The 57671-nt window shown below is 29.0% G+C and carries 52 protein-coding genes (1 of these 52 cut by a window edge); 6 read left to right on the top strand and 46 right to left on the bottom strand.

Annotated elements, in window-relative coordinates; genetic code table 11:
- Positions 1-593 precede the first annotated feature (593 nt).
- The 7 genes from AXY43_RS17755 to AXY43_RS17725 form a co-directional block, all read right to left on the bottom strand.
- Positions 594-1973, bottom strand: coding sequence for an MATE family efflux transporter (locus AXY43_RS17755; protein ID WP_039770307.1), 1380 nt, complete (start codon positions 1971-1973; stop codon positions 594-596).
- A 253-nt stretch (positions 1974-2226) separates the two neighbouring features.
- Positions 2227-3300, bottom strand: coding sequence for a sensor histidine kinase (locus AXY43_RS17750; protein ID WP_105411893.1), 1074 nt, complete (start codon positions 3298-3300; stop codon positions 2227-2229).
- Positions 3297-3974 (bottom strand): response regulator transcription factor, encoded by a 678-nt coding sequence (locus AXY43_RS17745; protein WP_105412517.1) that lies wholly within the window; start codon positions 3972-3974, stop codon positions 3297-3299. The genes AXY43_RS17750 and AXY43_RS17745 overlap by 4 nt, the downstream gene beginning before the upstream one ends.
- A gap of 156 nt (positions 3975-4130) precedes the next feature.
- On the bottom strand, positions 4131-5486 hold the full coding sequence (gene rlmD / locus AXY43_RS17740; protein ID WP_105411892.1) for a 23S rRNA (uracil(1939)-C(5))-methyltransferase RlmD: 1356 nt from the start codon (positions 5484-5486) through the stop codon (positions 4131-4133).
- Between the two features lie 110 nt (positions 5487-5596).
- Entirely contained in the window at positions 5597-5995 is a 399-nt protein-coding gene (locus AXY43_RS17735; protein WP_105411891.1) for an RDD family protein, read from the bottom strand.
- 20 nt (positions 5996-6015) lie between these two features.
- The gene (locus AXY43_RS17730) at positions 6016-6708 is read right to left on the bottom strand and encodes a hypothetical protein (RefSeq protein ID WP_105411890.1); all 693 of its coding nucleotides are present in this window, start codon (positions 6706-6708) and stop codon (positions 6016-6018) included.
- A gap of 277 nt (positions 6709-6985) precedes the next feature.
- The gene (locus AXY43_RS17725) at positions 6986-7672 is read right to left on the bottom strand and encodes a helix-hairpin-helix domain-containing protein (RefSeq protein WP_105411889.1); all 687 of its coding nucleotides are present in this window, start codon (positions 7670-7672) and stop codon (positions 6986-6988) included.
- 165 nt (positions 7673-7837) lie between these two features.
- Here AXY43_RS17725 and AXY43_RS17720 point away from each other — a divergent pair, with 165 nt between their 5' ends.
- The gene (locus tag AXY43_RS17720; protein WP_105411888.1) at positions 7838-9073 is read left to right on the top strand and encodes a D-alanyl-D-alanine carboxypeptidase family protein; all 1236 of its coding nucleotides are present in this window, start codon (positions 7838-7840) and stop codon (positions 9071-9073) included.
- Between the two features lie 63 nt (positions 9074-9136).
- Here AXY43_RS17720 and asd read toward each other — a convergent pair whose 3' ends face one another.
- Positions 9137-10222, bottom strand: coding sequence for an aspartate-semialdehyde dehydrogenase (gene asd / locus AXY43_RS17715; protein ID WP_105411887.1), 1086 nt, complete (start codon positions 10220-10222; stop codon positions 9137-9139).
- 121 nt (positions 10223-10343) lie between these two features.
- On the opposite strand from asd, the gene AXY43_RS17710 reads away from it, so the two are divergent.
- Positions 10344-11240 carry a LysR family transcriptional regulator gene (locus tag AXY43_RS17710; RefSeq protein ID WP_077856096.1) on the top strand — a complete coding sequence of 299 codons (897 nt, stop codon included), beginning with the start codon at positions 10344-10346 and terminating at the stop codon, positions 11238-11240.
- Between the two features lie 74 nt (positions 11241-11314).
- Here the strand turns inward: AXY43_RS17710 and AXY43_RS17705 are convergent, their stop codons facing one another.
- From AXY43_RS17705 to AXY43_RS17555, 32 genes are all read right to left on the bottom strand, one after another.
- Positions 11315-12214, bottom strand: coding sequence for an RluA family pseudouridine synthase (locus tag AXY43_RS17705; protein WP_077856097.1), 900 nt, complete (start codon positions 12212-12214; stop codon positions 11315-11317).
- A gap of 201 nt (positions 12215-12415) precedes the next feature.
- Positions 12416-13708 (bottom strand): LCP family protein, encoded by a 1293-nt coding sequence (locus AXY43_RS17700; protein ID WP_077856098.1) that lies wholly within the window; start codon positions 13706-13708, stop codon positions 12416-12418.
- A 99-nt stretch (positions 13709-13807) separates the two neighbouring features.
- On the bottom strand, positions 13808-14386 hold the full coding sequence (yqeK, locus tag AXY43_RS17695; protein ID WP_077856099.1) for a bis(5'-nucleosyl)-tetraphosphatase (symmetrical) YqeK: 579 nt from the start codon (positions 14384-14386) through the stop codon (positions 13808-13810).
- A gap of 64 nt (positions 14387-14450) precedes the next feature.
- Positions 14451-15065 (bottom strand): nicotinate-nucleotide adenylyltransferase, encoded by a 615-nt coding sequence (nadD, locus tag AXY43_RS17690; RefSeq protein ID WP_011967862.1) that lies wholly within the window; start codon positions 15063-15065, stop codon positions 14451-14453.
- 162 nt (positions 15066-15227) lie between these two features.
- Positions 15228-15530 carry a ribosome assembly RNA-binding protein YhbY gene (yhbY, locus tag AXY43_RS17685; protein ID WP_011967861.1) on the bottom strand — a complete coding sequence of 101 codons (303 nt, stop codon included), beginning with the start codon at positions 15528-15530 and terminating at the stop codon, positions 15228-15230.
- A gap of 147 nt (positions 15531-15677) precedes the next feature.
- Positions 15678-16970, bottom strand: a complete 1293-nt coding sequence (gene obgE / locus AXY43_RS17680) for a GTPase ObgE (protein WP_011967860.1) — start codon at positions 16968-16970, stop codon at positions 15678-15680.
- A gap of 301 nt (positions 16971-17271) precedes the next feature.
- Positions 17272-17571: a 50S ribosomal protein L27 gene (gene rpmA, locus AXY43_RS17675; protein WP_011967859.1), complete on the bottom strand. Its 300-nt coding sequence runs from the start codon at positions 17569-17571 to the stop codon at positions 17272-17274.
- 4 nt (positions 17572-17575) lie between these two features.
- Positions 17576-17962 carry a ribosomal-processing cysteine protease Prp gene (locus AXY43_RS17670; RefSeq protein ID WP_011967858.1) on the bottom strand — a complete coding sequence of 129 codons (387 nt, stop codon included), beginning with the start codon at positions 17960-17962 and terminating at the stop codon, positions 17576-17578.
- A gap of 7 nt (positions 17963-17969) precedes the next feature.
- Positions 17970-18281: a 50S ribosomal protein L21 gene (gene rplU / locus AXY43_RS17665; protein WP_011967857.1), complete on the bottom strand. Its 312-nt coding sequence runs from the start codon at positions 18279-18281 to the stop codon at positions 17970-17972.
- Between the two features lie 175 nt (positions 18282-18456).
- Positions 18457-19905, bottom strand: coding sequence for an Rne/Rng family ribonuclease (locus AXY43_RS17660; RefSeq protein ID WP_011967856.1), 1449 nt, complete (start codon positions 19903-19905; stop codon positions 18457-18459).
- A 190-nt stretch (positions 19906-20095) separates the two neighbouring features.
- Positions 20096-20797 (bottom strand): TIGR03936 family radical SAM-associated protein, encoded by a 702-nt coding sequence (locus tag AXY43_RS17655; RefSeq protein WP_077856100.1) that lies wholly within the window; start codon positions 20795-20797, stop codon positions 20096-20098.
- Positions 20781-22637, bottom strand: a complete 1857-nt coding sequence (locus tag AXY43_RS17650) for a TIGR03960 family B12-binding radical SAM protein (RefSeq protein ID WP_077856101.1) — start codon at positions 22635-22637, stop codon at positions 20781-20783. The genes AXY43_RS17655 and AXY43_RS17650 overlap by 17 nt, the downstream gene beginning before the upstream one ends.
- 260 nt (positions 22638-22897) lie before the next feature.
- Positions 22898-27133: a DUF445 family protein gene (locus tag AXY43_RS17645; protein ID WP_105411886.1), complete on the bottom strand. Its 4236-nt coding sequence runs from the start codon at positions 27131-27133 to the stop codon at positions 22898-22900.
- A gap of 167 nt (positions 27134-27300) precedes the next feature.
- Positions 27301-29391, bottom strand: coding sequence for an S-layer homology domain-containing protein (locus AXY43_RS17640; RefSeq protein ID WP_105411885.1), 2091 nt, complete (start codon positions 29389-29391; stop codon positions 27301-27303).
- A gap of 251 nt (positions 29392-29642) precedes the next feature.
- Positions 29643-30242 carry a zinc dependent phospholipase C family protein gene (locus AXY43_RS17635; RefSeq protein ID WP_077855504.1) on the bottom strand — a complete coding sequence of 200 codons (600 nt, stop codon included), beginning with the start codon at positions 30240-30242 and terminating at the stop codon, positions 29643-29645.
- A gap of 197 nt (positions 30243-30439) precedes the next feature.
- Entirely contained in the window at positions 30440-31297 is an 858-nt protein-coding gene (locus tag AXY43_RS17630) for a M50 family metallopeptidase (protein WP_011967850.1), read from the bottom strand.
- Positions 31298-31416: 119 nt separating this feature from the next.
- Entirely contained in the window at positions 31417-31893 is a 477-nt protein-coding gene (locus AXY43_RS17625; protein WP_105411884.1) for a hypothetical protein, read from the bottom strand.
- A gap of 417 nt (positions 31894-32310) precedes the next feature.
- Entirely contained in the window at positions 32311-33444 is a 1134-nt protein-coding gene (locus tag AXY43_RS17620) for an FtsW/RodA/SpoVE family cell cycle protein (RefSeq protein ID WP_406585012.1), read from the bottom strand.
- 266 nt (positions 33445-33710) lie between these two features.
- The gene (gene minE / locus AXY43_RS17615; RefSeq protein ID WP_011967847.1) at positions 33711-33980 is read right to left on the bottom strand and encodes a cell division topological specificity factor MinE; all 270 of its coding nucleotides are present in this window, start codon (positions 33978-33980) and stop codon (positions 33711-33713) included.
- Between the two features lie 14 nt (positions 33981-33994).
- Positions 33995-34795 (bottom strand): septum site-determining protein MinD, encoded by an 801-nt coding sequence (minD, locus tag AXY43_RS17610; protein WP_078115861.1) that lies wholly within the window; start codon positions 34793-34795, stop codon positions 33995-33997.
- Positions 34796-34815: 20 nt separating this feature from the next.
- Positions 34816-35475 (bottom strand): septum site-determining protein MinC, encoded by a 660-nt coding sequence (gene minC / locus AXY43_RS17605; RefSeq protein WP_105411882.1) that lies wholly within the window; start codon positions 35473-35475, stop codon positions 34816-34818.
- A gap of 199 nt (positions 35476-35674) precedes the next feature.
- Positions 35675-36355, bottom strand: a complete 681-nt coding sequence (gene sfsA, locus AXY43_RS17600; RefSeq protein WP_023973721.1) for a DNA/RNA nuclease SfsA — start codon at positions 36353-36355, stop codon at positions 35675-35677.
- 157 nt (positions 36356-36512) lie between these two features.
- Positions 36513-39410 (bottom strand): penicillin-binding transpeptidase domain-containing protein, encoded by a 2898-nt coding sequence (locus AXY43_RS17595; protein ID WP_105411881.1) that lies wholly within the window; start codon positions 39408-39410, stop codon positions 36513-36515.
- Positions 39407-39898: a rod shape-determining protein MreD gene (gene mreD, locus AXY43_RS17590; protein ID WP_105411880.1), complete on the bottom strand. Its 492-nt coding sequence runs from the start codon at positions 39896-39898 to the stop codon at positions 39407-39409. The genes AXY43_RS17595 and mreD overlap by 4 nt, the downstream gene beginning before the upstream one ends.
- 9 nt (positions 39899-39907) lie before the next feature.
- The gene (gene mreC, locus AXY43_RS17585) at positions 39908-40756 is read right to left on the bottom strand and encodes a rod shape-determining protein MreC (RefSeq protein ID WP_017209741.1); all 849 of its coding nucleotides are present in this window, start codon (positions 40754-40756) and stop codon (positions 39908-39910) included.
- Positions 40757-40758: 2 nt separating this feature from the next.
- Positions 40759-41775, bottom strand: a complete 1017-nt coding sequence (locus tag AXY43_RS17580; RefSeq protein ID WP_011967840.1) for a rod shape-determining protein — start codon at positions 41773-41775, stop codon at positions 40759-40761.
- Between the two features lie 20 nt (positions 41776-41795).
- Complete coding sequence (gene radC / locus AXY43_RS17575; RefSeq protein WP_011967839.1) at positions 41796-42485, bottom strand: RadC family protein; 690 nt, start codon at positions 42483-42485, stop codon at positions 41796-41798.
- 51 nt (positions 42486-42536) lie between these two features.
- Positions 42537-43103, bottom strand: coding sequence for a Maf-like protein (locus AXY43_RS17570; protein ID WP_023973723.1), 567 nt, complete (start codon positions 43101-43103; stop codon positions 42537-42539).
- A gap of 294 nt (positions 43104-43397) precedes the next feature.
- Positions 43398-44072, bottom strand: a complete 675-nt coding sequence (locus tag AXY43_RS17565; protein ID WP_023973724.1) for a hypothetical protein — start codon at positions 44070-44072, stop codon at positions 43398-43400.
- Between the two features lie 342 nt (positions 44073-44414).
- Positions 44415-44543 carry a C40 family peptidase gene (locus AXY43_RS28525; protein WP_279220042.1) on the bottom strand — a complete coding sequence of 43 codons (129 nt, stop codon included), beginning with the start codon at positions 44541-44543 and terminating at the stop codon, positions 44415-44417.
- Positions 44544-44565: 22 nt separating this feature from the next.
- The gene (locus AXY43_RS17560) at positions 44566-45009 is read right to left on the bottom strand and encodes a C40 family peptidase (protein ID WP_279220041.1); all 444 of its coding nucleotides are present in this window, start codon (positions 45007-45009) and stop codon (positions 44566-44568) included.
- A 365-nt stretch (positions 45010-45374) separates the two neighbouring features.
- Entirely contained in the window at positions 45375-46832 is a 1458-nt protein-coding gene (locus AXY43_RS17555) for an aminoacyl-histidine dipeptidase (protein WP_105411879.1), read from the bottom strand.
- 163 nt (positions 46833-46995) lie between these two features.
- Between AXY43_RS17555 and pyk the strand changes: the two genes are divergently transcribed.
- Positions 46996-48414 (top strand): pyruvate kinase, encoded by a 1419-nt coding sequence (gene pyk, locus AXY43_RS17550; RefSeq protein WP_011967834.1) that lies wholly within the window; start codon positions 46996-46998, stop codon positions 48412-48414.
- A gap of 72 nt (positions 48415-48486) precedes the next feature.
- Here pyk and rpsA read toward each other — a convergent pair whose 3' ends face one another.
- A complete protein-coding gene (gene rpsA, locus AXY43_RS17545; RefSeq protein ID WP_023973727.1) occupies positions 48487-49641 on the bottom strand; it encodes a 30S ribosomal protein S1 in 1155 nt (384 codons plus the stop codon).
- Positions 49642-50098: 457 nt separating this feature from the next.
- On the opposite strand from rpsA, the gene AXY43_RS17540 reads away from it, so the two are divergent.
- From AXY43_RS17540 to AXY43_RS17530, 3 genes are read left to right on the top strand one after another with little or no spacing between them, the layout of a single operon-like run.
- The gene (locus AXY43_RS17540) at positions 50099-50686 is read left to right on the top strand and encodes a hypothetical protein (RefSeq protein WP_242986162.1); all 588 of its coding nucleotides are present in this window, start codon (positions 50099-50101) and stop codon (positions 50684-50686) included.
- A 21-nt stretch (positions 50687-50707) separates the two neighbouring features.
- Positions 50708-51358, top strand: coding sequence for a PspA/IM30 family protein (locus AXY43_RS17535; protein WP_011967831.1), 651 nt, complete (start codon positions 50708-50710; stop codon positions 51356-51358).
- A 10-nt stretch (positions 51359-51368) separates the two neighbouring features.
- A complete protein-coding gene (locus tag AXY43_RS17530) occupies positions 51369-52028 on the top strand; it encodes a hypothetical protein (protein WP_023973729.1) in 660 nt (219 codons plus the stop codon).
- Positions 52029-52214: 186 nt separating this feature from the next.
- Here AXY43_RS17530 and AXY43_RS17525 read toward each other — a convergent pair whose 3' ends face one another.
- The 5 genes from AXY43_RS17525 to AXY43_RS17505 all read right to left on the bottom strand — a co-directional run.
- Positions 52215-52664 (bottom strand): CBS domain-containing protein, encoded by a 450-nt coding sequence (locus AXY43_RS17525; protein ID WP_011967829.1) that lies wholly within the window; start codon positions 52662-52664, stop codon positions 52215-52217.
- Between the two features lie 118 nt (positions 52665-52782).
- Entirely contained in the window at positions 52783-53694 is a 912-nt protein-coding gene (locus AXY43_RS17520) for a 3'-5' exonuclease (protein ID WP_011967828.1), read from the bottom strand.
- Positions 53695-53741: 47 nt separating this feature from the next.
- Positions 53742-55532: a MutS family DNA mismatch repair protein gene (locus tag AXY43_RS17515; protein WP_023973730.1), complete on the bottom strand. Its 1791-nt coding sequence runs from the start codon at positions 55530-55532 to the stop codon at positions 53742-53744.
- A gap of 504 nt (positions 55533-56036) precedes the next feature.
- A complete protein-coding gene (locus AXY43_RS17510; RefSeq protein WP_011967826.1) occupies positions 56037-56933 on the bottom strand; it encodes a metal ABC transporter solute-binding protein, Zn/Mn family in 897 nt (298 codons plus the stop codon).
- Between the two features lie 109 nt (positions 56934-57042).
- Positions 57043-57671: the final stretch of an AAA family ATPase gene (locus AXY43_RS17505; RefSeq protein WP_105411877.1), read on the bottom strand. It continues 2107 nt past the right edge of the window; 629 of the gene's 2736 nt are visible here — the last part of the coding sequence; the start codon falls outside the window, past its right edge — the gene reads right to left on this strand; the stop codon is at positions 57043-57045.

The raw sequence follows: 57671 nt of genomic DNA, 5'->3' as shown, positions 1-57671 counted from the left end.
TAAATATATCGTACTTTTAAATAAAAACTTTATTTTGCTTATCTAACGTTTATTGTTAATGTAGTATTGTTAAACTTCCATAGATTATTATCCTAATTAGCATTTATCTACTTTTTATACAATTATTATCGTTACATTTCACTAAGTTTTAAACTTTTCATAATAATTCTTTTTCTTAATATACTCAGCAATAAGCTATATTTTTCACTCCTTAATTGAAGTGCGAAGAATTATCTATTACTATTTAGAATTATTTGATGTTAGCCTTCATATAATTAAAAGAAACCTCTTGAATGTTATTTGTTTCTCATTTAGTTACTCTCCATTCATAATCTTTTTTTATTTTAACCTATTCACTAGCCCCTTCACTTTAGGGGCTATTTTATTTTAAGATAAAGTAATACTTATCTATATCAAAATATGTAAAAAACTAAATCCTCTAACTATATGAATCTACAGTCAGAGGATTTTTAATTAATTATATTCAGAAAAGTCCCTTTAGTACTTAATAAAGCATACTTTCATAACCACTATCTGAATTCTAAATCCACCATTCCACTCATCTTCGCTTAGGCTAAAAAGTTATGTTTAATTTAACTTATCTGTTTATTCATAGAAATTTCTAGTAAACTTTTTCGTCTAATTCCAAGCCATAAGGCAATTCCTATGAGACATGAGAGTCCTTCTGTAGCTGTCATAGCCCAAATAACACCATTAACAGCAAATAGCAAGTTTCCTACAATCAGAATAGGTACAAATAAAACACCCCTCACCGCGGCCATAATATTTGATTTCACACCATCACCTTGAGCTTGAAAAATTCCAGTAAAAAATTCACATAGGGCAGCAAAAACAGTTGAGGAAAGTTGAGCTATAAGGGTTATTTGACCAATGGCAATAACATTAGGATCAATACTGAAGATGCCAATAATCTGTAACCTGAGTGCAAATAGAACTGCTCCTAAAGTTAATGTTAAACCAAGCATATACAATATAGTTTTCTTAACAATTTCCATGAGACGCTTTTGGTTATTTGCAGAGTAAGCAAATGCAATTAGTGGTACAACTCCCATTGCAAAGCCCATACCAATACAATCTACAATTTGGACAACTCTTTGTGCGATTCCAAATCCCGCCACAACACTATCTCCATAAATCATAGAATAATTATTGAATAGCAGGCTTATGATAACAAAAAATCCACTCATTAATAAAGCTGAAACTCCAACCTTAAAAATCTCACCATAAATTTCTTTACTTGGTTTAAAGTCCTTAATTGACAAGCTCTGAACAGTACTCTTCTTTTGCAAATAATATATAAAATACAAAACGGAAACTATATTACCACAAACAGAGGCTAGTGCTGATCCCATAACATTCATATTTAGAACGAAAATGAAAAAGGGATTAAGTATTATATTAATAATAATACCTGCTATGGTACCAGTCATAGAAATAGTGGATGCACCCTCTGCACGTACAGCTGCGTCAAGCGCCATATTAACAATGATAATTGGAGCTCCAATAACAAGTACCATAACAAAATTTCTTGTATATTGTAACGTTTCGCCACTTGCTCCTAAAAGCGGCAAAATAGAGGATAAAAAAGGCAGACATATCATCATAAGAATAATACCCATAAGCATTGATGACCAAAAGTTAATAGAACTAACTTTTCGGGTATTGTCTGTATTGCCTTCACCTAAAAGTCTTGATATATATGTTCCAGAACCTACTCCAAACATTTGTCCAATTGCCATTAATACTAATGAAAATGGTAATGCCAGTATCACTGCCGCCATCATTGCAGTATTATTAAGTTTACCAACAAAAAAAGCATCGATGATATTATATACAACTGATGCGATACTACTTAGTATCATAGGAGTAGCCATGTGTATTATTGCTTTTGTAACAGGTGCCTTTTCAAGATAGTAGAGTGATTTTTCATCTATATTTTCTGTGTTTTCCATATAAAAAACTCCTTTCGCATTGTATTTAAGTAATAAAATTTGCCTTAACAATAATATTATTTCTAAAGCCCGTTTGGCTTCTACAAAACATAGTATATGTCTGCAATTTAAACTAAACTTAAATGGAACTTAAACTCAATGTAAACAAAAAATTACAGTCTGTTAATTCAGACTGTAATAATGAACATATTTAGCTTCTATTTGCGCATTATCAAAAAAATAACAAGTCAATCTGCCTGAATATTAGGACTTGTTATTTTCTTTCATATACCTTAGGCAGCCAAATAATAAATTCTGTACCTTTTCCAATTTCACTTGTAAGAGATATTTTCCCTCCATGTAAGTCAATAATCTTTTTTACTATTGAAAGTCCAAGTCCGTTTCCACCCAAAGAACGATTACGAGCTTTATCTGCTTTATAAAACCTCTCGAAAATCCGCGGTTGATCTTCCGATGAAATACCTATACCTGTATCGGAGACTTTACATTCGACCCCGTCTTCATTGTTATATAAGTTAACACCTATATTTCCGTTTTCTGGCGTAAATTTAATAGCATTATTAAGCAAATTTATAAATACCTGACTTAATAAATCTTCATCCCCATATATGATAGTTTCTTCAAGAGAAATATCAAGTATTATATTTTTTGCCGACCACTGTGGTTCTAACATAAGTAAAACACTTTCAATTTGCTTGTTTATTTCATATTTCTTTAAGTTTAAATTATTGTCTTCTGATTCCAAATTAGATAATCTTAATAGATTTTCGCTTAATTTAGATAATCGTTTACTTTCAGTTTCTATTATGCTGGCATAATGTGATATCTGATCCTTATCTAAACTTCCTTTTTTTAACAGAGTAGCAAACCCTGATATAGAAGTTAATGGTGACTGTATTTCATGTGACACATCTGATATAAAATCTTGGCGTAGTTTCTCCAAAGACCCTAGCTCTTTTGCCATTCTGTTGACATTGTCTGCTACCTCATTAAAAGGATCGAGTTCATTTGTTTTAACAAGTACATTGAAATCACCAGAAGCTATCTTATTCATGGCTTCAACAGCTCCGCTTAATATTGGAAAATGTGAAAGATCAAATTTTTTATGTTTATTAGCGAAGCGCCAGTGCATATATATAAGTGCTTTCCAACCTAGAAAATATATCACAACAGAAGTTAAGCTTTGAACAATAAATATTATATGTAGAGGAATGCTTTCTGACTTACCGAAAATAAATATACAAATATAATATCCACTAGTAAGACCAAGTAATGTTATAATAAAAATCAGTATTAGTGAAAAAAAATACCTGTTTCCTTCCCTCACTTCACTTCCTCCACTCTGTAACCAAGACCCCTAATAGTAGCAATTTTGAACCTGTAAATATCAGACTGAAACCTCTCTCTAAGACGATTTATATGAACGTCAAGTGTTCGTTCGTTTCCTTCAAAATCAAAACCCCAAACCTCTTCTATGAGCCTGTCACGGGAAAGGGTTTTACCCGGATAACTTCCAAGCATGAATAAGAGTTCAAATTCCTTCATAGGTATATCGAATTGTTCATTATTACTAATGACTGTATAACTACTTTTATCCATCACTAAATTACCAATATTAATAATCCGCGAAGCAGCTACTTTATAACGCCTCAAAAGAGCTTTTATTCTAACAAGCAACTCATCAATCTCGAATGGTTTTGTTAAATAATCATCTGCACCAAGTTCAAAGCCCTTTACTTTTTGGGAAAGCTCGCTTTTGGCGGTCAACATTAAAATTGGCATATCCTCATAATATCTGCGTGCTTGCTTACAAAATTCATAGCCATCCATTTGAGGCATCATAATATCAAGTACACAAAGATCAATTTTTTCCTCCCCTAGTTTTTCTAATGCATCTCTTCCATTTACAGCTTCGGCTACAGAAAATCCTTCATTTTTTAATACTGTACAAATAAGCTCTCTGATATAATCATCATCATCTATAACTAAAATTTTATTCAAATCCATCACCTTCCTCTTTTGAGTGTAGAATATCAATGCAAATACAATATAAATTGGACTATTTTTCGTTTATTATTTTGATATTAAATTACCACCCATCTAAAACAATGGGTGGTAATTAGCTTTTATATAATATTATGAAACATTGAAATTACTTTATTTTTTAATTAGCCTAACCACAGTTTCAGCGTGAGGTGTATTAGGGAACATATCCTTAACTTTAGTTTTTATAACTTTGTATCCATTTTCCGTAAGCACTCTAATATCATTAACCAATGTCTTTGGATTGCAGGAAACGTATATTATCTCTGGTGCATTAAATTTAATTACATAATCCAAAGCCTTAGGATGGACTCCAGTTCTTGGTGGATCCAATATTATTATATCTGGTTTAACTTTTACTGTTTTTATTATTTCTGCTACATCACCGGCTATAAATTCACAATTATTTAATCCATTTAATTTAGCATTTTCTCTTGCTGCTTCAACTGCTTCTTCAATAAGTTCTATTCCTATTACTTTCTTTGCATTTGGAGCTACTATTTGCCCTATTGTTCCTGTACCACAATAGAGATCGAATACAATTTTTTCTTCACTATCTCCCATAAACTCTTTAACAATAGAATATAGGCTTTCTGCACCTTTTGTATTGGTTTGAAAGAATGAAAATGGAGAAATATTAAATTGTAATCCGAGTAATGTTTCTCTAATATAATCTTTTCCAAATAACACATTTACCTTTTCTGGTATTACTGCATCTGATTTCGAATTATTTTCAGTATGGATTATAGATACTAAATTTCCTTTATAACTTTGTTCTCTTAGCAATTTAACATATTCGCTTAAATCAAAGTCTATCTGAGTAGTAGTAACTAAATTAACTAAAATCTCGCCAGTATTTTGAGCTTTTCTTATCACTAAATGTCTTAAATAGCCTTCAGCTTTCATTATTCTATAATAAGGCAAATCTTTCTCTCTAAAGTAATCAGCAGTCAATCTAATAATTTTTCTATAATCCTCATCAACAAGTTTACATTCATCTACAGTTAATATTCCAAAAGATTTTCCTCTCATATGCATGCCTAATGAAAGTGGCTCTCCCTTGGCTTCATCACCAAATGTAAATTCCATCTTATTTCTATATTCCCATTGGTTAGGGCTTCCTTGAATTCCCAGATACTCTCCTGTGTCAACATTTGTTTCTCTAAATAACTCTTTAACTTCCTCACTTAAAAATTCTAATTGTTTTTCATATGGTATACTTTGTGATGAACATCCTCCACAAACTCCAAAATGAGAACATGGAGTTTCAATCTCATAATCAGCTCGTTCATCTACACTTATTAATTTTAACTCCGCATAATCTTCTTTCTTCCTTTTTACCCTACCTGTAACTGTTTGACCTGGAAAAGCATTCTTAACATATATAATCTTATCTTCTGCATAACCTATTCCCGTCGATGGAAATTGTAACTTTTCTATTTTAACGCTTAAATCGCTTCCTTTTTTCATCATCTACTCCTAAGTACTTATATTTTAAAATTTTATCTCTAATAAAAATTAAGAATATAAAAAGTAATTTTTATATTCTTTAAATTATAATAGTAAATTCAGTTTATAAATTAATTCATATTTAATATCTTTTTCCCAAAGGTATTTTCTAGTTTACTCTTTTCCATTATTGGGGCATAAATACAATTTATAATAAAATATATTATTCCTCCTGCTAAAATTATAGATCCATTATCCCTTACGAACATGTATCCACATAATTTTAAAATTATATCACACAATAGTACTAATAAAGCTGAACCAGCAATCATTAATAACTGATCAAGTGCGTTAGCTAATATAATTTTAGAAGAAGCTTGTTTATCTGATTCTTCATCGCTAGTTATTAAACTTTCAACCTCTTTATTAACATTGTTATCTGTTTCTTCTTCAGTATCCGAAATCTTTTTAATTTCGTTTTCTTCCACTTCATCGTTTATTTCATTTTCATTTAAGTTATCTTTTTCCAAAAAATTTTCCCCCTTGTAATCTACTTCATACTCATTTCACCATCAGCAAATTTGTACTTCTTTGTAGATAATTTATATATTATACACGTTTTGGTAGCTAAGATCTCTTCCTTTAAGCCATCAATTGTGTTATTAATCTGAACTTGGTTTTCACCACTTTTTAGTTTATCAATTATTTGTTTATTTATGTCTGAATAATCTCTACCTTCTTGGTCTGTAAATGCTTCTATGTACTTTTTAAAAGATGTCTTTCCTAAGTCAAAATTATTATTCTTTATTGCACTCTCACCATCAAAATTTAAGCTCAACTTTAGACTTATATCACCAGTCTCTAAGTTATCACCATATGTCTTCATTCCAAAATACATACTTTCAATTTTATTTACTTCTGGCTTTTGATTGTCAAAATATATGGAGTTATCATTTACAGATTCATCTTTTTCTTTTCTTGTTTTCTCATCTTTTGTATATTTTACCCCTAAATCCTTGGTTATATTCTCCATATTTGATAATTTATCTTTAAATAACTTTTGTGTCTGATCTAATGTATAATTTTTTGCCCATTTTCCCTCTAAACTGTCATCATTAGAGTTTGTGCTACTTTCCGTTGTTGTGTCCGTTTTCTTTGTTGAACTATCTGTAGCATTTTTACACCCAGCTAACGATGCTGCAACTATTATGCTCATAAGTATACTTATAACCTTTTTAGACACTAAATTTTCCCCCTTATTTAAATTAGATGTTATTTTTATGTCTAACTAATATACGGCAAATGAATAATACAATTTTACCATCAGTGTATTACAACTATGTGTCAATATTATACCTTTTTTCTTACCTAAATAATATTATATTCTCTTTTCTAGACTGCTTTTACATTCATTTAATATAATTAGTTTTGATATACCACTGTTTATTATATATTTTTTTACTCTTTCATGCAATTATTATAACGTTAACAAGTATTAATGTAATATATTTGTAAGTTGTTCAAACTTCAATTTGTTCCTTTATTCGCTCAAACATGTTATCTCCTATTCCAGATACATTTTTTATTTCCTCAATTGATTTAAATCCACCGCTTTTTTCTCTATATTCAATTATGCCTTTTGCTTTTGAATCACCTATGCCATTTAATGTCTTTAATTGATCTAATGTTGCACTATTTAAATTAATTTTTTTATCTGAAATATCTTTATTACTAGAATTTGAATTTACAGTTTGGATTTCCTTGTTTTCATCATTTTTATTTGAAATATAAATCAATTCATGATCTTGCAACTTTTTTGCTCTGTTTATATTACTTAAATCTGCATTTTCAGTAAGCCCACCTGATATGTCTATGAGATCCTTTACTATTGAATTTTCACTCATTGTATAAACATCTGGCTTTTTCACTTCTCCTTTTATTTCTACAACTATGTTCTTATTTTTTGCTGTAACTATTTGTTTCTTGCTATCATTATTATTTGATTTATTATTATTTTTAACATTAACTGATTCATCATTTGATGTATCAGCCTCAATACTATCATCTACAAAGATACTTTCAGTATCATTTTTCTTCAGCTCTTTAAACCCAGATTTCACATATAATCCTATAAGTACAATTACCACAATAAATAGCATACTCAATATACCAATTTTTTTCTTATCTTTTAAGAACTCTTGTACCACTTCTTTTTCTCCTTTATAATTTCTCCTTAGATATTATTTCCACTTTTTTATTATTTAGACTCTTATTGGAATCTATTTGAACTTTGTATAGCGTAAATTCTTTTTTTTTGATAAAATGTATTTTGAGTACCATTAAAAATATTCAATATAAGTATGGAGAATTTTATGAAAAGAATTTTTAAAACATTTAATATATTATTCTTGTTTTTATTTTGCTTTACCTATACTAGTGTACAAGCAGAAACACAGCCTCCACAAATTAACGCTGAGGGTTGTGCTTTAATTGATGCATCTACTGGACAAGTGTTATATGGGAAAAATGAAGAGAAAGTTTTGGAGCCTGCTTCAACTACTAAGGTTATGACTGCAATTATAACTTTAGAAAAGTGCAAACTAGATGATGAAGTGACAGTTCAAGAAGATTTCACTAAAATAGATGGAACTGCTGTTGGTTTATTAAAAGGTGATGTAGTAACTGTTCGCGATTTGCTTTTAGGGCTTCTTTTGGAATCAGGAAACGATTGTGCAAATGCTTTAGCTGATCACATATCAGGAAGTACAGAAGCATTTTCTAAACTTATGAATGAAAAAGCAAAAGAACTTGGAGCTTTACACACAAACTTCAAAAATCCAAGTGGATTGCCAGATCCTGAACATACAACTACTGCTCACGATTTAGCGTTATTTTTAAGAGAAGCTATCAATAATAAAGATTACGTTCAACTATCTACCACACCAAATTACACAATAACGCTTAAGAATAATCCTTCAAAGACTATTGTACTTAACAATAAAAATTATATGATAAATAAGAATTCTAGATATTATTATCCTTTTGCTCTTTGCGGTAAAAATGGCTATACAACAAAATCAAATCATACTTACGTAGCTGCTGCAGAAAAGAACGGACATGTTCTTGTAGCTTCATTTTTAAATGCGCTTGATAAAGATCAAAACTTTCATGATATGCAAGCAGTTTTAAATTACGGCTTTGATAATTATTCTTTAGTTCACCTTTACCAAAAAGGCGATGAAGTCTCACAGTACAAAATAACTAACAATCTTACAATACCTGTTATGGCCTCAAAAGATATTGATTGTGATGTTCCTAAGGGTCAGGAAGATTCAGTATCTTCTGAAATAAAAATACAGGATCAGGATTTAAGCAAACAATCATTTAATGAAGGTGATAATATACTAAAAGGTACTGTTTATGTCAATGACAAAGAATATACAACTATGGATTTAGCTGCTGGAACATCTAGAAAGTATGAATTTCCTCTTTCTATTAATTCATTGTCAAACAATGTAAATTCAGAACTCTATATAGGATCTGTCGCTATTGTTTTAGCAGGAGTATTTGGATTAAGGAAGCTTATAAATATAAAATTAAAGAAATAAAAATAAAGGAAGCAACAGATGACTTCCTTTATTTTTATTTAAATATATATTAATTATAAAAATTTACTTTGCATTTAAATATCCACAAGCTTTCAAATATTCAGCCGAAAGAACTCCACCACCTGCTGCGCCTCTTAATGTATTATGAGAAAGGCACACAAATTTGTAATCAAATATCTTATCTTCTCGTAATCTTCCCATTGATATTCCCATTCCATTTTCATAATCTCTATCTAAATTAGTTTGAGGTCTATTATTCTCTGTGAAGTATTTCAAAAATTTCTTTGGAGCACTTGGAAGCCCTAGAACTATTTCTGGAACTTTGAAGTTTTCCCATCTACTAATTATTTCTTCTTTCGAAGGTTTGTTCTTAAAACTAACATAAACTGCTGCCAAATGTCCATTTGCTACAGGTACTCTTATACATTGAGTTGTAATAATCGGACTATTAGCATTTATAATTTTACCAGATTCTATTTGTCCCCATATTTTTAGTGGTTCATTCTCACTTTTCTCTTCTTCACCATCAATAAATGGTATCACGTTATCAATAATTTCAGGGCACTCATTAAAAGTTTTACCTGCTCCGGAAATGGCTTGATAGGTACATGCCAGAATATTCTTAGGATTGTACTCCATAAGGGCATTTATTGGAGGAACATAACTTTGAATTGAGCAATTAGGCTTTACTGCTATAAATCCTCTTTTTGTTCCTAAACGTTTCTTTTGGCTTTCAATAATCTGTGCATGTATTCCATTTATCTCTGGAATTAACATCGGCACATCATCCACATTTCTATTAGCTGAATTATTTGAAATAACTGGTGTTTCATGTTTCGCATAATCTTCTTCAAGTAACTTAGTTTGTTCCTTATTTAGAGAAATTGCACAAAATACAAAATCCACCATACCAGAGATTTCTTCAACTTTAAATGCATCCTCAACTACCATATCCTTATATTTTTCAGGTAATGGTGTTGTCATCTTCCATCTATTAGCTATTGCCTCTTTATAAGTTACCCCTGCTGAATTTTTACTTGCCGCTAGCACTGTAACTTCAAACCAAGGATGATTTTCTAATAAGCATAAAAACCTTTGTCCAACCATTCCTGTGGCACCTATTATACCAACCTTCAACTTGTCTCCCATTAAAACCACCTCTTAAAATTAATTTTGCTTATCTATTATAAGTATGATATCATTTATGCATATATTAGTAAAATTGATAATTTCTATTAACATAATCAATTATTTTGATGGAGATGATTATATGGACTTTAAACAACTTAATGCTTTCTTAACGATAAGCAAACTTCAAAGTTTTACTAAAGCAGCCGATAACCTGGGCTATGCTCAATCTAGTATAACGACACAAATTAAGCTTTTGGAAAGTGAGCTTGGTGTAAAACTTTTTGAAAGAATAGGTAAAAACATAACTTTAACACATGAAGGAAAGAAACTTTTGCCATATGCAAAACAAATATTAAAACTATCAAGTGATGTAAAAAATGCTGTACTTAATACTGACGTTCCAAGTGGTACATTAACAATTGGTGCTGCTGAATCTTTATGTGTATTAAGACTTCCTGAAATCCTTAAAGAATACAAAAAGCTATATCCTGAAGTGGACATCTCTTTAAAATTTGGAAATTGTGCTGAATTTAAATATTTCTTAAATGATAATATTATTGATGTAGCATTTTCATTAGGTGTAAAAATTAATTCAGCAGAATTTATATCAGAAATCGAAATTCCAGAGCCAATGTTGCTTTTAGCATATCCTGGCCATCCCCTTATAAATAAAAAAGAAGTATTTCCAAAAGATATCGAGTCAGAACCACTTATATTAACAGAAATGGGATGTAGCTACAGAGCTACATTAGAAAATATATTAAACAGTTGCAATATAAAGCCAAATGTAGCTATAGAAACAGGAAGTATTCAAGCTATTAAACAATTTACAATGAGTGGTCTTGGAATAACCTTACTTCCAAAGGTTGCTGTTGATGATGAAATAAATAGTGGTAAACTTGTTCCTCTAAATTGGGAAGGCCCTGACTTTGGAATAATATCTCAAGTACTTTATCACAAAAACAAATGGATCTCTCCTGCTCTAAAAGAATTCTTAAATTTATCAAGAAGTTTTATGGAATCATACTTACAATAGAATAATTCAAAAGCTCAAGCAACTTATTAAATTAGATGCTTGAGCTTTTTACATTGTTACTTATCATATTAAATTTATTTCAATTTACTAATTAATTCTTTCATATCATCTGGAAGTTCTGCTCTTAATGAAAGTATTTCACCACTTCTTGGAGATTTAAAATCTAATCCATAGGCATGAAGAGCCTGCCTTTTTATAAAATCTTCTTCATCCCCATCTCCATATAATGTATCACCGTAAATGGGATGACCCAAATGACTCAAATGAACTCTAATTTGATGGGTTCTTCCAGTCTCAAGTTTGCATTCTACTAAACTTGATTCATTGTATTCTTCAACAACTTTATAGTGAGTTATACTCCTTTGACCTCTCTCATCAATAACTCTCCTAATGCCATTTTCAATTCCTTCAGGTTTATATATTGGTAGATCAATCGTGCCTTGTTTTTCTTTTATAATTCCATGAACTAATGCTAAATATTTTTTTTCTACCTTATTTTCACTCATTTCTTTAGATAGCATTCCATGAGAAAACTGATTTTTAGCAATTATAATAAGACCTGATGTATTCATATCTAATCTAGAAACTAATCTAACTATACAATTTTGACCGCTCTCCATAAAATAATTTATTACTCCATTTGCAAGAGTCCCACTTTGATAACTTTTAGTTGGATGCACCACCATAAAAGGTTTCTTGTTGACTACTAAAATATCTTCATCTTCATAAACTATATCTATATCCATTTTTTCTGGAGCTATATCCTGACTTTCATCTTTTGCCAGATCAATTTTAATAATTTCTCCCTCATTTAGAACTCTATTCATTTTTACAACTTCATCATTAACAAATATTCTTTTACCAAGAGATGCACTTCTAATTAATCTTGTTGATAAGCCAAGTTCCACTTTCAAATATTCTCTTATTTTAGTGCCCTTCTCTATGTTAACAACCTGTTTTTCTAAAATACTCATATAATTTATCTTCTCCTCATATAGTATAATTTAGGAATATGTCAAATTGATAATGCACAATAACGATAATACTCCTTCTAATATCTTTGTATTTTTACTAACCATACATATCCATTAAGTTTATGTGCATTACTCTACTAGAAATAAGCAACATATTATGTGGAGTGTTTCATTGAGCCACCACAAAACTCTAAATTTACTTTACTTACCAAAGGTTTCAAAATCCTTACCTAAGATTATAATCACATCATAATCTTTATATTCTTTCTTGTTATCTTTTTCATCATTTTCTTTTATATTTAAATCCTGTTTAATAGTCTTTAATTTATCAGCATCATTACTAAGTATCTCACTTTTATCACTAAGTTCAGTATTGCCAGTATCAACTTTTGTATACCCAGCATCATTTAATTCCTTTGCTACTTTTGCCGCCAATCCATTAATCTTTGTGGCATTTAAAACCTTAATTCTTATATCATCTTTTGCTGCTCCTTCTGCTAATTTATTAGATGCAGAAGATGAAGTAAGTGATGATAATATATCTTTATTTTCATTTTTATCAACTATTAAAAATGACTCTCCATTTATGGTTTTTGGTGTTCCACTTACAGTTGCCATTGTTACATTTTCCTTTTTTATACCAATAAATTTAAACCCATATCCTAAAATATCAGTTGGTGACAGATTAGTTTCTACATTATCTCCTAATGCTGTCATTATTTTAGGTGCTCTAAATATTACAAAAGGACTTGTACACTTTTCAATAACCTTAGAAATAAATTTTTGTTGATTTTCTATTCTATCTAAATCTCCATTAGCAAGTCCACTTCCATCATTATTTTTTCTCCACCTAAAAAATTCCTCTGCTTTCTTACCATCTAGAGTTACAGTTTCACCGGCTTTAAAATTTATATGAAGATTTTGACCTTCATCATCATAAATCATATTTCTATCGATCTTCATTTCAATTCCTCCGATAGCATCAATGATTTCACGAAAAGCATTGTAATCGACTTTAACTATATAATTTATATTTATATTCAGTAGATTTTCAACTTCTGATTTTATCTTCGGATATCCACCAATTGCATAAGCTGAATTTATTTTAACATTTCTATCATTTATACTTATTAGTGTATCTCTTGGAACAGACACAATACGAATACTTTTGGTTTGAGGATTATAATTAGCTACAATTATTGTATCTGTTCTCTTTATTGATTGATTATTTAACTGCTTCGGATCTCCTATATCCATACCAAGTAACAAGATATTTACTGGCTGATTAAACGATACACTTGCACCACTTGGCATTAATTTGCTCTCAACCTTCATTAAAGCATAAACTCCAGATACCATTGATACTATAACAAAAGTTATTATAAGAGATATAATACCTAAAACTAACTTTTCAAATACTGTTGTAGAATCATTACCCTTTTTAAAAATTTTTAAGAATGCTGTATCTCTCTTTTTATTAGTTTTCCTTCTCATGCACCCACCTCTTATAAATTTTCTTTACTTAATATAATATACATTAAGTAACCTCTCTAATCTCATTAAATAAGTCGAAATTTCTATTTATATCAATACTTATAATTTAAATTCAGGATTAAATAGAAAATAATTTCGTGCCTTTATAGTATTTTCATCAATTAATAAGTTTCTAGCCAATAATATTTTTATGCTACTAGTCAAACCAAAATAGACTCCTTTATCCAAGTTATCAAATGTAGTTCTTCTTATCTCATCAACCCCATCAAAATTTCTTCCAGGTTCTATCATATCTGCTATATAAATAATCTTTGTTAAAGTGGACATATCCTCTTTACCTGTAGTATGCCATCTTATGGCATCCAGTATTTCATCGTCATCAATTCCAAGTTTATCTTTTGCCTCCATTGGTGCAACAATACTGTGCCATAAATTCATATTCTTTTCTTCTATCTCAGATATAATAACATTATTTTCTTTCATCATTTCTCTCATTTTATCTATAGATAAATTTTTAGCAACATCATGAGCAAGACCTGCAATTTCAGCCTTCTTTTCTGAAACTCCATTTAGTTTTGCTAACCGCTTTGCTGTGTCTGCAACCCCTAAAGTATGCATATAACGCTTTTCTAACAAATTAGATTTAAGATACAAATTCATTTCTTCTATGGATAACAAGATAACTTCCTCCTAAAATTAAATATATTTCTATAAATCACCAGAGCATTAGCTTTATGAAATTCTATCTATATAGCCTATTTTTATAGATAATATCCGAAACTCTCTCTGGCACAAAAAAATCTATTCTCTTATTTTCATGTACTCTATTTCTTATATCAGTTGATGATATTTCAAGTTCTTTCAAATCTAAAACAATTATTTTTCCATTATACTTTTCTTCTATCATATGTTTCCTATTTATCATATCACTTTTGTTTATTCCTCCTCTTGAGAACACCACAAGAGTTGCTAGTGAAAAGATTTTTTTTACTTCTTTCCACTTTTCCATGCTAAACAAACAATCTGCTCCAGTTATAAAAAACAATTCATTATCTTTATCTCTATCACTAATCTTATTTTTGAAATACTCTAATGTTTCATGAGTAAAACTAAGTCCGCCCTTCTCTATTTCATAATCCGATACAGAAAACTCGCTAAAGTGCTCTATCGCTGCTTTAACCATACTATACCTTAATCCAGGATCTGTAATTATATTATTGGCCTTAAGCGGCTGTATTCCTGCCGGCATAAAGATCACTTCATCTAAGCTTAATTTTTCTTTAGCTTCATAGGCTATATATAAATGCGCATTATGAATAGGGTCAAAAGTACCACCTATTATACCAAAGCGTTTCATAAGATTTCCTCCAAAAGTATTATACTTATTATAATCATATTAAAAATTCCTTTTTTATTATATCATGAAGTAAACTTAAATATTATTTTTAATATCTTAATTTTTATAAAAAAAGAAGCTTCTATAAAAGCAGCTTCTCTATTAATTATTTCCTATATATAATTATTTATTAGGTAATTCAATTTTTCTCTTTTTCAAATTGCTAGATTGTTTATATAAAACTATCTTATTACCTATTGCTTGAATTCCTTCACATTTTACAGCTTTACATATCATATCAGAAGTTTCTCTTGTTTCTAAACCACTGTTCTCTAAAACTTTTATTTTAATTAATTCTCGGGCTTCTAATGCTTGTGAAACTTGTATTAAAAAGTTTTCCTCAACACCATTTTTACCTATTTGAAATATTGGTGAAATATCATTAGCTAATCCTCTTAAATAAGCTCTTTGTTTTCCTGTTAACATATTATTTATTCCTCCTAAAATTTTTCAACATATTTGTTGTATTAATTATCCCTGGGGGTTATTTTTCAACTTATAACTTAAATTTCACTGCACTCAATTATAAGCAGAACATTTTTATATAGCAATATAATATTAAATTTGAATTAATTAAAGTATATATTCAAATTCAAAATCATTTAATCTAACCATATCACCGTCTTTTACTCCCATTTCTCTAAGTTCATCAAAAATACCTTTATTTCTAAGAACCTTATGGAAGTATCTTAAAGAATCTGCATCATTTACATTTACTGCACTTAGTAATCTATCTACAAATGTACCTTCAACTATATAAACATCATATCCCTCTTCTTTATTATGTTCAACAGTAATATCATAAGTAAATCTCTTTTCTTCTGGTATGTACATTTCATCTTCTGAGATTTCTAATTCTTTAACTGGAATATCCTTAAGTATTCTTGCCGCTTCTTTCATTACAGCATCAACACCTTCATTAGTAGCTGCTGACATCTTAAATACTTTATCAAATCCCATTTCTTGAACTTTCTTTTTAAAGTCTTCAAATATGCCTTCATCATAAAGCATATCAGATTTATTAGCCACAACAATTTGAGGTCTATCCCAAAGTTTTACAGAATACTTCTTTAATTCCTCATTGATTTTAATGAAATCTTCAAAAGGATCTCTTCCTTCAACACCAGATATATCAACTATATGAATTAAAAGTCTAGTTCTCTCGATATGTCTTAAAAATTGTATTCCAAGTCCAACACCTTCTGCTGCTCCTTCAATTATTCCTGGAATATCAGCCATTACAAAAGGATCAATCCCATCAACAGCAACAACACCTAGATTAGGTTTTAATGTAGTAAAATGATAATTTGCAATCTTCGGTTTTGCTTTTGTTGTCATTGATAACAATGTTGATTTACCTACATTAGGGAATCCTAATAATCCAACATCAGCAAGTAACTTTAATTCTAAAACTATATTTAACTCGTCTCCTGGCATCCCTGGTTCTGCATAATGAGGTGCTTGCTTAGTAGCAGTAGCAAATTTAACATTTCCCTTTCCACCTTTTCCACCTCTTAATAATACTAATTCTTGCCCCTTATGAGAAAGATCTGCAATTATCTTATTAGTTTCTGCTTCTCTTATAATGGTTCCCATAGGTACCTTTATATATAAACTTTCACCATCTTTACCATAGCATTTTGAACCGCCGCCATTTTCACCAGATTCTGCAATAAACTTTTTCTTGTATTTAAAGTCTAATAACGTTGTTATTCCAGTTTCAACTTGAAAAATGATGCTACCACCTTTTCCTCCATCTCCACCATCTGGTCCACCTAGAGGTACATACTTTTCTCTTCTAAATGAAATAGCACCATTACCACCGTTACCAGATTTAACGAAAACCTTCGCCGTATCTATAAACATAAAAATCACCTTTCCTTGTTTGTTTTACTTTATCATCTTAATATAAAATTTTTTAGTTCTATTATTACTTATTCTTTCCTAAAAAATATCGCTTTATTATATAATATTGGATTTAATGTCTAATCTCAATATATATTATCATAAAAATATTAAGGCATATCAAAGAAAATAACATCTAAAATGCTAGTCTATTTCTCTGATATCTGTCACTCTAGACATCGGCACCTTCTTAACTCATTATTTTCTTTCATATGCCTTAAAAAAGCACTCTTAAACTAAGAGTGCTTTATTTCTAAAATAATTATTCAGCTATTGCTTCAACGTCTACTGGGTAAACACTTGCTCTTTTCTTATCTCTACCAAGTCTTTCGAATTTAACAACTCCATCAACTTTAGCAAATAAAGTATCGTCCTTACCTTTTCCAACATTTTCACCTGGGTGAATTTTAGTTCCTCTTTGTCTTACAAGAATATTTCCAGCAAGAACAAATTGTCCGTCAGCAGATTTAACTCCTAATCTTTTTGATTCAGAGTCTCTACCATTCTTAGAACTACCAACCCCTTTTTTATGAGCGAATAATTGAAGGTTCATAATTAGCATGTGACTACACCTCCTCTTTTATTAAAGTTATATATTCTCTACGTTTCTTTTTCCCTACTAATTGATCAAATCCTAAAATTACACTTTCCAAGCTTTTTTCAAAAGTTTTTAATAAAACTTGAGCTTGATTTAGTTCTTCTAGATTAAAATCTTGAAGGTCTAATTTTAAGTATCCATCTTGTATTTCGTATGTTGAATTAAGTTCTAAAACTTCATCCAAACCAATAATTACACTTTGAGATAAAACTGAAACTGAATTACATATCATATCAAATGCTTCACCTACTAAAGCAGGCTCATTTGAAAAATCTCTGTCATTACCTATAGCGTGACCATTTATTACGAATCCAACAATATCATTATTATGTTGTTTGATTTTTACTTTAACCATAATTTTATTATGCTTCGATCTTTTCGATTACTAGCTTAGTGTAAGGTTGTCTGTGTCCATTCTTTCTTCTATAGTCCTTTTTAGACTTATACTTGAAAACTACAACTTTCTTTGCCTTACCTTGTGCTGCAACCTTAGCTACAACTTTAGCTCCTTCAACTACTGGCGCACCAACTTTGATACCTTCCTCAGTTCCTACAGCTAAAACTTCGTTTAATTCAACTGTTGAGTCAACATCAGCGTTAAGTTTTTCAACGTATATTACGTCTCCTTCTTGAACTCTGTATTGTTTTCCTCCTGTTGCTAATACTGCGTACATTAAAACACCTCCTCATAACGGTCTCGCCACTTTTGGTACAAAGATTCAACCTTGTTTTACATAAAACCTTACGTGCGCGGTCTACAAAAGCCAGTTTATCATATTTCTATTACTTTGTAAAGTATAATCTATAATTTATCCATATAAACATAATTTAGCATGATTGTTAACTGATTTAATACTTTTCTATAACTGTAACTTTATAATCTTTTAAATTATCTTTTTGCCCCTGAAATATCAGTGGTTCAATTTTATATCCTTCTATATTATCTACATAATTTAGATATATCTCTTTATCTAATCCATCTATTTCTTTCATAAACTCAAAAATATTTTCTCTTATTCTATCTTTATAAACGCTATCCATTTGTATATGAAAACAATTTATAGAACTTTCTTCCTGCATCCTTACTATATCATTTTTTATTAGCCCTTCAATATAAGATAACTTTAGAATTATTCCTCTTCCTTTACATAGGCTGCATTCTTCTTCCATATATTCATATATACTTTTTCCTTGCCTCTTTCTAGCTATTTGAACCAAATCTAGCTGGGTAAATGGGAATATCTTTACATTACCTTTATCTAACCTAAGACTTTCCTTAAGTGCATCCATTACAATATCTCTTTGACTTTTATCTCTCATATCAATAAAATCTATTACTATAATTCCACTTAAGTTTCTAAGCCTAATCTGTTTTCCTATTTCTCTAGCCGCTTCTAAATTAGTTTCCAAAATTGTTTTATTGAAACTTTTCTCCTTTATGTTTTTTCCACTATTAACATCAATAACATACATTGCTTCAGTTCTATCAATTACTATGTATCCGCCACATTGTAGGTTAACTTTATTATGCCTCAACCTTAATAGTTCTTTCTCAATTCCATAAAAATCAAAAAGTTTTCTATATCCTTCATACTTCTCTATTTTTAAATTTTCCTGTCCTTTGGCAAAGCTTGATATCTTATCAAAATCAATGCTATTATCAACATAAATTTTTATAATTTCTTCTCCAGAAAAATTCATCAAAAGCTTAGTTAATGTTAAATCTTCACCATAAATCTTTCTTACTCCTAATGAATGTTTCATTTTCTTATCTATATTTTGAAATTCATCATAAAGCTTAGAAATCTCATTTTTAAGAATATTTATATCTACATTTGCACCTTCTGTCCTTACTGTTATGCAAACATCTTTTAACGGTTCAATATTACTCAATAGTTCTATTTTCTTTTCTTTATCTTCTATTCTCTTAGAAAATTCTATTCCTTGCTCATAACAATTTAAGACAATATATTTCCCGGGAATTGACACCTTTGCAGTTAATTTGGCGCCTTTATCATTAAGAGGCTCTTTTAAAACTTCTACTAGTATATCGTCTCCCTTTTTTATTCCTTTTGCCTTTAATTCATCACTATAATATAGGTAACCTTCTTTATCTAACCCCAAATCAACAAACACTGAGTTTATAGCCGGAATTATGTTTTTAATCTTCCCCTTATAAATTTCTCCTATTATGGGTTCATTCTTACTTTCTTCAACGATACTTTCTATCAATTCATTATTAGATTTAATAGCTACCCTTAAAATTCTTTCTCTTCTCTCAACAAAAATCTCTTTCATTCTATAACACATCCTAGTCAATGCACAATGCACAGTTCACAATGCACAATTAGTGAGCAATTTCCTTTGAAAATCTAATTATCATATAATTTGATACCTTAGTATTTTGCATTTATTATAATTTTTAAAATCTCTTAAGAGATTTATTCCTTAATTGTGTATTGCGCATTGTAAATTGTGAATTATATATTTATACACATTTATATAATGGTACAAGTTTATTATTCTTGTAAAAATACATTTCTTCTCTTTTGGTATTAACAAACGAATCTAAAATCGCATTTGAAGTTTTTTCTTGGATATAACTAACAAGTAAATCTGCGCTTAAATGTTCCCTACTTCCTGTACTTATAACTGCATTAAGAATTAAGAACTCATCTTTAACCCAGAAACTAAACTCCTTAACAAAAGCCCTTATATTGACTTCTCTTTCACCTTTTTTGCTTTTCTTGACTGTATTCCACTCATTAGTTTCTAAAAGTTTACTAACTTCCTCTTCTAAATTCGAGACATCAGAATACTTAATTTTTATAGTATATCTTGCTGCATCAATTAAAGCCATAGCTTGAGGAACTTTCTTCTCTCCTTCTTTATAAGGAATTGCAAGTGCACTTATATATTTTATTCCACTTGGCGCGGTCTCATTTAATTTATCCACAATTTCATTTTCATCCATCTCAGTTGTTAACACCATATCCATATATTCACCACTTGAATAGACTCCTACCGATAAAGGTTGTGCTATTGATGTATTCATATGGGGGTTAAATCCTTGAGAGTATTCTATAGGTAGCCCCGCTCTTCTAATATTTTTTTGAATAGTTTTAAGCACATCTAAATGAGATATGAACTTAATATTTTCCTCTTTAGTAAATTTAGTTAAGTATCGCACCTTCAAAACACTCCCCATCTTTAAAGTTCACATTAATTCCACATCCTGTACATCCTTCTCTACAGTTTTGTGTTAACTCTGCTCTTTTAGCTTTTTCATTTTCTATTTCTAAATATTTTCTATTTACTCCAATATCAATGAAATCCCATGGTAATACTTCATCATAACTTCTTTCTCTATATGCGTAGAAATCTACAGTTAAATTACACTCTTCCATTGCTTCCATCCATACATCAAATTTAAAGTGTTGATCCCATCCATCAAATCTAGCACCTTTTTCAAAGGCTTTTATTAAAACCTCACATAATCTTCTATCACCTCTTGCAAAAACAGACTCCATTACAGACGTTTTTTGTTCATGATAATTGTAGACTATACATTTTGATTGAATTGAAGATTTAACAGCTTTGATCTTTTCAGTAACATCTTCAAACTTTGCCATAGGTGCCCATTGGAATGGAGTAAATGGTTTCGGTATAAGTATTGATGTACTTACTGTAAGCCTTAAACCTTTATTATTATTTATCTTATTTGGCACTTGTTTATATCTATATACTATTTTTTCTGCTAATTCTCCAATTCCCATGCAATCTTCAAGCTCTTCATATGGAAGTCCAATCATGAAATAAAGCTTTAAAGTTTTCCACCCAGCTGCAAATGCACTTGTAGCTGCATCTAAAATTTTATCTTCAGTAAGACCCTTGTTAATTATGTCCCTCATTCTTTGAGAACCTGCTTCTGGTGCAAAAGTTAATCCTGTCTTTCTTACCTTCTGAATATCCTTAAGCAAATCTACAGAAAAAGCATCAACTCTTATAGACGGAAGTGCTATACCAACTCTGTCGTCTTCATGCTCATTAACTAAATCTGTAATTAATCCTTTTATATCAGAATAATCACATGTACTTAATGATGAAAGAGAAATTTCTTCATATCCTGTACTTTTAACTAATTTTCTTGCTAATTCCTTTAAATCTTCTCTTGTTTTTTCCCTAACTGGTCTATAGAGCATACCTGCCTGACAGAATCTACATCCATTTGTACATCCCCTAAATAATTCTAGAACTATTCTGTCATGAACAATTTCTGAATAAGGAACTATTATATCTGTAGGGAAATCTACCTTAGTATAATTATTTATAATTCTCTTTGTAATAGTTTTTGGCACATCATCATATTTAGGTCTAAATTCTTTAATTGTACTATCCTCATTGTAAATAACATCATATAATGAAGGTACATAAATACCTTGTATTTTAGATATTTCTCTTAGGAATTCTTTCTTCTTTCCTTTTCCTTTATACTTCTTATAAACATCTAAAACGTCATTCATCATTTCTTCACCTTCACCAATTTCAAAGAAATCAATGATATCATATAAAGGTTCTGGGTTATATGCACAAGGTCCACCAGCCATAACTATCGGCTCATCTTCTCCTCTTTCTGATGCTCTTATAGTAATGCCAGACATATTAAGCATATTTAAAATATTTGTATAACTCATCTCATATTGAAGTGTAAAACCTAAAATATTAAACTCCTTTAGAGAATCTTTTGTTTCTAACGTGAATAATGGAATATTATTTTTTCTAAGCTGCTCTTCCATATCAGGCCATGGTGCAAATGATCTTTCACAATATGTATCACTTCTTTGATTTATAGTATGATAAAGTATTCTGCTTCCTAAATGTGACATTCCAACTTCATAAACGTCTGGAAAGCAAAATGCAAATCTTATGTCAACTTCCTTTGGATCTTTAACAATCTCATTTAATTCTCCACCAGTATATCTACTTGGTTTTTCAACTTTAAATAAGATATCATCTGAAATTTTATTCATTAATAAATTTCCTCCTTAAAACACACTATCATATGTGCAATTCTGCATAAATGATCACCTTTAAATTTTTGTCAAATTTAAAGAATTTAAAACTTTTAGTATATCAAATACTAAATGAACGCACTTTTTGCTTATGCATAAATAAAAGAAGTATAAACTCTAATTGCTATACTTCTTATTTGCTACCCCTATTCTAACATAATTAATTCTGATTGGGAATATTCTTATTGTTTCCAAAATTATATACAATTTATTTTATTCTACAATTCCTTCAAAGCCTTTGAGTTCTTATCATTGTATTTCTTACTATATCTCCAATCAATTATCCATAATATGAATGATAATCCGGCATTTATACCAAATACAAATCCAAACACTCCATAAAGGCGAAGCTTATTGAAAAAGTCTCCTGCAAAAGAATTAAACATTACATCAATTTCCTTTGGATTGAGCAGCTCAATTTGCTTATTGCTGATATTCTTTAGATTTATTTCCCTCAATATTGGTACAATATAATCACTAACTGAATTTAAACCTGTTTCAATAGTTTTACTTATAAAATAATCCTTGGATCTATCTGATATAAAGTAAAAATTGTTATTAATTGCATTTTGAACTAAAGTATCAATTGCAATCATAATTTTTTGGTTAAATTCTGTATTAGCGAAAGTATATCTAATAACCCTATCAATATCATTGCTTAGAGTTCTTACATCAATAATTTGTTCTATCTTTAATTCCGATAATGTATTTTCATAGAAACTTTCCATAAACATAGATATCGATTTTTTTGATTCTTCGCTCTCAATAATTATGCTTAAAATATTACTTATACAATTTTCAATTTCATATCTATCAATTCCTTTTAATAATACAGAATTAAATTCAATGTTGAATAAATTTTTCAACATATTTTCATTAAAGAACTTTTCTATTGTTATAGATAATTTATCTTTATTAATATTTGTGCTTCTATATATATCTTCTTTTATAATATTGACTTCCTCAAAAAACTTCTTATAAATCGAATCTAAATTGCTTAATCCAAATAATTCAAGATATTCTGAAAGTGGAGCCACAGCTAATGAATCTAAAATTAAATCACTTGCATTATAAATATATCCTTCAAAGTCAACATTCTTATCAAATTGTTCAAATAAATTATTTATTAATATTCGAATATTAAATTCTTCACCCTTTATATTTAATTCACTCAATCTAATAGGGTATATACTTTCATTTAATGCAGCTTTTGTAGTATTAATAAGTTTATCGTTCTCTTCTCTTAGCATTAAAGGAAGTTTTTTATTTAGTATAATATCAACAACTCTATATGCTATGTCATCTCCACCAAAAGTTGCATAGGCTATCTTCTCAAAGAAATTAAGTTCACTCTTAATAGTTTCTTGTACATTTTCAGTTATAATATTCTGATTATTTTTTAAGTAAACAATTAATTTATTTGAAAAATAAGACGTTATAGGATGCAGATTATTATCAATTACATTCTTGACTCTACCATCAAACATTGATCCTACATCATTATTTTCATCTAAGCCATTACATAAATATTTACTTATCATATTTTCTAAATATATTTTAAAATCATTAGAAAAATATTCATATACATATTTCCCTATATTAACTTTTGCTTTTTCTATAGAATCTTTACCTATAACCTCTTTACATGATTGTTTTATCGCTACAGAATAATAATCTTTGTATTCTTTTGTAATTAAATCTATAAAATCTACCTTTTCAATAGTACTAAGATTATCTTGTATAAGCTTATTGCCTTCCTCTTGAATATAACTTTGAATTTCAATAAGTATATCTTCTGAAATAACATCACCAATTTTGTAATTTGAAGATATTTTATTTTCTATAAACTTCGTTAAAGAACTTTTACTATTACTAATACTACTTATTATTTTAGGTATTCCATTCTGAATGTAACTTTCCTTGATAAAATTATCAAATTTGCTTTCTTTTAATCTGTTAGTAATTCCTTCGGATAAATCTGAACTACTATTACAATACTTTAAGATTATTTTATAGATATACTTTACAAAATCATTCTTTTTACTTCTAGCAAAGTCAACTAAAATTTGATAATTATTATTTTTAACTAAGGTAGTTAGTACTGAAGACATATTATCTTTATGAGAATTGAAACTTTTATTAATTTCATCTTTGTTTAATAATTCTTCATCAATTAGTTTCGCCATTCCAATTGCGAACTCATTTTTATGTGCCGGTATATATCCTAATGCGAACTTCTTAAAAAATGGTATTTTAGATATAATTTTATTTTCTTTGTATGGATGGAAAATCATCCACAAAGCTACAACATTTGTTATGTATCCTATAAATGCCATAACTCCAAGTGACAACAATCCATTAAACATATTACTTGGAAATCCGTAAAGTCCAATAGAATTTGGAAATATTAATTGATATATTATCCCAACCACAGTACCTAAAACAGCACCAAAAACAGAAAGTGGTTTAAGTTGACTTCCCATAAAATCTTGAACTATATCGCATATTTCATCCTCGTCATATTTACTCAAACTATTTTTTGCGATTTTTTTAATATTTCCATTTAATAAACTTGGAAGCTTAGATATTAATGCCGGGTAACCTTTATTTATAAGAATATTTGATAATTGATCCTTATTAAATCCTTTATTAACTAATTCCTTAATTTGATAATTCTTATATTTATCCACAGTTTCTCTATAAATTGATACTGAATTATCCACAATATATTCCAATATGTTCACATTATAGTTTGATAATATATCTCCTATTTTAAGTTTTTTAACATTTGATAATATAATATCTTCTAATCTCTCGCTATATGTATCTTTGTTCTTTCTGAGCAAATTATTGGCCCATATTGAAAATTTATTAGATAAACTAAGTACACTTTTATCTTTAAATAATTCTGATAATTTTTTGTGGAATATTTCATCACTCTTTGAATTTATGAATTGTGCAATCAAGGTATTTATGTTTTTACATAATCTCGTTTTGTTTTTAAAAATACTTTCATATAACATTGGCTTAAACTTTGTATTGAATAATTTTAACAAATCTAACTTAGCAATCTCATTTACTTTCTTTGAAAATTGAGATTTTATTAGTATCCTCAACGTATTCTTTCCATGAGCTGCAAATACTTTAGTAATAATTTCAGCAACATCATCAGATGTAGCTAAATTGTATTTTTCCAATGATTCTACTATGTTTTTAACCTTGGTGTCCTTCAAGTAATCTATAATAGAAGTTATTATTTTATCACTTGATTCATCATCAAAATTATTATTAATATAGCTTATAATTTTATTAACAATATTATTTTTAGATGAAACATCTCCCATAAGTGCATTTCTAACCTTTGAGATTATAAGTTTCTTTATGCTTTCATCTATATCTTGTATCGCTTCATCAATTGCGGATTCAATCATTTCATCCAAAGACGATTTATTACTTGAAATCCACTCCAAGATATAAGGCATGACCTTAGGAATAACTATTTTTATAAAATTCGTGAGTGATTTTTCTATCTCTTTAGGAAGTATTTCATAAAGAGTAAAATCAATATTTTTCGAAATCAAAACAATCTCATTTGTAATTTTTAATATTAAATCCTTTCCTTCAGAAGAGTTAATAAATTCAGTAATTTTAATGAATAATCTTGAAATAACTTCTTCTTGCTGAGTTTCCGTAATAAAATGATTAATATCTCGACTTCCGATAGAGTCTTGTAATTTGACAAGCGTTGCATCTATATTTATATTTGAAAGTATATTGTCCAAAAACATCTTGCATGACTTTTCATCTGATAAAATATCATTATGAATTATGTTTTCAACAGACTCTATAATATTATCAGTTAATTTTTTCTGGACTTCTTTAGAAAAAATATCAGCTAAAGTAATATCAGAATTTTCCTTGTATAAATCAGAAATAAATCCATTCACCGCATCAGTCTTTTCAAGTTCGAAAATCAGCAGCTCATAGCCTGAATTTATAACTTTTGATAGCTGTTTTTCACTTAATATATCTTGCAGATCAACATCACGCATAAAACCATCTATTAATTCTGGTAAAAGTATATTTAGATTGTTTCTTATAAATTCTTCACTTTTAAGTATGCTATCAGAGAAACCATCTATTTCAGCTATTTTAGTATTTCCTAAACTATTACTTAATTGCTTCTCAAAAAAAGTTTGAGCCATTTGTTCAATATATTTATTTATATTTATATTAGGCATTTCAGACCTTAATGTATCTGCATTTATTATATCTCTTTCTACTAATTCGCTAATCTCTTCAATAAATTTCTCCTTCTTCTTTTTAATTACCCCTCCTAGCTTTAAAGGCGTATATTCTTTAAAAAGCATATCAACTGCATATTTATTTGTGATATATCCAGCTACTCCACCTGAAAATCCCTGAAATGCTAGTAAAAAAATAAATGTTAACATCAGCTATTCTCTCCTTATGTAATATCAATTCTAAACAATAACTTTTTCACATATAAAATATGTTGTTTACATCATATTATACTAATTTATTAACTTTATTTCCACATTTCATACTACAGCAACCAAAAGTGCTAATCCTCATAAAAAGATTAGCACTTTCATAAAATCTATTTTCTGTTATTCTTTATCAAGTTATATACAATTACAGCTGCTTCTGCATTACTTATATTATGCGACCCATTAAAATTTCCATTTGTATCCCCTTTAATAATATTAAGAGCATAACACATTGATGCATATCCTTTATATGAGTCTTCTATATTATCTTTAAAAGGACTATTAAATATTTCAGAATGTCCAGCTAATTTCTCATAGCCTAAGTATCTTATAATAAACTTTGCTGCATCATTATATGATACTACTGAATTTGGAGCTTTTTCTTCATCTTTAATTACCCCATTTTGAATTAACATATCATAAAATTCATCATCGCTATAGTTATTTTTTACTGGCGAATATATATATTTAAAGAAATTTATTTGAGTAATATTCATATTAGGATTAAATTTTTCCCCATCTATATAATACCCATTATCTAAAAGTTCTTTTACTGTCTTTTCGCACCAATGCCCATTTATATCCGTATATTCTGGTAATTTATTTTCTCTATATGCTTTTCCACTATAATCTATCCTTATGGCATTTATAGGATCAATAATATAACTATCATTCTTGTTTATAAAGTCATACACTATTCCAACTTTATTTGCATCTAACATTGTATATTGTAATGAGAATCCTGCTAAATCTTTAATTTTATTAAATGCAGCTTCCTTACTTATAATATTGCTAATGTCAGGAAAAGAGGCATTATCATACCAGTTATTATCATAACCAATGATTTTACCTGTATTCTTATCTACTTCAACATTTAAGTAATTTCCAGAAAACTCTATTCCATTCACTTGACGTACATAATTAAACATAAAAGTATTTTCTTCTATTGGTCTATCAGTAATCTTTAAAATTGGATTATTTATATCCTTAAACTTTGTTTGTGTAAACTTATTAGGTGCTACTTTTTTCAAAAAGTTTTCTACTGTGTTTTGCGCATCTGCCTTAGAAGTATTACCACTTGTTCCAAGTTTATTATAATTATAAGAATGTAATGATATTACTTCTCCAGATTTTGCATTCACTCTTCCATATACACCGTCAAAAGAAATATTCCATGAATATTCATCATCAAGATAGTTTTTATTTAATGATGCATCACTAACTTTCATATCAGCCGTTATTAAATCAGATGTTTCTCTAAGTATACTTTCTGCCTTTTCTTTACTTATAAGATTTGCAACATTCTGAATCGCATCAATCTCTTCTTGTGTCAACTCTTGATTTGCTTTATCCAAATTATTTGCAGAAGCATTTACTAATGAATGATCCTTATTTCTACCATCTAGTTTATTATCACTTGAATATGATACTACTTGTCCAGTTTTAGCATCAATAAATTCACTTATATTACTTGGAGCATATCCTGCAAATATATTCATTTTCTTCTTCTCATAATCATAATAAGAATAATATTTTAAATCTATACCTATTTTATCTATATATGCTTTTTCTGCAGTAACAGAATCAATTATTCCACTTAAATTAGGATATTCAGCTCCCTTTACTTCTAAATTGTCATTGCTAAATGATGTCACTTTCCCACTGTATTTATTTACACCAACATTTATATAAATATAGTTAACCGGAATTTCATTTACAAACTTTTGATAAGTAAAGTTATACTCATCCCCTTGAAAAGAAGCTGAATCATTTTTTACTAACTTTATTTCTCCAATATATTCTGGAATTACATTTTTCAAAAAATCTTCTGCTGAAACTTGGGCCTGATCTTTCGTAATATTTGCTAAACCGTCTTTGCTCTCCTTGCTATCCCCATCATAATTACTATATTGATATAAGAATCCATCTTCACCTATTGATGCAGATATTGATCCTTTCTTATCTTCTTTTTCTGCCCAATTTAAATCCCAAATTCTAACTTTTGTCCCCCTAACTTCACGTTCGCTTGAATTATGTGTAAACTCTGTATAATCATCTGGAACTGTTATAATTTTCTTTGCTGATATAATAGCTTGCTCTAAGTTTTTGCTATCTTCATCCGCAGCAAATGTCGGAATAGAAATAGTAGACAATATTAAACATAATGTTAATATCCCGCTTATAATACCTTTCTTTTTCATAAATATCCTCCAATCTTTAATAATGAGTTATTTTTTATACTATCTAAATATAATACGATTCTTCATATGAAAATTTTGCATTAAATTATAATTTTTTCACAAATTTTTATACAGTTACTTTTAAATACCTGTGTTAAAGCAATAAATTAATATTTTAAATTTTGGTAATTCATAAAAAATCTAAAATTTTCTATATAAGAAATGGAGTTAATAATTAATTTTAATTATTAACTCCACACTACTAACTATTATCATACTATGCATCTATTAATACTTTCTTCTACTTTATGTTCATCTATATTTTGTTTTATTTTTAATATAGATGACAAAACTACTCTCACTAAAATATTACTAAAAAAAATATCTCGCCTTTTATCTCCTAAATTTCTAATATAAATACTGTGCATATCTTCAATATAATCTACTATATCATTCATAGACTTTAATTCTATTCTGGATTCCTCTGTGCATTCATTCCACACTTCAGATAGCTTTTTCCACCATAAAATTCTTTGAGTTTGTTCATATAATTCATGCCTAATAATATTTCCTTCAAAAGCTTTATTATGTGGAAAAGTAAAAAAATCACATAGGTAATGACTCAATATTCCTAGCTTAATTGAAATCTCCTTATTTCTTTTAATTTCACCATAAATTATTTCATCAATAATCCCTATAACCTTCTCCCAATCCTCATTTTTACTATGCATAGTCATTCTATATTTGAGCTTTAAATCAGGTAACACATTTCCATAAATAAAAAAGTTACTATCAATAATATTTGAGTAGCCTCTCTCAATTAATTCCTTGCTAAGAAAATAACCTATTTTCCCATGAAGTAAAGTATCCATATTAACGCTCCTACCCTTTTTAATCACATTTAGAGAGTAATAAACAAGTAATTGTCTGAATCACAATACAAAAATGCATTTTCACACATAGAAGATACATTTTTATTATGGTACTAGTTATTACTCTTCATCACATGCTTAAATTATAAAAAAAGTAAGTTAAATCACCATTACGTTTCTGTTATTTTTTAACGAGCTTAATTATTTTTCTTTTTTAATTGTACATACTCTTCTAGTGTTATATTTCCATAATCCTTTAATGCTTTTATAAGCTCATCTTCATGTATTATACTAATGAGTTCCATGTCATCATTAAGAATATAAAAACTGTTAAATTTGTTTTTATCAACTAAAGATAAAACATTAACTAAACCTTTTTTATAATACACAGAAATTGATTTATTCTCTATATAGTTATGCTTTTTTAACTTTCTTATTTTCTTGATCATATCTCCCATTATTATATACATAGTTTTTTCTTTTTCTATAAATGTTGCATATGTGATTAATATGACTGCAAGAAATAAACTTATATTAACTTTATGTAATATCATTATTATAATAAATATTAAAAATAATGTTCCTGAAATAATAAAGCTAAAGATTTCTGTAATTTTCTTTGATCTTTTATATAATAGCTTCTTTGATAATAGTATTTCACATACCCTTGAACCATCAAGAGGATAAGCAGGCAATAAATTGAATGCTCCTAAAAAGAAATTAACTTTTATACTATCTTCAATAATTTGATACTTAAAATATCCATATAAATAGCACATAACCACGGCCATAAAAATATTGAAAAATGGTCCAGCTAAATATAAAATCATTTTTTTTCTTTCAGTTAACTCATCGATGTCACTTAATTCGACTTTAGCACCAAATATGCTAATATTAACATTATTAAATTTGCACCCAAATTTACTTGCAACTATCATATGTGCAAATTCATGCAATATTACCCATAGAAAACTAATAACAATGTAACCTTCATAATCTCCAAGCCACATTAATATCGACAGTTCTAAAATCAATACCATATACCATTTCTTCATTTCTAACCCCTATAATATTGCTATATCAAAATAATTTGCAATGCACAAGTAAAAAATGGAACTTAATCAAATATTAAAATATATTTTATATTCATAATAATATGTTATTTCCTATAAATTTAATTGTTCATATTACTGTTGTTTCTTATATATTCCATAAAATTAAAAGTCCTTGACTTTAAATTTTCAATTTTCAAATCATCTACAGTAAAATTTCCAATCTTTAAATCCTTACCTTTTATATTTCCTATCTGCATTGTACTAAAGGTATCTATATACTCGTTATAATTAAAATTTCGGTTTAATGCTTGTTTACATTTAATGTGCATTTCTTGTACTTGTGCGTAAGGGGTATACTTCAATCCAACAAAAAATAGCAATAAAAGTGTAGCTCCGGTTAGTTCCTTAGTTATTCTCTTAATCAAAACATTTATCATCTTATCGTTACTTTTCATATTACTCCCATATCTTGAACCAATGATAGCATTATTAGACTTCTTACCTGAAGTCAAATGGTTCCTTTTATCCTTTCTTCCTTTCGTTGTATTATTAATGTTCTTATAGTAATCCTCATAAGCTGATCTATAGCTGCCCATGATACACTCCTTTCAAATTCATTCACATTAAAGTATATTTAGTACTTCATAAAATTATGAGAACAAAATTGTTGAGAATCTTTGTATTTGCTAAATTCCACAATATTTAGATATCATTTGGGTTGCTTAATTGAAAAAATACACTATCTAGAATTTTTATGTCACTAATACCTACTCTTCGAAAATTATCTATCTTATAACATATACTCCTTAAAAATTAAAATAAGATTAATAATTCTATACTGTACTCAAAATTCTTATTTGCAATTTCTACTGTACTGGATAAAATTATTAATCCTATTATTTTATAAATAATTTTGGTATATTCACTATAATTATTTTTTTACATTTCACTCCTAATTGAGCGCTCAACTTATTGAAATTGTTGTATAAATTTATTATAGCAACATGCCTATTCTAAAAGTGTATCTTTTTTCTTCTCATTCCTACATTTATTACTAGTGCTATTGAAATTACTGTTGTAAGCAATGAACTTCCTCCATAGCTAACAAGTGGCAGGGTTATTCCTGTAATTGGTAGTAATCCTATTGTCATCCCTATATTCTGCAATATAGCAAATAGAAAATATGACACTATTCCAACACATATAACTGAGCCAAATATATCTTTAGATGTTCGCGCTACTGAAATCATCTTATATATAAGAAATCCGTAAAGCATTAACAAAACAATTGCACCTACAAAGCCCCATTGATCTGCTATTGCAGCAAAAATAAAGTCCGTCTGAACTTCTGGTACATTTTGTGCAGCATATGTTGTAATCCCATCTTGAGCCAGTGACGGACTACTTCCAAGTAATCCACCTGAACCAATTGCAATCAATGACTGATTTAAATGATACGTACTTGCATCATCGATGCTTGGATTCAAAAATGCTGTAAATCTTGCTTTTTGATATGTTTCTATGAGTCCTGAATTCCACACAATCACTATTCCAAGTACTAAGCACGCTAATCCTCCAGCAATAATCCTCGTATCAAATCCCATTGTATAAAAAATTCCTAAAACTATAAAGAAACATACCATACTCATTCCCATATCAGGTTGGATTACAATAAATATTACTGGTACTATGCAATAAAATGCTAGTGTGAGAAAATTCTTAACATCATTTATTTTTCCGTCCATCTCATCTAGCTTCTTACCCAGCATAAGTATAATTACAAACTTTGCAAATTCTGACGGCTGAAGGTTACCTACTCCTAAACGGATCCATCCTCTAGCGCCATTAACTACTATTCCAATCCCTGGAACCATAGTTAATATAAGAAGAACTACAACTCCCCAATATAATACAGGTACATAGTTAAATATTATCTTATAGTCTACTGCCACAAAAATATATAACGCTACAAGTGATATTGCAAACCAACCCAGCTGTTGCTTTACAAAACTCAATCCAAATTGTCCTTTTGTGCATAGATATATATTAAATGTTCCGTATAAAATTAAAAGAATTAAAGAAATTAATATAGTCTTATCAATTTCTTTAATTAATTTCATATCTAATTTTAATAGTCTAAACAACATCTCACCTCCTAGTTATATTAATCTTATATAACTCAATCAATCTTAATTATACATTATTATTACCGCATTCTCCATAATAATTATATTGGGCATAAAAAACATAATAATTTTGTAATAATTTAAAGATAATATCTTGTTAAATCTCCAAAGTCACCCATATTTAATAAACCTAATTATTATAAAAAAATAAGATGAATTGTTTTAAAGAATTAACCATCCCATTCTTTAAAACAAACATCTCTTATAATTTAAGTAAAACAAATTACTTATCTTCCCTTTATACTTTTAATTGGAATGTTAGCTATTAATGCAGAAGTATTTTCACCTTCTTCATCTCCATTCTTATTTACGGATATTTCAACATCCTCAACTTGTATATCAATATACTTAGAAATTACTTCTAAAATCTCTTCTCTTATTTTCTCAATAATATCTGGTGCAATTTCGCCTCTATCATGTATAAGAATTAGCTTTAGTCTGTCTTTTGCAACTTCTTTAGGTGTTGGCTTACTATTTAAACTCTTAAAAAACCCCATTTTCTCATCCTCCCTTAATTTCGCTTAAATAGCTTCTTTAAGGAGCTAAAAAATCCTTGATGCTCTTCTGTATGTAAATCAATAATAGGAACTTCTTCACCTGTAATTCTTCTAGCTATATTCTTGAACGCCTGTCCAGCAATCGCACCCTCTTCTAACACAATAGGTTCACCTTTATTAGTTGAAATAGTTATATTCTTATCGTCTGGAACTACTCCAAGTAACTCAACTGATAATGTTTCAATAATATCAGCTACATCAAGCATATCTCCATTCTTAGTCATTTCATAGTTCAATCTATTTACAATAACAGAATGGTCTTCCAATCCCTTTGAATCAAGCTTACCAATAACTCTATCAGCATCTCTAACAGATGTTATTTCTGGATTTACAACAATAATTGCTTTTTCCGCACCTATTACAGCATTTTCAAATCCTTGTTCTATTCCTGCTGGAGAATCTATTAAGACATAATCAAACTCTTCTTTTAATTCATTTACTATTTTTAACATTTCCTGTGGACTTATATCATCTTTATCCTTAGTTTGAGCTGTTGGTAAAAGAAATAAATTAGCAAATCTCTTATCTTTTATAAGTCCTTGTTTTAATCTGCATCTTCCTTCTATAACATCAATTATTGTATATACTATTCTATTTTCTAATCCTAGCAATACATCTAAATTTCTAAGCCCTGTATCTCCATCTATAACAACTACTTTCTTACCAAGTGATGCTAAAGCAGTTCCTATATTGGCTGTAGTTGTTGTTTTTCCAACTCCACCTTTACCTGAAGTTATTACAATAGATACTCCCATTAAAAAATCCCTCCGACGTTTTAGTATATATATTTATTTGGTAAATATGGTTCCACTATTATCAACCCATCCCTAATTTTTGCTAATTCTGGATAGCTTGGCTTTTGGATATCATCTGGAGACATAGCTATAACATTTGCAATTTTTAATAGTTCAGGTTGTAGTAGGAATGCTGCTATTACCGCTTTTATATTTCCATTAGTCCCAGCGCTCACTTTACCCCTTATACGTCCTAAAACAATTACATTCCCTGCTGCATATACTTCTGCACCACTATTTATGTCTCCTACTATAACTATGTTTCCTTGGTAATTAATACATTCTCCGCTTCTAACTGTCTTTCTTATAAATTTAGTTTTCCCTTCGTATACACCGGAGAATACCTTAACCTCTTTTTCATTCACCTGCTCAATTTCCTTTTCTATATCCTCTAGAACAATATCTTTTAATTCAATTTGAGTTAATAATTTTTCTTTAAGAATGCCTACTTCCTTTTTATTAACCAATTTTAAATCTATTCTTAATATTAGAGTTGTCCCTTTATAAAAATGCTTTCCTTTAGAAAGTTTCTTTATTAGTAATACAAGCATATCATCAAAACAAGCAAATTTATTCATATTGATAGTTGTATTTATTCCATCTTTATTTCCCTTTATTAAAATACCATCATTATTATACATTCATTCCCTCCAATGAATTTTGCAGGTTAAAATAGTTAAATTGTTTTGAAAATGGCAACCTCTCTAAAATTATATCATTATACTGACTATTTTTGTATATATGTTTCACTAATTTTTGATTAAATTTTACAAAAGCATATAAAACATCAAAATTTGATAATATGCAGTGTATATACCAAAGCATTGAACAGCTATCACACTATAATATTACATCAACATAATCCCTTATATTAATACTGTCTTCATCTACTAAACAGTCTACTGCAACTATATTTACACCATTCTCTTTTGCATATTTTAGTGTATCTCCAAATTCCTTATGAGTCTCTACATTAGGTTCAAAATGAACAACATCTTTCATTTGTATTACAAATATTACGTAAGCATCATACCCTTCTCTAACGCAATCAATGAGTTCTCTAAGATGTTTAACACCTCTTTCTGTAGGTGCATCAGGAAACTTTACAATTCCATTATTCTCTAAAGTCACCCCTTTTACTTCTATAAAAATTTTCTGATGCTTTGTCTCAACATAAAAGTCAAACCTTGAATTCTTATATTTAGTTTCTGGTTTTATTAAAGTCACATCTTTTAAGAGGTTCCCTTTTAATATCCATTCATGAACAACCTTATTAGTTACTTGAGAATCCATATTGATCATTCTGTCTCCTTTTACAACACCTATAAGAGAAAACTTAGTCTTCCTTTTTGGATTATCATTTTTTTGAATAAATACTGTCGCATTGGGTGTCAAAAGTTCCTTACATCTTCCAGTATTTTTTACATGGCAGACTTCTTCATTGCCATCAATTTCAACATAAGCTATAAATCTATTTGGTCTTGAGATAAATTTTCCTTTCAGAATATTATTATATTTCATTTTTCCCTCACTAAATCTAAATTTTTATAAAAAGGTATCTATAATTAGGTTTACTTTATGCAATTTTTATAATTGCATACCTAATATAGATACCTTAAAAATTAATTAATTTTTATTAACTTATACTTAAATACAAAGTCTCTATTATAAACTTTTACTAATGAGTTTTATTTGTATTTGTCTGTGAAGCATTTGCCTCTTGGTTATACGGATTACCTAAAACATATTTTTTCCATGTATCTGACGATGAAGTATACTGTGTATCATTCTTTAATTGATCCTTGAAATAAGCATCATAAACTGACTTCACTACTGATGCAATACTACTTCCATGACCGCCATCAAATACTACTGCTGCTACAGCTATCTGTGGATCATTTGCTGGAGCAAAACTGACATATGTTGCAAAAGGTTCTCTTCCTTTTTGTAATTGATCCTCAGCAAAATCGGCTGTACCAGTCTTACCAGCTGTTGGTATTGGATATCCTAAAAATGTAGAACTACCGGTACCATCTGCTTCTTGGTTAACTGCTGTCATTCCTTGTTTAACCGCATCCTGAGTTTCCTTTGACATTTTAACCGTATTTAAAACTTCTGGTTTAAACTCTTGGACTACATTTCCATCCCCATCTGTGATCTTATCTACTAAATGAATCTTATATCTTGTTCCTCCATTTGCAAGAGTTGAGATGTATGATACTAATTGCAACGGAGTGAAAGTATTCATCCCCTGGCCTATTGATGCTGAAACAAGGGAACCTGGCGATCTTACTTGCCCTGGCTGATCATTAGCTGCAAATTGAGCTAATGCTTGTGATATTAATGTAGCTTGAGAATCTAAATTTATATTTCTTCCTGCAATACTTGCTTTGTATTCGTCTGAATTATTCATCAAATTTAATACATCTTTCCTAATATCTTTAGCAAATGTATCATGACTAACCGCTGTTGGATCATCAACATCTTTATTTATTGTATCTTTAACTTTATCTTTTATAGCTTTCTTAGACTTCTTAACTTCATCATTATCATCATCTTTATCTCTTATATCAATTGGAGAAAAGTATATTGTATTATTATAGTTTCCGCTCTCTAGAAAATTAATTACATTATCTGTAGACATCTGTAACACAGTATTTCTCCATGATGTAAAATTATAAGTTTGACCAAAACTTTCATTTATTTCTATTCCTGTCGATTCTTTAGCACTACTATTAGGATCAATTCCTAATCCAAACTGCCAAGCATATTTAGCAAGGGAATTTAGAGCTTCAACATTATTAGCCTTGCCTCCTGCCTGAATATACATTCTAGTAACAGTCTCATAAAAATAAAAGTTAATCGATTTTGCTATAGCTGCTGTTAAACTTATATTACCTTGTGCAGCTTCTAGTCCTTTTGGTGCAAAAGCTTTACCAAAAATCTCCGGATGAATATTAAATGCTCCTGTATCATTTATCATTTCTCCAGGACTTATTACGCCAGACTCCAAACCGGCAACTGCTGTAAGCGGCTTAAATGTAGATCCAGGTGGAATTTTTGACTGGGTTGCATAATTAAACATTGCTTTCGGATATAGATCATATGGATCTGTTCTAGTTCCATTTTTTGGCGGAAACAAATCATCAACAGTTTTATTAAGCCCCATTCTTTTAATAAATTCCTGTCCAAACTTTTCTAAATCAGGATTAAAATAATCCTTATACTGTTCAGGCGTTAATTGTCCTTGAACTGTGAATAAATTTGGATTAAAGTTAGGGTAACTTGTTAAAGCTAATACTCTTCCAGTTTTAACTTCAACGGCTACCAATGCACCTCTGGTTGCATTCAACAGTCTATTTCCTTTATCATCACTTTCATTATTCCTTATATATTCAATTTTATCTGCTAATGCTTGATCTGCTGCATATTGAATGTCCCTATCTATTGTAAGATGCACATCATTGCCCGGATACGGTTCAAGTTTAAATAATTCTTGTGAAACGCTTCCTTTAGAATTAACTTTAACAGTTGTTCCACCCTTAACTCCTTTTAATTGTTCTTCGAAAGCTGATTCTATTCCAGACTTTCCTACAGAGTCCGATGAAACATCATATCCTTTAAGTTCATATGCTGATTTTTGTGTATCATTAATTGAAGATACATACCCTAAAACTGAAGATGCTAAATTATTATATGGATATGACCTTATAGGTGCTGAACTCACATTTATTCCTGGCAAATCATATTTCTTTTGCATTACTACTAATGAAGTATCTTTCTTAATATTGTCTGCAATAGTTACTGATTTATATCCTTTAAAACTCTGCATTTTTATAGCATCTTTTACAAGCATGAATTTTCTAATATCATTTAAAGAATATCCTTCTTTTAAAATCATATCTGTTAAATCCTTGCCTTCCATTTTGGAATAAATATTCTTCTTTTCTTTTGAGTCATAATCTGGGTCTACAAGGCCAATTAAATTATATGATTTAACTAATGCATAAAACGCATCATCAGGAGTTATTTTTAGAAGTTCTTCATCCAGTTTTGCATTTTGTTCATCCGATAATTCTTCAACATCTTTGAACATTTTGTTTTTTAGAGTATCATTCAATCCCCTATCCTTTTTAAATCTCAATTCCTCTATATTTTGAGATTGTTTATCATTAGTTTTATACTCAAAATATAAATTATTATTACCATCAATTTTTAAAGGTAACGAATCCTGAATGCTTTCTCCGTTCTCATTCAATATTTTGAAAAGTTCTTTCATAGTTATATAAAACTGTTTATCAGCATCTTTTGTTTCCGTATATGTAATAGTGTATGTTTCAATATTAGTTGCTAAAACATTTCCTTTATCATCATATATTTTACCCCTTGGGGCTTTTTCTGATATAAATCTTGTTGATGTTACATCTGCTTTATCCTTATATTCATCATAATTAAATACTTGAATATATAATAATTTTAGAATAATCACTGAAAATATAGCTATCATGATTATAGATAAAACTGTATATCTAGAAATCTTCTTTTTCTTTTTATTAGTTGGTTTATTTACTATCATCTAAACCTCCATCTTTGCTTTGAATACTCATCATCATAAACATTCATTACTAATTTATACACAAAAAACATTATTACTCCGTTGTATATCCCCATAATGATACTTTTAGAAAATTGTATTTCAATATTAAAAAAATTAAATATCAACATAACTCCTGCATATTTAATTATTGTTATAAAAAAAGCCGAGATCACAGGTATAAGTCTCTTAGTCTTTATTATTCCCGCTCCAATAAAACTTGCTAGAAGACATAGAAATAAATTCAATAATGAATTTACACCAAAACCATTAAAAAAGAAAATATCTTGAAGTATCCCACTCACAACACCCATAAATACAGCTCGTTCTTTCTTATTGACTAATGAATAAGCTATAGCGAAAGTAAATAGTAAACTCGGATAAGCTCCCTTTATTGAAAAAAACGGAATTAGTGAGTTATCTAATATAACCAATCCTATAGAAATCAAAATAATAATTAATTTTTCCATTATAAACCTCTAATTATATTTAATTTCTCTCGTATCCTTCGGAGAGACAATAAATAATTCTTCTAACTTATTAAAATCTACATATGGTTTTACAACTGCATTCTTCATTACTTTTACTTTATCTTCTTCAACTGAAATCACTTCACCAATTCTAATTTCCTTTGGATAAAGCATCCCTACTCCAGATGTCATTATTACATCGCCTTCCTTAACATCTGAATTCATCGGAAGATCATATACCTTAGCTAAGTTTTCTCCCTTACTATCTTTGAAACCTTTTATATAACCTGTAGCATCTCTGGTACTTTGATCCATAACACTTACTGCTATATTTTCATTAATCAGAGATTGAACTATACACCAATTATTCCCAACACTGGTTACTTGTCCCACTAAACCTTGAGCTGCTATAACAATCATACCCTTTTGTATATTGTCATTTTTTCCTTTATTTACCACATAACCATCTAAAAAGTTTCCACCACTATATCCTATAATATCACATGCTACATAGTTATAATTGTTTCTTTCTTCCTGAAAATTCAACACTTGTCTTAATCTATCATTTTCTTCTTTTAAATCTGAATAACTGGCTAACTCATTTTCAAGTTCTTGATTTTCTTTAATTAATTCTTTATTTTGCGCTTTTACTTCTGAAAAATTCAAGAAAAAATCTAAGGTTTCTTTAATCCTACTAGTTCCCGAATATAAGAGACTTTGCACTGGATTTAAAGTACTACCGGCACCACTTTCAATAATACTTCTATTATCCTTTCTAACTGTATAAACTATTAACCCTAAAAAGCTAACTGACAGTACTATAATAGTTACTGCCAGTTTATTCTTAAGAAGCTTCATATTTAACCTCTTTGATCTCTACTAATTTTATCAAAATCTTCTAGTGCCTTCCCTGCTCCAAGTACTACGCAATCAAGAGGTGCCTCCGCAATATGTACGGGCATATTTGTTTCTTTATTTATAAGTATATCTAATCCTTTTAGATATGCCCCGCCACCTGCTAACATTATACCTTTTTCCATAATATCTGCTGAAAGTTCTGGTGGAGTCTTTTCCAATGTTGTCTTAATTGATTCTATAATAGCATATACTGGTTCTTTTAAAGCTTCTCTAACTTGAGTTTCTGAAATTTCAACAATCTTTGGAAGGCCAGTAATCATATCTCTTCCTTTAATCTCCATGACTGTTTCTTCATCTGAAGTCCTATAAGCTGAACCTATTTCCATTTTAACTTGTTCAGCTGTTCTTTCTCCGACCATTAAGTTAAATTCTTTTTTAATATAAGATATTATTGATTGATCTAACTCATCACCAGCTATTCTAAGTGACTTACTAGTTACTATACCGCCTAATGAAATAATAGCAACTTCTGTTGTTCCACCACCAATATCAACTATCATACTTCCTGTTGGTTCACTTACTGGAAGCCCTGCTCCGATTGCTGCTGCCATTGGTTCTTCCATTAAAATAACATCTCTAGCTCCTGAAAGTTTTGTAGCTTCTTCGATAGCTCTTTTCTCAACTTCTGTAACTCCTGATGGATAACAAACTATTATTCTTGGATTTTTAAATGCATTCTTAGTTGATACTTTTTCTATTAGACTTTTCATCATTGTTTGAGCTGTATCAAAATCTGCAATTACTCCATCTTTTAATGGCCTTATAGCTACTATATTTCCAGGGGTTCTACCTATCATAAGCTTAGCTTCTGATCCAACCGCTAATGTCTTTTTAGTCATAGTGTTCATTGCAACAACAGATGGTTCTCTTAAAACTATTCCTTTACCTTTTACAAATACTAGGGTGTTTGCAGTTCCCAAATCTATCCCCATATCTTTTCCTGATCCAAAAAATCCCATTTATTTTTCCCCTTCCAATTCTATATTAGTCCTCTTTCTTTGAGGCTAACAAATTTATTATTTCCTATTATAATATGGTCTACTAATTGAATTCCTATAATATTTCCACATTCTTTAATTCTTAGTGTTATATTTATGTCTTCTCTGCTAGGCGTTGGATCGCCTGATGGATGATTATGACATATAATTATCGATGCGCTATTCTTACTTATAGCTTGCTTAAAAATTTCTCTCGGATGCACAACCGACGTATTTAAACTACCCTTAAAAACATCTTTAATACCAACAACTATATTCTTGGTATTTAATAAGACAACTTTTAATACTTCTTGATTTAATTCGTTCATTTCTCCCATGAGAAGACTTGCTAGGTCCTTTGGTGAAGTTATTTTGATGTCATTATTTATTGCTTTCAATGTTCTAAATCTCTTAAAAAGCTCAGCTAAAGCTAAAATTTGTGAAGCTTTTCCTTGTTTAATACCTTTTATAGATATTATATCATCAAAACTTGCATCTAAAATACCATTTAGCCCTTCTAGCTCAGATAAAAGCCTACTGCACAATTGAAGAACATTCTCTCCTTGTGTTCCAGTCCTAATTATTATTGCTAATAATTCTGAATTACTTAAAGATTCTGCTCCATAAGTCAATAATTTCTCTTTAGGTCGTTCATTTTGTGGTATGTCTTTGATTTTAAGGCTACTTTCCATATAATATATTACCTCCAAATATATGATTTCCCCTCTATCCCTAAAATATAATTATTGTATCTCTTTAAGCATAAACTTTAGCTTATTCAGTGGCAGTCCAACAACGTTGTAATAACATCCTCTTATCTCTTCAACAAATATTCCACCTATCCCCTGGATTCCATAAGCGCCAGCTTTATCTAAAGGCTCACCAGTTTTTATGTATTCTAATATTTCATCGTCGCTTATTTCAGAAAAAGTAACTTCAGTAGATAAACTCTCTTGAATCGTTAAATTTTTAGCTGTATTAATCACAACAACACCAGAATAAACCAAATGCTTTCTACCTTGAAGTGATTTTATAATATTAAAAGCATCTTCTCCATCTCTTGGTTTTCCTAGTATCATATTGTCTATGGTGACTACAGTATCAGCTGAAATTATAATCGCATCCTCATCTAGCTTATTCTTAATATTCATTGCCTTTCCTAAAGCTATGTCTTTAACATATCTATCTATAGAGCCTTCAAAAATAACTTTACTCTCATCAAAATTGCTGACAATAACATCAAAAGTCTTAATTAATCTACTTAAAAGTTCTTGTCGTCTTTCTGAAGCAGAAGCTAATATTACTTTCATATATTCACATCCTAAAATAAAGAATTTTGGCACATGAAAAATAATAGGCGAGCATGATGATCTCCCATTCTTTGAATGTACCTTATTATATATCATTGACAAATAATATATATTGTAGACATGTTAATTTTTTAACCAAAAACTATTAAATTTTAAAGGTGTAGAAATGATATTCTACCATTTCTACACCTTATAGTTTATCATTTAAGATGTTCTTAAACAAGTGTGTTATATTAAGTTATAAGTTTTTTTATATAAATGTAATTTTGTTGTAATAATTATTAACTAAATCTTTCAATTTTTAATAAGTTTATATAACTCCTGCATATCATTACTACTGTTCGTTTTATCCATTTCATCAGGCAGATTTTTTATATAATCATATAATTGGCTTATCTTATTTGATTTGGCTGTGCTTCCTTCATTTACAATTCCATCCGTCCAGGCTTTAAATTCTGCTGTTTTTATACTTTTCACCTGATTATCTTGTAACTTATTCACAATTGTCAAAAATCCATTCATAATTTCTATGAGCTTTTTATTTTCCAAGTCATCACTAGAGGCACCTAAACTAATTTTAGCGACATCAATATTATTGGACTTGAATTCTTCTATCTTCTTTAAGCCATCCTCCTCATTGTATATTCCTGCTAAAACTCTATATTTCCCATCATCTTCTACTATAAATGGCTGACAGTATTTTGATATTGCAGATAGTGACTCTTTTGCATTCTCCTCTTTTGAATAATAGCCACATTGCAGTGCGATGATATTTTTTATTGCACCATTATAGTCACCTTGAGTTGAAGATTTTGAACTATTTATGCCTACGTTTTGTACACTCTTCCCATCAAAGACAACATTGCTAATAAGCACTCCTCCAACTATAGATATCCCAACGATAACGACAACACTACATAAAAATTTCATCCTGCCTGATTTTTTATATTCATATCTTGTGTATCTCATAGTCTCCCCCCTTTTGAACATTCTAAAAATAGCGTGTCAAAAAGTTAAGTTTTATATGTTATCAAAACTTATAGAAAACATTATAAAACAGAATAATATTATATATATTTGACCTGCTATTTTTTCAGATTTCTTATATATTAATATTTATTCTGTAAGTTACACATATATGAATTATGTTAAATAAAAAATATTATATAGGGAATATTTTAAAAATCTAAACTTATATATTAACAATATTAAAGCTATTGAAAGAAACATTCATTCATTCCTAAGCATACTTATATATCATTTTTAACTATAATTATGTTTACATTTAGTATCTTAAGTTAACTACATCCATTAGCAAAAAATTCTTCTTGCAGTAGCATATCTTTCTGAATAGTATCCATCACACAATGAACTTACCATTACTGGTTTTCCAGATCTTGGTGCGTGTATAAATTCTCCGTTCCCAATATAAATGCCCACATGGCTAATTGAACCTTCTGTATTAAAAAAAAACTAAATCACCAGCTCTTAAATTACTTTTATCTACTTTAGTCCCTACATTTACTTGTGTATATGTAGTTCTTGATATATCTACACCAAATTTATTATAAACATATTGTGTTAATCCTGAACAATCAAAAGCATTTGGACCAACCGCTCCATAAACATACGGCTTTCCTAAAAACTTATATGCATAATTTACGACTTCATTTCCCTTACTAATTGCTCCTCTTGATGCTGAATCTTCACCATTTGATACTGTTTCTGAATCTGATGGTGCTTTTATCACTTTAGCTGTTTTAAGTTCACTAGTCTTAATTGTAATTCCTCTATTATGTGTTAATGTAGTATCAGCTTTGGCATGTTGCATATTAATAAGAAAAACCCCCGAAAAAATAAAAGTTGTAATTACACATTTCATAATCCTATTATTTTTAATTTTCATCTTAAATTCCTCTCCATACCTAATCTATATTACCCTAAAAGGCATCTTAGTTATCGTTTACACCAAACTGCAAATTTTAAAACATGTTTCTAGTATAGTGATAAGCTAGGTAAAGGTCAAACTTTTTATACTTTTATATTCTTATTTATACCGAAATATCTCTAATTTCCTCAATATTGCTATCAATAATGGTCATTTACTGTAAATTTATAATTTTCTGACTTTTGTTTTACATTTTGTTATTTCTTACTCATTATCTTTTTTATAAATAAACTTAAAACTCAAAATCCTGAGAATAATAAAAAAAACAGTAAGTTATCCAATAAATTTTCTGGTTAACTTACTGTTCTAATTAATTTTTTATACTAATTTCTAATTTCCTTAAGAACTTCTACTAAATATTCAAAGCATCTACAAGCAGAAGATATACTTAAATGTTCATTTGGAGTGTGTATATCAATGATATTAGGACCAAAACTAATCATATCTAAATCTCCAAGTCTTTCCTTAAGTATCCCACATTCTAATCCAGCGTGGATAGCTACAACTTCTGCTTCTTTTCCATACATTCTAAGGTATACATCTTTGCATATATCCCTTATTTTTGAATCACTTTTATATGGCCATTCTGGATATCCTGCGGCAGACTCAAATGTACCTCCCATAATTTCAGTTAAACATTTATTTCTTTCAACTATTTCTTCTTTTAATGAAAACACAGAACTTCTAACAGCACTATGATATTTTATATCACTTTCATTGGTTGTTACCACTCCAAGATTTGATGAACTTTCCACTAATCCTTCTATTTCAGAACTCATTGTGTTTACACCATTTGGATACAAATATGATAAGCTAATTGCTTTGGCTGTAGTATCATCTGAAAATACTTTTTCTATTTTTTCTTGACTTTCTAATAATGTTATTTTAAGTCCTGGGTCCTTTTTGGTAAATTCTTTAGAAATATCACTATCTATCTTTGTTTTAGCTTCAATCAATTCTTTTTCCTTTGATTGATCAATTGAAATAACCGCCATAGCTTCTCTTGGTATTGCATTATCTTTTGCTCCACCTTTTAATGAAACTAAATTAAAAGATACCTTATTTAAGATTTCTCTTAATACTCTTGCCATTAATTTATTTGCATTTCCTCTTTCTAAATGAATTTCAGCTCCTGAATGTCCTCCAGCTAATCCTTTAACTTCAATCACATATTCTTTTGTATTTTCTTTTTTATTTCTCCATTCAATAGGCAAAGTAGATTCAGTTCTAATTCCACCAGCACAGCTGACCCAAAGTTTTCCTTCTTCTTCTGAATCTAAATTCAAAACAATTTTTCCATCTAAATCTTTTGATCGTACTGCTTTAGCTCCAGTCATTCCTGTTTCTTCATCTGTTGTTATTAACACCTCTATAGCAGGATGTTCTATCGATGTATCCTCTAATATTGCCATCGCATAAGCAACAGCAATTCCATCATCTCCTCCAAGAGTTGTATTATCTGCATATATATAATCATCTTTGACTACTAAACTTATTGGATCTTTTTCAAAATCATGAATTTTATCGTTATTTTTCTCACACACCATATCCATATGACCTTGGATTATAACTGTTGGAGCTTTCTCATACCCTTTTGATGCAGGTTTTTTAATAATAACATTTAGGGCATCATCTTGAATACATTCTAATCCTAAACTCTTTCCAAAACTCAATAAATAATCACTTATTTGTTTCTCATTTCCAGAACCTCTTGGTATCTTACTTATTTCATTAAAATGATAAAAAATTCTTTTCCCCGTAATATTCTCTAAATTTTTCATTCTACTCTCTTCCTTTCATCAATTATATGATAGAATATGATTATACATATCTTTTCTTAGTTTATCATAAAATATTGCTATATTATGTATATTTTTATTATTTTATGATTAATTATTTCACACACTATAATATATATACAAAATTTTAATGTGAGGTGTTTATATGCAAAAAACAAAAATGATTTTTACTATTGGTCCAGCAAGTGATAATGAGGAGACTTTAAGAAAGTTCATTGAAATTGGGATGAGCGCTGCAAGATTAAACTTTTCTCATGGTACACATGAAACACATAAAGAAAAAATCGAACTAATCCAACGTCTAAGTAAAGAAATGAATTCTGCAACAGCTATAGTTCTTGATATTAAAGGTCCAAAAATCAGAACTCATAACTTTGTAAACGATGGTGTAACTCTTAATGACGGTGACGATTTCGATTTCATATGTGGCGAAGAAATTCTTGGTGATGAGAAAAGATGCTCAATCTCATATGATGTACTTTATCAAGATATAAAAGTTGGCGGAAAAATTCTTGTTGATGATGGTCTTCTAAAATTTAAAGTCACTGGTGTTGAAGGTAAAACAATTCATACAAAAGTTGTTGTAGGTGGTGAAATTAAAAATCATAAGGGTGTAAATGTACCTAATGTAGTTATTAAATTACCATCAATTACAGAAAAAGATATAGAAGATATAAAATTCGGATGCAAAATGGGCGTTGATTTTATTGCTGCATCTTTCATAAGAAAAGCCAGTGATATCTTAGATGTAAAGAAAGTTCTAAAAGAAAACCATGGGGAACATATAAAGGTAATAGCTAAAATCGAAAACCAAGAAGGTGTAGATAATATAGATTCTATCATCGAAGTAACTGACGCTGTAATGGTTGCCAGAGGAGATATGGGTGTTGAAATTCCAATTCAAAAAGTGCCTATAATACAAAAAATGATAATCAGAAAATGTAATGAAGCTGGTAAAGTTGTTATAACTGCAACTCAAATGCTTGATTCAATGATTAGAAATTCACTTCCAACTAGAGCTGAAGCAAGTGATATTTGTAACGCTATTTTTGATGGAACTGATGCAATTATGTTAAGTGGTGAAAGTGCTTCTGGTTGTTTCCCTATAGAAGCAGCAAAGACAATGTCAAAAATTGCTCAAGAAGCTGAAGAATACTTAGATTATAATCACTTAACTGCAAGACTTAGAGAACCATCACTTACTGACTACGCAGCTGCAATAAGTTATTCAGCATGTAGAACAGCTAACATCTTACATGCAAAAGCTATAGTGGCAGCAACTAAGAGCGGTGCTACTGCAAGACTACTTTCAAGGTACAGATCAAAGGCTCCAATCATAGCTATAACACCTTACGAACAAGTAAGAAAAGGATTAAGCTTAAATTTTGGAATCTTCCCAATGCCTTGTAAAATGTTTAACTCAACAGATGAAATATTAACAGAAGCTAAAAACACAGTATTTAGTCTAAATTTCACACAACCTGGAGATGATATAATAGTTGCTGCTGGAATGCCAACAACTCAAACTGGTGGAACTAATATGTTAAAAATAGAAAAGATTTAATTAAAATACTCCAAATAAAATAAGTATGGATGATTATCCATACTTATTTTTCATATTTATACTTCTGTAAATCTACTCAAATTTAAATCCTTTAAGTAAATCCCCCAAAGAGGTTCCACTTTCATCACTATTGTCAATATAATCAAGATATTCTTTATTATTTTCTACAGCTTCTTTTATACTTAATGCTATTCTTTTTTCTTCTCTATTGATACTTAATACCTTGACCTTTACTTTTTGATTAACTTCCAACACATCTGAAGGCTTTGCAATATGTTCATCTGTAATCTCTGTTATATGAACCAAACCTTCTATTCCATCAAATAACTCAACAAATGCGCCAAATGCAGTAAGACGTACAACTTTTCCTTCAAGTATATCTCCTTCATTAATGTCATTGCTATGAACTGTCCATGGCTCTTTAGTTACATCTTTTAATATTAATGATAATCTTTCATTTTTTCTATCCACACTACCTATAAATACTTCTACCTTATCTCCCTCTTTAACTATATCTTCAGGCCTATTTACTCTCTCCCATGATAAATCTGAAATATGAATTAATCCTTCTACTCCTCCAATGTCAACAAATGCTCCGAACTTAACTATTTTCTTAACAACACCGTTTCTTTTCTCTCCCTCTTTTAAGTCATCCCATATATTTTTCTTATTTTTGTTATATTCTTCTTCTTCAAGAATTCTTCTTGAAGCTATAACTCTTTTATTGTTAAAGTCTAATTCAGTGATTCTAACATCTAAATCTCTTCCTACCAAATTACTAAGCTGGATTCTTTCTCTACTTGCAAGGGAGCCTGGGATAAAGACTTTTATGTTGCCATAATATGCAATCACTCCACCTTTAGTTTCTTCTTTCACATGTACTTTAACATTCTTTTCTTCTTTAAAGCATTCACTTAATTCTTCTCTATCCTTTATTTCTAAAGCTTTTATTAAAGAAAGTTCAACATACCCCTCACCATCATTTGGAGATATGACATAAACATAAATTTCATCATCTTTACTGACTACTTCCATTGGATCCCTGTCATCTATAGATACCTCTTCTTTAGCTATTAATCCATCGAAAGCATAATCTATATTAACCGAAACCTCCTTATCGTTTACATCTATAACCTTACCTTTTAATACATCTCCTCTATTTAGTCTTTTTACATCATATTGATTTAAAAGTTCGCTCATATTGCTTTCTAATTCTTCATTGGACATAGTATAATTCACTCCTCATTATAATTTTTCTTACTTACAATAATAGTCTAATAGAATCTTTTACACAAGTACGGTTTACTGTGCTACAAATATAATTATAATATAATCATTTTAAATTTAATCCTCATATTATCTTAATATAAAAATCCATATTGTTTTAATCTAATTATTCCCAAAATTATTTGCAATTTCATTATACAGTATCAAATACCATTTAAAAAGATATGAAATAACTATTATAAGAGAGAGATAATAACCTTTATTACGATATACAATTATAATCATCCTTTTTAGTCTTTTTTCATCGCTTTTCCATATTGTGTATAAGGAATCTTTTTTATATAATAAGTACATAATCTTTTAAGGGGTGATCACTATTCGTAAGATTAAAAAAAAATATGTTTTAACTATATTTTTAACATTCATATTTATATTTTCTAATTTATCTTTAGATGCTATGTCATTTATAGGTATAAATACATCTAACAATACTACAGTCGCCTTTGCTAAATCAACTGGTAGTAGCAGTCGGTCAAGCTCCAGCGGCAGCAAATTTAGTTCTGGCAGTTCAAAATCAAGTAATGGATTTAGTTCGGGATCTTTTAGTGGATCAAGTTCTTCTAGTAAATCCTCAACAAACGCAAGTGGTGATTCAAGTAGTTCAAAGAGTGGTGAAGGATTTAAATCTGGTAATTTTTCGAATAGTGATTCTTCAAACTCAAATTCAAAGAATTCTTCTTCATCTTCAAGTAGTGGTGGATCACAAGGATTTAGTAGCGGTTCTTATTCTACAACTGATAAAAGTAGAACCACTGACCCTTCAACTTCTTCTAATACAAATGATAATAAAAATACTAATACTCAAACATATAATAGTGGTTCCAACAGACATTCATTCTGGCCATTCTTTGGTGGAGGATACTTTTATAGACCATTTTATTTTGGTTCACCAGCAAGTTCATTAATTAACACCTTAGTTTTAGCTGGAGTATTCGTACTAGCTATTATATTAATAAAAAAATATTTAAATAATAAAAGAAAATAAAAATTATTTGGAGGTATAGGCATGGGAATTTTTTCAAGGATGTCAAATATGATTAAGGCAAAAGTAAACAACTCATTAGATGAAATGGAAAATCCAGTTGAATTATTAGACCAAAAACTAAGAGATATGGATGAACAATTCAATAAAGCAAAATTAAGTTCAGCTCAAATTTTAGGTAATGTTCATGAAATTGAGAAAAAACTAGATTCTGCTAAAAAGGAATCTGAAGATTATGATCAAAAGGTTAGATTAGCACTAAGTAAAGGAAATGAAGAATTAGCTAAAAGAGCATTAGCTAAAAAAGTTGAAACAGATAAAAAGGCTGCTTCTCTACAAGCAAGCTATGATAATGCTAAAATACAAGCAGATACTTTAAAGGCAAACTTACGTGCTTTAGAAGAAGAAATAACAAAAACTAGGAGTTACAGAGATGAGGCAGCTGCAAGATTTGCAAATGCTGAAGCTTCTCAAAAAGTTAATGAAGTTCTTGCTAATGTTCAAACTAAAAATAACTCAATACAAATTGATAGTATAGAAAGAAAAATTCAACGTAAAGAATCTCTTGCTCAAGGTTTAGGTGAATTAAGAGACCTAGATGATTTTGATAGCGAATTTAAGAAATTAGATGAAGTTGATTTGGATCTTGAATTAGCAAAATATAAATCTAATTAGGTGATAAGACATGGATAATGATAAGGACCTAAATTTTATCAACGAAGAACGAAGGTATTGGGGCAAAATTTATACAGATATAACTTATGCTATAAGTGAAATATCCCCATTTATTTCAGAAAGAGATTCAAAGATAAGAAAATATTTCTCTAAGTCACCTATTCTTAAGGACTATATGAAGCTTTTAGATTCTGCTGAAGCTGACTGCAAGAAAAAATCCTTATTTTCAATGTTTAAATCTAGTCCTAGCATAAACTTACTTCAAGATTTTAAAGCTAAAAATAGAGAAAACTTTAAACAGTTAGAAAAATGCTCTCATTGTGAATGCTTGAGTTGTGCATTTGATTGTAATTTCAAAAAATGTTCAAGCTGTAGAAGCAGTTCTCTAATTTGCTCCTGTGATAAAGAAAGAGTCAATGTAAGAAAATTTGATAATTTTATGCTAGAACTTACTAACAACGATACTGGTATCTCTTCAAAATATAATGTTTTAGCTGTCGTTGAAGACTGTACTTTAGATAATTTGTATATTCTTCTAGAAAATTCCAACAACTCTAATGATAAGCTAGTACTATACTATTACCCTGGAATAAAAGAAGATAGTTACGGAGAGATAACTGATCCCAACGAATTTGATTTTGTAGTAGAAACTTATCAAAATGCAGAGTAGGACTATTAAAAATCTATTATCTAATAATATAAAAGTTATAGTTCGAAGTTGATTTATAAAAGCAAATCTTTCTCAGAATAAAATGGAGATACGTATCTTTATAATAAAGATACGTATCTCCATTTTTACTAGTTACTCATAAGTTTAAATTTTCAAAATCAATATGATTCTTATATCTATAATACTTTAACCTTCATCATACATTGAAAATTGTTGTATTTCTAATTCTTTTCTCTTTTCCATCTCATTGAAACAATAATTTATTATATCGCTTCTTTTTATTATCCCTATAAAAGTACCATCATCATCTGTTACAGGCACAAAATTTTGACTTACAGCTAACGATATTAAGCTTTCTATATTTGAAGTTATAGAAACAGACCTATGAGTTGTTTTTCTATAAATGTCTTTAACTTTAACAGATTCTATGTTTTTAAAATTCAAATTATGTGTATTTTTTAGCTTCCACAATAGATCTCCTTCTGTTAGCGTTCCAACATATTTTCCTTCTCTATCTATAATAGGAATAGCTGTATATCCGTAGCATTCCATTTTCTCCATAACTTGTTTCATAGTTGCATCTTGATTTTCACATATAACTTCATTTTTTGGTGTAAGAAAAAAGGCTATATTCATAAATAAAATCCTTTCATTCAATGTATTCGTTTTGTTCTTCTTCACAAAACTATTTTATCATATCTCGGATTAAATTTCTTTAACTAAATTCTTACTTATTTCTGAATATATACTGAAATCACCTTTTTTTCTCACTATTCTCTAACTTATAGATATAATTTAAGTACGCTTCATCTTTCAATACACTATTAACTTCGTTATATCCATTCTCTCCTTGAAGAGTCTTTTTAACCAGAACTTCGCATAAAACATTGCACTTACATTTCGGACAAGTGCCTACAGCTGCAAATCTCCAATTTAAAAGCTTTATAGGAGTTTGTAAATCAATTTTTTTTCCACATTTAGGACACTTTAGCATTAATTTTTCTTCTTTTATTTTTATACTCTCAAGATCTGATACCTGTATGGCAGGCATATTATATATATCTTTAACTATATAATTTTTTATCACTCTAGAATTATATACTCTTCTAAATACCTCTACGGTATATTTTGCATCATTTAAAGCATCATGTAATTTTGTATCATCTACTTTAATTTTTAATTCATCTAAAGCTGACTTAAGCCCCAATGCTTTTTTATGAGCTAAAATTTTAGTAACATATTCTTGAATATCGAGATATTCGTTTAACCATCTTAAATCATTATAATTATAATGATGGGCATTAATAATTAATTCTGCAACGTCATCCTTTGCCCATGAACATAAAACATCTCCATCTTCAAACATATCCTTTAATTTACTTATAGCTTCTTCAAAAGATACTCCTTTTTCATTAAGTATATCCATATCTATTTTAGTGATTTCTGTTACTATTGGATTAATTACCGGAAATATTTTAGGCTTAATATATTCCCTAATTTCTTTTATAGGTTTCATATATTTATCTACTTTTACTGCACCTATTTCTATAATTTCATTTTCCAAACTTATTGAATCAAACTCGCCATATTTTTCAAAAAAATCTTTTTGATAATTAGTTATATTTTTTAAATTATTAAATTCTAAGTCAATAATAATGTACCCCATGCTTAATCCTTTCTAATGCTAATTTTTAATTCTTTAAACTCAATTATTTATACTTCTATCCCCGCAAGCTTCATTAAATGAATTGCATTTTGTGTTGTACTTCTTCCTTCTCTAAGAATATAGTCAAATTTGATTTTATTATTTTCATAAAATTCTCTAAAATTATAATTTATTATCTCTTCACTTTCATTTTCTAAATCACATAATTCAAAGTCATGAGTAGAAACAAGCCCAACCCCTCCGTATTTAATTAATTGTTTAATCAATACAGATGCACCAGTATGCCTATCTCTTGAATTAGTTCCCTTAAATATTTCGTCTAGTAGAAAAAATACACTTTTTCCTCTTTTGCACGCCTCTATTAATATTTTTATTCTTAAAATTTCTGCATAAAATGATGAAATATTCTCTTCTAAATTATCTTTTGTTCTCATGCAAGTGTATATCTTCATAATTCCACAAGAAAATTTATCCGCATGCACTGGTGCTCCGATGTAACTTAAAACCAGATTAGTACCAAGTGTTCTTAAAAATGTACTTTTCCCAGACATATTGGAACCCGTGATTAAAGAAACCTTTTGATTACCCGTCATCGAAAATGTATTTTCAACTCCTTTTTCTCCTAATAAAGGATGACCTATATTCACTGCAGTTATTTCATTTTTATCTAAAATAACAGGATACGTCCAATTTTCATTTTCAAATGGCAAATTACATACACTAACTAATGCATCTATTTTATGCATTACTTCTAACCAGCCTTTAAGTTTATTCCCATTCTTTTCTCTCCATTTTTCTAAACTTCTTAATAGAAATACATCAGAAAATAATAATATATTAAATAACAGATAATATGCATTATATGAACTATTTCCTATCCAATCCAAGATATTAGAAAAAGCTTTCATCTCTTCCTTACAACTTAATTTATCACTTTTCAACTTTCCTTGTAAATTCTTTAAATATTGTGAATCAAAATTTTCTTCTTCTATTAGAAATAAAATTTTACTATACCCATATATGCTATTTTTTATGGATTCAAATAATTTAATCTCTGTACCCATGCTTTTAGATAACACTTTAACAACGATAAAGTTCACCATAAGATTTAAAAGTAGAAATGATTGTGGTATTACCTTTACTATTGCTAAATATATCGAGAAAATTGTTACTAAAATAAAAGTACATGCGATAACAATTCTCAGCGGACTTGATGATTCTGTCCCTTCACTCCAATTAATTAAGTTATCTAAGTCTATATCTTTTGATTTTTTCAAACTGCCCTCAAGAACTAAATTTTGCCTCCAGACAGCTTTACTACTCAATTCCTTTACAGCTTCTTGTCTTTCAGCAATATCAAGCTTATTCAAATTCCCTTCATTTTTTAATAATTTTACTAGTTCTTCTCTTCCTCCTTTAGTTACTGTATCATTAATATATTGAAAAATCGAGTTATTGCCAAATACGTCCAAATCATCTATAAATGGATGCTTATAGTCCAAATACTCTGAACCAGAATCCTCGAAACTCGTAAAATCACCACTTAATCTTTTTATTCCCTTCTCATTAATTTTCATTATCGTATTTATCTTTTCTCTGTATTGAATTATATTATTGTGATAAAATATCAAAACAATAAATATACCAATAAAAAATATAGTTGAGATCAATATTAGATTTAATTTATTCTGACTATATAATATATAATCAGTTAATACCCCTAAAATCACTACAAACAACCTGCTCCATCCAATAATTTTCACCTTATAGTTCAGGTCTTTTGTTTGTCTTAAACATCGTTGTATGTTCTCTTTATAAAATTCTTCTGCTAAACTCATAATTCCTCCTAACATAATAATTTTATTTTTATAAGCAATCTTTTTGTTGACTATAAACTAAACTTCGTAATTTAAATTTAAACAAAACTCAAATGATTAATATAAATTAAACTATTGTTCCAATTCTATATCACAAATAAAATAAAGCACATTAAGATATCTTATTTTTAATTCAGGATATTTTAATCTACCTTGTTATCTTGTGCAATCTATTTTATTATTACCTCATATCCATTTTAGCTTTATGTAGTGAGTAATTCATATATAAAATACATATTCTATAAGTATAATATTACCATAATAAATTCGATTTATATTCCTTTGTTTAAATTATTTTTTCATTAAACTTATAGATATTATTAAAACACTAAGATAATTTTTTTATTTAAGTCAGAGACATCTACCTAATATGTGATTTTATTAACTCCAAGGATTAAAATTAAAAGGATTATTTCCAATATAACCTTGAAAATAATCCTCAATCTCTATTAAAGTTAATCTAGTCTATTCTTTAGATAAGCACTTGTATATCTCATCCAAATTGTATCTCATAGCTTCTATATAATTTTTGTCATCTTCTTTTGATTCTAATGTAAGTATTGGAACTACATCAGCTTGAACTTCTTTTGCTAAAGTTTCCGAAACTTTAGGGCTCGCTAACGACTCTGAAAAAACAGTCTTTATATTATTATCTTTACAAAAACTTACTAAGTCTTTTAATTGCTTAGGAGTTGGCTCACCCTCTGCAAATAAATTTTCTACTGATTTTTGAGTCAATCCGAAGTCTCTGCATAAATATCCAAATGCAGCGTGACCTGTTATGAAATTTTTCTTACTTAATGTATCAAATTTGGGTTTATATTCACTATATAAACTCTCTAATTCCTCTTTAAACTTATTGTAGTTTTCTTCATAATAATCCTTATTTTTCTCATCTAACTTTACTAGTGTATCTTTTATATTACTTGATTGGATTTCAGCATTTTTTAAACTTAGCCAAGCATGTGGATCAACCGCATCCCCCTCTTGCCTGGTTTCTATACCAGTACTTGAATCTACAACAATTACATTAGTATTCTTAATAGCTTCATTTACTTGACCTACCCATTCTTCCATGCCTAAGCCATTATAAATAAACGCATTACTCTTTGTTAATTCCTGAAAATCTTTGGTTTTAGGCTCATAATCATGTGGCTCCATATTATCAGGAACTAGACATATAACATCGGCTTTATCACCAGCTATCTTCTCTGCGAATTCTTTTAATGGATATATTGAAACTGCAATTTTTAATTTATCTTCAGTTTTGTTTTGTATTCCAGTATTTGCATTAGCTCCACATCCGATTAGCATAAAACTTACTAATACCGCTAGCGCTCCCGAAATTATTTTCTTCTTCATATTATACCTCCAGTTTGCATCTGATTTGCATTTGCAACTCTGTTTATAATATTACTGTTAAAGTTTAAATATGTCAAGATTAGTTAAATATTAATTTAGGATAGTATTATCAATTCAAATTAATTAAATTATAATCATACTTATTTCTATCAAGAATAATCTTTTCTATTTTTTGACATGTAAAGAAAATTACTTGCTCAAAATTTTCATCCATAAGAAGATTTAGTGCCCGCTCTCTTCTCTCATCATCATATTGGACAAGAGCATCATCTAAAAATATTGGGATTCTTTTATTTTTAAACAACATATTTATAAATGATAACCTTAATGCTAAATACAGTTGATCCTTAGCACCATTGCTTAGTATTTCCCCTTCGAATAGCATTCCTTTATTTCTAATCTTTAGCTTATAGTCTTCTGATATCTTAGCTTCTTCGTAATCATCATTTGTTAAGAAATTAAATTTCTTTATAATTTTCTTATTCATATCTGGTCCAATATTCTTTTTTATCTCATCAAATGCTTCTTGAATCAAATTACTAGCTAACTCTAATGCTTTAAATTCTTTCTCCAACTTTTTAGTTTTTTCTTCATTCATTAATATTTCTTCTTCTATCTCTGAAATTTCCCTTTTACCTAAATACCTTTTTTCTATAAGATGTTCTAAATCCTTTATCTCCTTCTCGATTTTCAACAATTCATTAGACTTCGCTCTAATCTCTGAGTCTATTTCTTCTT

The sequence above is a fragment of the Clostridium sp. MF28 genome, from assembly GCF_002969175.1.
In the GTDB taxonomy this organism is placed as follows: domain Bacteria; phylum Bacillota; class Clostridia; order Clostridiales; family Clostridiaceae; genus Clostridium; species Clostridium beijerinckii.
Note: the sequence above shows the minus strand (reverse complement) of the source record. Positions and strands in the feature narration are given on the sequence as shown.

Excerpts from the sequence above, each read along its gene's own strand:
- AXY43_RS17755 (WP_039770307.1), bottom strand. The coding sequence starts at position 1,973 with ATGGAAAACACAGAAAATATAGATGAAAAATCACTCTACTATCTTGAA.
- rlmD (WP_105411892.1), bottom strand. The coding sequence starts at position 5,486 with ATGAAAAAAGGAAGCGATTTAAGCGTTAAAATAGAAAAGTTACAATTT.
- AXY43_RS17720 (WP_105411888.1), top strand. The coding sequence starts at position 7,838 with ATGAAAAGAATTTTTAAAACATTTAATATATTATTCTTGTTTTTATTT.
- asd (WP_105411887.1), bottom strand. The coding sequence starts at position 10,222 with ATGGGAGACAAGTTGAAGGTTGGTATAATAGGTGCCACAGGAATGGTT.
- AXY43_RS17710 (WP_077856096.1), top strand. The coding sequence starts at position 10,344 with ATGGACTTTAAACAACTTAATGCTTTCTTAACGATAAGCAAACTTCAA.
- AXY43_RS17705 (WP_077856097.1), bottom strand. The coding sequence starts at position 12,214 with ATGAGTATTTTAGAAAAACAGGTTGTTAACATAGAGAAGGGCACTAAA.
- AXY43_RS17700 (WP_077856098.1), bottom strand. The coding sequence starts at position 13,708 with ATGAGAAGGAAAACTAATAAAAAGAGAGATACAGCATTCTTAAAAATT.
- nadD (WP_011967862.1), bottom strand. The coding sequence starts at position 15,065 with ATGAAACGCTTTGGTATAATAGGTGGTACTTTTGACCCTATTCATAAT.
- yhbY (WP_011967861.1), bottom strand. The coding sequence starts at position 15,530 with ATGTTAACAGGAAAACAAAGAGCTTATTTAAGAGGATTAGCTAATGAT.
- obgE (WP_011967860.1), bottom strand. The coding sequence starts at position 16,970 with ATGTTTATAGATACGGCGAAGGTTTTCGTTAAATCTGGTAACGGTGGT.
- rpmA (WP_011967859.1), bottom strand. The coding sequence starts at position 17,571 with ATGCTAATTATGAACCTTCAATTATTCGCTCATAAAAAAGGGGTTGGT.
- AXY43_RS17670 (WP_011967858.1), bottom strand. The coding sequence starts at position 17,962 with ATGGTTAAAGTAAAAATCAAACAACATAATAATGATATTGTTGGATTC.
- rplU (WP_011967857.1), bottom strand. The coding sequence starts at position 18,281 with ATGTACGCAGTATTAGCAACAGGAGGAAAACAATACAGAGTTCAAGAA.
- AXY43_RS17660 (WP_011967856.1), bottom strand. The coding sequence starts at position 19,905 with ATGAAAGAGATTTTTGTTGAGAGAAGAGAAAGAATTTTAAGGGTAGCT.
- AXY43_RS17650 (WP_077856101.1), bottom strand. The coding sequence starts at position 22,637 with ATGAATAAAATTTCAGATGATATCTTATTTAAAGTTGAAAAACCAAGT.
- AXY43_RS17645 (WP_105411886.1), bottom strand. The coding sequence starts at position 27,133 with ATGTTAACATTTATTTTTTTACTAGCATTTCAGGGATTTTCAGGTGGA.
- AXY43_RS17640 (WP_105411885.1), bottom strand. The coding sequence starts at position 29,391 with ATGAAAAAGAAAGGTATTATAAGCGGGATATTAACATTATGTTTAATA.
- AXY43_RS17635 (WP_077855504.1), bottom strand. The coding sequence starts at position 30,242 with ATGGATACTTTACTTCATGGGAAAATAGGTTATTTTCTTAGCAAGGAA.
- AXY43_RS17630 (WP_011967850.1), bottom strand. The coding sequence starts at position 31,297 with ATGAAGAAATGGTATATGGTATTGATTTTAGAACTGTCGATATTAATG.
- AXY43_RS17625 (WP_105411884.1), bottom strand. The coding sequence starts at position 31,893 with ATGGGCAGCTATAGATCAGCTTATGAGGATTACTATAAGAACATTAAT.
- AXY43_RS17620 (WP_406585012.1), bottom strand. The coding sequence starts at position 33,444 with ATGTTGTTTAGACTATTAAAATTAGATATGAAATTAATTAAAGAAATT.
- minE (WP_011967847.1), bottom strand. The coding sequence starts at position 33,980 with ATGGGGTTTTTTAAGAGTTTAAATAGTAAGCCAACACCTAAAGAAGTT.
- minD (WP_078115861.1), bottom strand. The coding sequence starts at position 34,795 with ATGGGAGTATCTATTGTAATAACTTCAGGTAAAGGTGGAGTTGGAAAA.
- minC (WP_105411882.1), bottom strand. The coding sequence starts at position 35,475 with ATGTATAATAATGATGGTATTTTAATAAAGGGAAATAAAGATGGAATA.
- sfsA (WP_023973721.1), bottom strand. The coding sequence starts at position 36,355 with ATGAAATATAATAATATTCTGAAAGGAAAATTTATCTCAAGACCAAAT.
- AXY43_RS17595 (WP_105411881.1), bottom strand. The coding sequence starts at position 39,410 with ATGATAGTAAATAAACCAACTAATAAAAAGAAAAAGAAGATTTCTAGA.
- mreD (WP_105411880.1), bottom strand. The coding sequence starts at position 39,898 with ATGGAAAAATTAATTATTATTTTGATTTCTATAGGATTGGTTATATTA.
- mreC (WP_017209741.1), bottom strand. The coding sequence starts at position 40,756 with ATGAAGCTTCTTAAGAATAAACTGGCAGTAACTATTATAGTACTGTCA.
- AXY43_RS17580 (WP_011967840.1), bottom strand. The coding sequence starts at position 41,775 with ATGGGATTTTTTGGATCAGGAAAAGATATGGGGATAGATTTGGGAACT.
- radC (WP_011967839.1), bottom strand. The coding sequence starts at position 42,485 with ATGGAAAGTAGCCTTAAAATCAAAGACATACCACAAAATGAACGACCT.
- AXY43_RS17570 (WP_023973723.1), bottom strand. The coding sequence starts at position 43,103 with ATGAAAGTAATATTAGCTTCTGCTTCAGAAAGACGACAAGAACTTTTA.
- AXY43_RS17565 (WP_023973724.1), bottom strand. The coding sequence starts at position 44,072 with ATGAGATACACAAGATATGAATATAAAAAATCAGGCAGGATGAAATTT.
- AXY43_RS17560 (WP_279220041.1), bottom strand. The coding sequence starts at position 45,009 with ATGAAAATTAAAAATAATAGGATTATGAAATGTGTAATTACAACTTTT.
- AXY43_RS17555 (WP_105411879.1), bottom strand. The coding sequence starts at position 46,832 with ATGAAAAATTTAGAGAATATTACGGGGAAAAGAATTTTTTATCATTTT.
- pyk (WP_011967834.1), top strand. The coding sequence starts at position 46,996 with ATGCAAAAAACAAAAATGATTTTTACTATTGGTCCAGCAAGTGATAAT.
- rpsA (WP_023973727.1), bottom strand. The coding sequence starts at position 49,641 with ATGTCCAATGAAGAATTAGAAAGCAATATGAGCGAACTTTTAAATCAA.
- AXY43_RS17540 (WP_242986162.1), top strand. The coding sequence starts at position 50,099 with ATGTCATTTATAGGTATAAATACATCTAACAATACTACAGTCGCCTTT.
- AXY43_RS17535 (WP_011967831.1), top strand. The coding sequence starts at position 50,708 with ATGGGAATTTTTTCAAGGATGTCAAATATGATTAAGGCAAAAGTAAAC.
- AXY43_RS17530 (WP_023973729.1), top strand. The coding sequence starts at position 51,369 with ATGGATAATGATAAGGACCTAAATTTTATCAACGAAGAACGAAGGTAT.
- AXY43_RS17525 (WP_011967829.1), bottom strand. The coding sequence starts at position 52,664 with ATGAATATAGCCTTTTTTCTTACACCAAAAAATGAAGTTATATGTGAA.
- AXY43_RS17520 (WP_011967828.1), bottom strand. The coding sequence starts at position 53,694 with ATGGGGTACATTATTATTGACTTAGAATTTAATAATTTAAAAAATATA.
- AXY43_RS17515 (WP_023973730.1), bottom strand. The coding sequence starts at position 55,532 with ATGAGTTTAGCAGAAGAATTTTATAAAGAGAACATACAACGATGTTTA.
- AXY43_RS17510 (WP_011967826.1), bottom strand. The coding sequence starts at position 56,933 with ATGAAGAAGAAAATAATTTCGGGAGCGCTAGCGGTATTAGTAAGTTTT.